Genomic DNA, 55,514 nt, shown 5'->3' with positions numbered 1-55,514 from the left:
CAAATTATAATTTAACCTTACACCTTCAGATTGTCTATATAATAGAAAACCTGGATTCCCGGATTCATCGTATCTCACCCCACTAAATGCAAGTATAATATCTTCAGATTCATCCAATCTTCCCTTAAGTGATTCTAGATGATCTCTATCATAAAAATCATCAGATGGAAGATAAGCAATATAACTATATCCAGCAATGTCTAGTCCTTGGTTGATAGCATAACCCAGTCCTTGATTATTATTATTTTTCACGTATCTTATTTGAGGATTTACCAAGAAATCAGATATAAAAAGTTCCGTTTCGTCTGTACAGCCATCATTTATAATGATAAGCTCCCAGTTTGTATACGTTTGCGTATATAAGCTCAAAATGGCTCTCCGTATAAAGGAGGACTGATTATAAGTGGGCATAATGACTGAAAAGCCGTCTTTCATATTAAATATTTAGTATTACGTAATATTTCATCTTATATGCAAAATTCACCACGTTAAGAGTATTATGAATAATCATTCTATAAAAATAATTTAATACAGAAAGAAGATATGAATATTCTTCTTTCTGTATTAATTCACTAGAAATTAACCGTTACGGTTACACTTCCTCCACCACTGCTACTAATGCTACCGCTCACACTCCAGCCACTACTGCCGCTATAGCCACCGCTAGCATTCCAGCCACTATTGCCACTGTAACCGCCACTTACATTCCAGCCACTACTGCTGCTATAGCCACCGCTTGCACTCCAGCCGCTGCTACTTCCATAACCACCACTTACACTCCAACCGCTACCACTATTATAGCCGCCACTTATATTCCAGCCACTATTGCTACTGCTACCACTCATACTCCAACCGCTACTACTAGAGCTACCCAATGGAGGAAAAGAAGTAGTATAGTCATAATTCGAGGAAGTTATTAATGGGGGTATATAAGGAGGATTTCCTCCTGTTCCTCCTACATATTTAGCTGCTTCGGCTGCTGATAATTGTTCTAGGTCGTCTAATAAAATTCTTTTTAATTTTTTCATAATGTTTTTTTTTGATTTAACTCTATAAATTAAATTGCTATTATTTTATTTCACCTCCTTTCTTTTTATAATTTTAGTTTATAGCTTCCACTCTCATATTATCAAAATCGAAAACGATTTTTTTTCCTAGTTTTTTAATAAAATTGAGACCGACCACTCCATCAAAAATATTAATGTGGGAGAATTTATCCACTATAATAACTCGCTCCATATCATAATTTACTAATCTGCCATTGGTATAAATTTTCACGTCTTTTACATATTCGTATGGAATATTGAATGTACTTCCGGTCATTGTATGATGATGCAGGGGTTCTTTATTCTCTACCGAATCTATTTCTATATTGTCTTTATTTTTTTCGTAAAATGAGGTTGTTAAGGTTAGAAAATCATCCGCCCCCGAGTCTAGGTACCCTACATAACTTAAACCATTGACTCTCAATTTTAAATATGGATTATCCTTTATTATAAAAATGTTAGAAAAATCATTGGATCGCATATGCTCTGTGTTGTTTGGAAAAGAAATTGTACTCTTTTCCCAATCAAGCTCAATCTTCCCGATTCGCTTTATTGCAGGCAGTCCCATTACTATTTGATTATCACTAAAGATTCTTTCAATATTTAGTTTTGTTTCATTGTCTAATGTGGCTGGTAAATGGGAATGAAAATTTTCTTCAAAAACCAAAACTGGAATATTATAAAGTTGTACATTCTTCAAATTTATACTATCAATTATTTCTAAAACAACTTTTCTTGGTTTACCATTTACCATCTGTATACTATCCTGATCGCTTACTGACTTTTTTGTTCCAATTTTATCGGCAAGACTCCGTGTCATCATAAAATATGCAGTAACTCCTGTATCAAACCAAGTCTGGACTGCAACATCATTATATCTAGCATCAATATATATATATTTGCTGTTATTAAGTTCGATAATATCATTCTCACTACACTCCTTTCTTACTATCCTTATTCGAGGTTCATTCATTTCCCTATTCTTGAAAGAAGACTTTATATTTTCTACATAATTGATTTCTTTCTGAATAAAGTCCGGCTCCAAATCAAATGGATTTCTATTTAAATAATCCAGAAATTTATCACAAGAATTTATCCCATCTTTAAATCGTTGCTCATCTCCATAGAGCTTAAATAATCTTCCATAATAGGTACCAATTCCAGGCCCCATTTTTAGCTCATAATCTCGATTTGAAAACACGTTTTCCAAATAAATAGCAGCACTATCAGATTTATTGAAAAAAAGAGCCATATGAAATTTATATAATAAATCAAGAGCTTTATCATTTGATGGTAATTTATCCGAGTACTGCATCCGAAATTCTCTTGCATCAAAGCATCTACCCTGCTGCATAAGATTTACTAGTTCCTGAGCATAGTTACGTTGAGCAAACGTAACCGAAGTAAAAGGGAGTAATAATAGGATTAAAATAATTCTCTTCATTGCACTTGGTTTAGATTTATAAAACTTATACTTTTTGACTATCATTCTATCTACTACAAACTATTTAGGTGAATATTTTAAAATATCCATTTTCTGCTCCAACAAGGCTGAAATCTCTTTCTGTTTCTCAAAATCGTAAAGAGTCAACTTCCTTATCTTAAAATAACCGGACCAATAATATTTAAGTGTATTTAGATAATTCCGCTGGGATTCCTTGTATCTATTCAAGGATAAGGTAAGGGTGCTTATATCCGCTTTACCTACAATAAAGCGTTTTTTATTTATCCTGTAAGCCTCGTCTGCCAGTGACAGGACTTCTTTGGCAGAGGATATTAATTCTTTCTGATTATCAAAATTGTCAATTGCTGATATTAACTCCTGTTCGAGATTCTGTCTTTTTTGTTGTATGGAAAACCGGGTAACCCCTAAATTACTTTTTGCCATATTCACCCGTCCTTTCCTTACTCCCCAGTCCAAGATAGGGATTGACAAACTAACCGTAAATATATCCTGTTGCAAAGGCCTGCGATATGCTCCTGCGAAATTATCTGCCACCTGATTAAATCCGACGCTGGCTGAAACGCTGGCCCCAAATGCCGCTTTTCGATTCCTGTCAACTTCTCTTTCTACCTCCAGTATTTCTTGTTGGTAAGCCAGATAGTCAGGGTTATTATTTTGTGCATATATTAGAGCATCATCGACTATTACGGGTATATCATTTGTCCTGTCCGGTAATTTTAGTGTGTATCCTTTATTCTTATCAAGATTCAAAAATGTAATAAAAGCAAACCTTGCATCTTTCAGGTTTAATTCCACATTTTTGAGCGTATTTTGTGCATTGATCCTATCCAGTTTCAATGTCAGTACATCCGCTTCGGATATAGCTGATATTTTTTGTCTTTCCAATCCGATAGTATATAAAGTATCGGCCGAGAGTAAGTTCTCTAAAGCTAATTCATGCTCTTTTTCTGCCTGTGCATAGTTAAAGAAGTATTGTACGGTACTTTCTGCTATTTCCTGTTGGCGGTACAGGAATTGCTTCTTCACTTTTTCGAATTTCAAAGGTTCTATCTTCTTTTCCCATTTAAAGCTGTTGAATCCGAATAATGCCTGGGAATAACCGACACGGACAGGTACGCTGTTGAATTGAGTATAGGTATTTTCCCAAAAATTTCGTATATAGCCTAATTCCGAATCAACGAAGAAAGTTCCTCCGGTAAGATCAAAATTTTGGCTCAAGGTTAATCCTGTGGATGAATAGAATGATTGTTGAGTTCGATACACATCTATATTTTCTTGAAAATCATAACGCTTTACGATGTTCCTATTGTACAGGTGTCATCTTTAAGGATAATGCCGGCAGACGAGCGGCCTTGTATGAGCGGTATTCCCAATAACCTGATTGGTAATAATTCTGAGCAATGAAGGCTTGTAAAGAACTGTCAGACGCAATTTCGATACATTCAAATAAGTCCAATTCTTTGTGCTCTTGTGAGTAAAGAGAAACGGAAAAAGAACTTATAATACCAATTAATAATATAAGAAATACTTTCATATACTTGGTCTATTTGGTATTGAACTTTATGTTATCGAATAACCTTTCGATCAGCCGACGATCTTTCACAATGATATCGGCTTGTCCTCCGATTTCGTATTTAAAATCCAACTTATCTCCATAGTTTGTAATCAGGCCGTCCGGCATATCTACCATTACAAGATAAGTATTGATATTGCTTTGTGAAGTTTTATATTCATTGGTAATGAGTGATATAGACCTCACTATTCCTTTTATAGATCCGAACTCTGCATACGGATAATCATCCAACTTGATTGTCACATTACTGCCTGTTTTCACTTTGCCCGCACCCATCGCAGGAAGCAGGACTTGGCCAAGTATGGAATTTTCTTTTGGTACGATACCGAACACATCTTCTCCGGCCTGGACAAATTGATCGTTAGCCCAGAATTTAAGAAACTCTACCTGTCCGTCAAACGGAGCTTTTAACACATAGGTTTGTTCCCATTGTTTGATCTGGTCATTCAGTTCATGATAGGATGCAAATAAATCGAGATGGAGTTGCCTTTCTTTCTCCCTGCGTTCTACCAAAAGTTGGGACAACTTGTTTTCACTTTCTGTAATCTGCATTTCAACAGAGGCTATTTCTTTCACTAGATTTTGATTGTTCTGTCTGGCTGAAAGGAGTTCTATCCGGCTCCTGTCTATTTCAAACTCATATGTTGACACAAGGTCTTTATTTAATGAAGAATATTTATCCAGCCATTTTTCAGAAATCTCCAGATTCTCTGTAGATATACTCAAGGCATTTTTTGTTTCATTCAATATTTTTTCTCGCCACTTGATACCATCAACCAGGCTTATTTGCTGCTGTTCATAAACATTGTCATCGGAATAATCAATTATACTTTTCAGCGAAGACAGAAACGAGTAATATTTCATATTCAGTTCTCCCAGAGATACTTTCTCAGGGAATAGGGTTACTGTATGTTTAAATGTTCCCGATTCGTTCGGATCGAACTGATTCATCAGGGAGGCTATTTTCTGTACATCATCTGTATTCGCCGAGTTTTGAATAACTGCAATATATTCTCCTTCTTTTACAGTGTCCTGCGCCTTAAATCCCAGAATATTGATTTTACCCGATACATGAGCCGGCAATTTAACAGGGGACATATTCGAATTTATCTTTATTTGTCCTGTAACGACATCGGGATATTTTATTAGCCATCCAAAAATAAAAAGCAATATAGAAAAGACTATTATTGCCGCAGCCACCCACTTGCTGAAAGCAGTAGGCATACGGTCTATAATGTCGCTTACCTCTTCACTCCGTTTTGAATTATCCCTCGACTTCGGTCGTAACTTCAACAGGTTCCAGATCATATTGACTTTGTATTAATTCATGATAATGCCCTTTTCTTTCCATTAGTGTATTGTGGTTTCCTAATTCCACAATCATCCCGGCTTTCATCACAACAATCTGATCCGCCTTTCTGATGGTACTTAACCGATGGGCAATAACAATCACTGTACGGTTCTTAAACACATTGTTCAGCGCAGTTACAATCTTTTGTTCGTTGATGGTATCCAAGGCATTGGTCGCTTCGTCCAGAAAGAGGTAGTCAGGGTTCTTATACAGGGCTCTCGCTATCAAAAGCCGTTGTTTCTGTCCCCCGCTAAGGCCTCTGCCCATTTCTCCAATCATCGTTTGATACCCCTGCGGCATAGCTTCGATCTCTTTAGCTATATTGGCTATATCCACTGCCCTTTGTAAGGCCTCATAATCTATTTTTTCTTCATTCAATACGATGTTATTTTGTATCGTATCATTAAAAACCTTTCCCTCCTGCATGACACTTCCGCATTTAGCTCGCCATTGCCTGAGGCTGATGTTATTTATATTCATATCCCCGATACATACTTCTCCGTATGATGGCAGATACAATCGCAACAGGATTTTTAATAATGTAGATTTACCGCAGCCACTATCGCCGACTATAGCTGTAACTTTTCCTTCAGGAATTGTCAGGTAGATTCCTTTCAATACTATCGGTGCATGAGCAGAATAGGCGAATGATAGGTTTTTAACAACAAGGCTTTTATCTCTGGGTAATTCCATACTGTTGGCTGATATGGATACCATTTCGTCTTCATCGCGTAACTGGTGTATCTCATTGATACGCATAAAACTGATCTTTGCATATTGAGCCGATTGAACAAATCCAACGAATTGGGCTACTGGGCCATTAAGCATTCCGATTATAAACTGGGTGGATATCATAATACCGAATGTAATATCCCCGTTGATAACAGCAATGGCACAGAAAAAGGTAACAGCCATATTTTGCATACTATTTATAAACTGGGAACCTAACATTTGAGCATTATTGATATTCAATATCTTAACATTCAGTTTATAAAGGCGTGCCTGAATAGCTTCCCACTTCCAGCGTTTAGTATCTTCATAATTATTTATTTTTATCTCCTGGATGTTTTCGATAGTTTCCACCCAATAGCTGCGATCTTTGGATAGCAGGTCAAAATACTCCCAGTCCAGCTTACGCCTGACTTTAAGAAACATGAAAACCCAAAATACATATAACACACTTCCACCTAAGAATATAAAGAAGATAGTCTTGTTAAATATCAACAGAATGGCACTGAAGATCACAAAGGTGATAGAGGAAAATACCATCCCTAACGAGTTATTCATAATGAAGGCGCGGATGCGTTCATGGTCATAAGCGCGTTGCAGAATATCCCCTACCAGTTTGTTTTCGAAGAAGGAAACCGGAAGCTTCATCAGTTTGATGAGGTAGTCGGATATTAAGGAGATGTTAACGCGGGTGGTCACATGTAGCAGCACCCAGTCGCGAAGTACATTGGACAGGGTAATACTTAACAGCAATACAATATTAGCAGCCAATACCATATATACAAAATTCACATCCTGTGTCCGGATACCGGTATCGATAACTGCTTTAGAGATGAAGGGCAGGAAGGCTTGCAGTATGGTAGCTATAAACATGATTAAAAATAAGATACCAAAGGCCTTTTTATAGGGCGTAAAATAGCCCAACAGGTTTTCGAAGCTTTTTAGTCTTTCTATTTTTTCATGTGCCTCGATCTGTCTAAAATTAGCCATTGGTTCCAGAGCCATGAGAATGCCGTATGGTTCATCGTTTTTATACCATTTTTCTTTAAACTGTTCATGGGCATAGGAAGTTAAACTACGTGCCGGATCAGAGACATAAATTCTTTTATTGGTGGCCTTATAGATAACGATAAAGTGGTTATTATCCCAATGGATAATAGCCGGCAATACAATCCGTGCGACCAAATCGTCTATGGTAACTTTAACGGATATGCTACGTAGTCCTATTTTATCAGCAGCATAACTGATATCCAATAAAGAAACACCCTCACGAGTGATGCCGCATAAATCGCGCAGATATTGCAGTGAATAGTATTTGCCATAGTATTTGGCTATGATTTTCAAACAGGCAGGTCCGCAATCTTTGGCATCCATCTGATATTCGTGAGGAAAGGTGGTAAGTAGCATAGGTGTATATAAAAAATTATAATACTAACTAATAGTTATCACTAAAAAAGAAGATTATTTATACCGTAATTATTGTTTATCAATCCATTTTATTATTTTATAGGTTATGTCATCTTCTACATAATACTCTCCATCATTCCATTTTGCCAAATTATGTTTATAGTTTTCTAATATTATAGTTGGAAATTATTGTTGTCTCCTTCACTCATTAATTATAACCAATATCTACATAAGCCTTCTCAATATTCCATCATCATATGAAGATGCTTCCAATACGGGAACATTTGTCTCAAAATGAGAGAATATCGTTAAAAGATTTTCAACCCTCTTGATGGTGTCAATTCGGACAAGAAATAGAAATATTATGTCTTTCAGGTTATATTTCATGATATTTTAAAGTATTTGATTACGAGAGGATGGCCATTATATATTTTTAACCATCATCATCTCTCTAAAAAAACGATATAGTCTTATCTTACAGCAAGATAATCAGTTTAAGTTCTTAGCTATTTATTATATTACTTATGCATTAGTGACATTTGTTAAAATTACACCTATAAGTTCTTTTTTCACAAGAATTCATTGTGTTATAAAACATAAAAAACAGAACAAGGTATATTGTTAATTGAACCTTTCCATTCATATTCATAAATATCTTTTTTTATTCAAATAATAGTTCTATCTCTAAATAAAACAATAATTATTCATCTTTAATCTGTAGCGTTCGCAATATAGAATGAATAAAAAGAACATTGAAAAAATATTTAAAAAGATAATCAATGACCTATAGCTAAACCATTTTTAAGCTTAAACTTATATATTCCACCTAGTTTCCTACTTTATAATGGTATAAAACTCTCAGTTTGTTTTTATCCCATATTAAGTTTCATTAGCTATTAAATTACACATAATTACTCAATCATCAAATTGATCTAAAATTATAGAGAAATAGCTTAGAGTCATCTGGATACATATACAAGACAGTTATACTCTCAAGCCCATAGTACATTGTTTATAAGGCATATGCACACTCTTCAAATTATTTTATTTGTAAATTTTAGAGTTTCATCTGATTTTGGTAAAAATTGAGGTATACTCATTTCTGAAAAAAAATAATTCGCATTTCCTACAGAACACATTACCGATAAAAGTAATAATTGAAAAGCGTGACACTAGTTAAGTAAGCAAAATGATTAGTATAGCGTAAAACAACTATAGAGCATGAGATCCTTAACAAAATGTTCTACAAACAGTTTCATTTCATTTGGCTTTATCTTGTATTTAACTGTTTTATGAGAATGTTTATATTGACTGCCATTTTTATGCCATCCACTTATCCAGCATTTCCTGTACAATATCTTCATCGTGTAAGTGCGTATAAATATTTTTGATGTCGTTCCCTTCCGCATGCCCCATTATACGCTCGGCAATACTGTCTCTGATACCTTTCTTCGCTGCTATGGTTCGGAAACTATGCCTTGCCCGATGGAAGGTCATTGTCTTATTGATTTTGAGGTCTTTCATGATCTCTTTGAGATATCGGTTAGTGGGTTGATTGGTCAGAGGGGAAAAAATCTTTTAGAAGAATTCTTTCTCTTTTGTTTGGATACCATTTTTCGTCTTTATTGTGATCGTTCTTTCTAATAATTGTTCTACAGTATTTGAAACAATAGGGATTTTATACATAACGCCTGTTTTCTGGTGCTCATTGGTAAGTAGGTAGTAAGTTGCTTCGGCTTTATCTTTCTTTAGTGTAATAGGCTTTAAATCGCTGTAGGTGACATTGTAAAACTCTGCATACGATAAGGAGGTGTAACAGCTAAAGAGGAAGTCCCTCAGTACTTTATTTTCACCTTCGGTGTATTTACTTGTATCATAGGTTGTTTAAAGCTTCTTTAGCTCTTCTTCGGTCAGGATATCGCTGTTCTGGGCTTTTGTGATCTTCTTGATCTCGAATTTATCGTAAGGGTTCTTGTCAATATACTCTTTGTTTTGTGCCAAGCCTAGCAAAAATTTAAAGTTGGCGTGTTTCTTATAGATGGTAGAAAGCAGATTGCCTGTTTTGATTTCGTAGTCGTGAAAGCGTTGGATGTATTCTAATGTAATTTCACCGAAGGTAAGTGTGGGTTTCCACTCCTTCATCTTATTGATCAGGTTATGGTAGTTATCCATTGTGCGGGGCGAAGGTGCGGACTTGATTAATTCAAGTTCTTGTTCGATAAAGACATAGAAATCGGCATTGCCGTAATACTTGTCTTTGAGCTTTGAGATGAATTCGGTTACTGGCAGTGGTTTTAGAAAGTTATCCAGTATGATACTTTCGGCTTTGTGGTATTGTTCCTTGATGAGTTGGTTGTAGCGGATATGGTGGGGTTCGGTAGCTTTGACCTGTTTCTTGTTATCGTTCCAGTGTTTGGGATGTACAGATATATTTAATCCTATAAACGTGAATCGCCTATAGGATGTATAACGGATGCAAACTTGCTGTTTACCTTCCTTTGATAATTGTTCCTGAGTAAGATTTTTAATGTCGCTCTCATTGTTTCTACAATTGTTTTCTAGTCTAACAATTGTACAACAAAAGCATGTATTTTATGAAGTCTCTTATTTTAACCTCTCCACCACAGTAAGGTTATTTCGCTGATTATCTTTCGGTTGTTTGAGATTTTGAATAACTGTTTCTATTCCTTTTTCACCTTTAGTAGTCCCAGGCAGAGTTGAACTATTTCTTAACATACCTGAACATCAGCGCGTTGTAATCTCCAATTTTTTCTTGTAGCATTTTGGTAACGGAACTCCCTTACCTACTCTGCCCGGGGCTCTCCCCGAATGCGGATGCAAAAATAGAACAATTTTCACTTACCGCCAAACCTTTTCCCCTTTAATTTCGAACTTTTTTATCTTCCGGCTGATTTCCAGCAACATAAAAATAATCGCAGTTCCTGTTTATAACGCTTTGGTAACGGAAAGTCCGGCAAACCGCAATGCTCCCGGTATTTGGAATACCCTGCCCAAAATGATACGGCAATTGTTTTTTGCCTTTTTTGGATTTTTGCCTTTTTATATACCGGATATTTATTATTTTTACAATCCGGCCGGGGAAAAAGGGTTTAATAAAACAATTATTTTTTGGTCCACGGCCAGCCCCTCTCCCTAGTATTTTCATTGCCTGATTTTTTTAAGGCTTCCCTCCAGATAAGGAGAGGGGATTTTTCATTCTTAATTGTTATACACTATACAATCATGATATACTACTGCCTGCTGAAATTGATCTTTGCGATAGCTTTCGTTGCCTGAAATCCAGCGGGACTATTTCTATCCGGAAGGATCGGTTCATAAGTTTTCAAACCATCGCAATAGAGTGTATCGTTTTCGTCGATTGTAATATTCCGGTCTCTACAGAATGGCATGGGCAAAGATTTACTTGCGGTTTAAGCATATTATATCGGTTCTGCTACATGAAACGATCTGACTACCAGTTAAGAGGTATATTATATATTGATGGCATATCAGCTCTTTTTAAATCCCTGAATATTTCCGGAAAAAGAAATATTTGTGTAATTTTGCAGTATTATTGCAAAATATCGCAGATATGAAAAATATATTTATTGAAAGAGCCATCACACCCGCCATAAGAGAAGCGGCAGGCTATTTTCCGGTTATCACCATCACAGGACCGCGGCAGTCCGGAAAAACAACGCTGATAAGACGGCTCTTTGAGGAACTGCCCTATTATTCTCTGGAGAACCTGGATATCCGTAACTTCGCGGCAAACGACCCCATCGCTTTCCTTAATCAGGATACGCAGGGAATGATACTGGATGAAGTACAGAATGTACCGGACCTGTTGTCCTATATACAGGGTATGGTGGACGAAGACCCGAACAGGCGTTTTGTCTTATCGGGTAGTTCGCATTTCGCCATGCTCAAGACCGTCTCACAGTCACTGGCGGGAAGGACGGCCATCTTTGAGTTATTGCCCTTGTCTTATAACGAAGCGGCGGGGCGTGCCTATGGCAAAACACCGGACGAATTACTCTTCGATGGATTTTTCCCCGCCATATACGCCGGGAAGAACACCCCTTCCCTGCTCTACCCCAATTACGTGAGAACCTACCTCGAACGGGATGTCAGGGATTTATTGCAGGTCAGGGACATGATGCAGTTCCAGACCTTCCTGCGCCTGTGCGCCGCAAGGACAGCAAACCTGTTCAATGCCTCCGAACTGTCCAATGAAGTAGGTGTAAGCCTAAATACCATCAAGGCATGGCTGTCCGTATTACAGGCTTCATACATTATCTTTTTGTTGCAGCCTTATTTCGAAAATACCTCAAAGCGGCTGACAAAGACCCCGAAGCTCTATTTTACAGATACAGGCCTGGCATGCTACCTGTTGGGCATAGAAGCACCGGAGCAAGTAGCAAGGGATCGCAAAAGAGGGGACCTTTTCGAGAACCTGATCGTCTGCGAGGCCCTAAAATACCGCTACAATAAGGGAAAAGAAAGTAACCTGTTCTTTTACAGGGATAGCCACCACAACGAAACGGATCTGGTAATCAGGCACGGGGACCGCTTCGATGCAATAGAAGTAAAATCGGCCCAAACCTACAACACCGAATTTGAAAAAGGGCTGAAAGCTGTGGACAAAGCATTTCCCGGCCGTATTGACAGTAAAACCATCATTTACACCGGAACCTTCGAAAATACAGCGGGAGACATAAAGCTCCTAAATTACAGGAACCTGCACAAGATACTCGACCGGAATATGTAAAGGCCCGTTTATCCAACTTACGGCCGCTGCATATTGCCAGAATATCTACTGTATAATAGATGAAATGCAGGTGATGTTTTACAAAGCACATCACCCTAAGTGATTATAAGAAATTTGAACAGATGATTGTTTTATAGAATGACTATAACCATAACCTTCTATTCCAATGCCATATTTTTTCTCTCAAAATGGTTGTAATGGCGGCTTTGAAGCATAAGCATATAATTGGAATAACGAGTACGGACAGTGCTTTCCTTATACTAACGCTCTCTATTTTAGACATATCTCTTATACCTATACCCTGAACAGGCATTGATAGTATATTTTCGGTCAGTTACCAATGCCCATGCCTGTATTTTTAATGAAGATCACAAATATCGCCGGCCGGAACTGAAATTTTCCGGCCTACTCTACTCGGCAATATTATTATTGAATCACCTCTCCTTTTCCGTTTATTGTAATATAATAACCATCCCCTGTAATCTCACACGAGAACAAATCGTTTCCGATGGCGGATATATTTTCATAAATAGCTGGAACGGTTATTTTACCACTTTTGTCTAATAATCCGTATCTACTATAGAATATGATCTGTAATCGCTCAGTACAACGATGACTTCTCCCTCATTGTTTGTCAGGCCGGAATTATATATAAGTTTCCCAGGGAATCATAAACAAACGGCTGTAATACGGTTTTCAGGTCATAAGCCAAAAGCTTCTGCTGTGCCCGAACTTAAAAAAGTTCAAATATTCAGATAATACAAAGATAGACCCGAGAAATAGATCCGGTCCCGATAAAAACAGGGAAATTACACAATATATTGCTGAAAGAAAGGAACGGAATTGAAAAAGATGAATTATTAGCAACTGATAACCTGAATGTTACAAACAAAATATCCCTAACTGAAATCAGTTAGGGATATTTCCATTTTTATTCCTGCCAACTTTGTCCCGTTGAACTTTTAGAAGCAAAGGCTATGGAACAGGTTTTTATTACGATCGAAAGCAACGCTTTCAAAACCATAATGAACAAGCTCGACCGTATAGAGAATTTTATACAGTCCAGCATCAAAGAAATCGAAGCTGGGAAAAATGAGGCGAATAAACTGCTTACCGGGAAACAGGTTACACAAATGCTGCACATATCCAAACAGACACTATGGAGGATGCGCGACAGGGGCGATATCCCCTACATCAAACAGGGAAATATCTGCCTGTATGCTCTCTCTGAAGTACAGGACATACTTAACAACAAAGTTATCAGGCGCAGGAGGAGTCTCAATGGCAACTCCACGAATGAATGAATGAATATAATCGTTTTAATATGGAACACTTCAAAGAATATTTAGAAAAGATCATCAACCTGCTTACAGCCAGGTTCGATGCCATCGAAAAAAAGATCGACCGGTTATCCCGGGTAAAGGATGTCACCGAAGGGGACTTGCTGCTGGACAACCAGGATGTATGCCAGTTACTGAACATCACCTTCCGCACCCTGCAACGCTATAAGCAGCATAAGATACTCCCCTACTGTAAAGTACGGGGGAAGTCCTACTACCGCAAATCCGATGTGCTGGCCATGCTCAATAAAAAAGAGTAGGCCCGGGGAAAACAATCAGTCTATAAACCGGACCCTGGTGATCTTACCTCCGGTGACATCATAAACAGCTACTGCGTGGATGATTCTTTCGCCGGTGGTGACTTTCTCCTTGTCGATGACCTTATTGTTGATTACGATCCTGTTCTCTATCAGGCAGTGCAGGTCCGGGGTATCCCTGAAGAAGCCTTCGTAACCCAGCATGGCCTTGCATGATAAGCGCACCCTTCGAATTGTAAATTTCGATGTCTTGTGAATAAGTCGCTATAAAGGCGTCTATATCCCTGGCGTTATAAGCCGCCAACTGGCGTTCGACAACGGCCTCAGGCGATGGTACGCACTGCTCCTTCTCCTGAGCGCAAAGGCCCGGCAGGGAAAGGATAAGCGATAAAAATAAGAGGGCACGTCTCATCGTTTTTTTGTTTTCTGTTATTTTCTGTCCTTTTAAATTATATATATTCTATATTACACTTTTTTACCATTACGATGCATTTTATTAGATATTCTGGCGATATGGGCAAGATTATCTACATTTTATTCCGGGCCTTTTGAAATTAGCGGAGTAAAAATACTGAAAATACCGGAATAAAGGATTTTTCGGAATCAGATCATATCTCAAAGTATTGCATAGGTGTACTTCTGTATATTACGATGCATATATGTGTGCATATAAATGAAAAATATATCATCCGGCAGGTTCATCCTGCTTTCCCCTGTATCGCCTTAGCTTTGGCCTTTCTCTTACCTTACCCACAGCCTCCAGTGGCATGGGATTCGAGCATTTGGTCTTCAGGTTCAGGTAAAAGCCCCCATAGGGGATCATCCCTCCGGTAAGCATCTGCCAGAGCATGTCGCAGCCCAGCAGTGCCAGGGTGGAATTGATAAACAGGTCCTGCTGCCTGAGCGCATCGGCATGGGAGCAGGAAGGCCCGGAATCCTCTTCCCTGACCTTTTCCAGCTTGAACCGCTCTGTCAGCAGCGGAAGCCTATTGACAGTATCGAAAAGGTCCGATTCCGGCTGTTTGATTATGTCAAGTGAGCCCAGCGCCACCTGCCCGGTATCCCGCCCGTTGCCGAAATCGAGCCAGTAATACCCCGTCATATAAGGCTCCCGGTAGCTGCTACTCTTTGCATACTCTTTCAGTAGCGCGCTTATCTCCAGCCTGGATTTGATGTTATCCACACAGCTCAGGGTAAAATTGCATTGGATACCTGTTTTTTCATTGAAATAATCCGGTACGGCCTCCCAGGCGGTACCGTAAAAGGCGTTGACCCTTGTTGTCAGCAGGATGGCCTTGTTACGCCCGATATCCGGAGGGCTGAACAACTGCCTGCCCACATTCGACTCCGATACTTCGTCCGGGTCGTAGGTGATTACATACAGCCCGGGGTGGCCCAATGCCTGCAAACTGTAATTGATCCGCGCCAGGGCTGTCAATACCTGTGAGCCTGTCCCCCCGCAGCCGATCAGGCAGACGGTCACCGGATGGGTGGGGTTCAGCAGGTAGTCCGGTAAGAAGTGTATTTTTCGCCTGTGAGACTCCTGCGTGTCCTTTTCACTTGTGCTCATCTTGCTCATTTTAATAAATTTTTAAGGGTTATTTTCATTTCTATTAATTCTTCTTCGTCAAAGTTTTCTTTCGACTGCTTTGTCACATGCACCAGGTTGCTTTTAGTGGGGTTATGGCTTCCTCCCAAGTGGGTGAACTCGGTCAGCCAGAACATTTTCTCCCAATAATCCAGTATACCGTGGAAAGAGGGATTCTGCGGGTACTCTATCCTGGAACTGCCCAGGCAGACCGAACCGTCGGTGGTATTAAAGAAGGGGGCCTTATACAGCTTGTCTTTGGGTTTCTGTCCCTTGAAGGCATATACATCCAGCCTTTCACCCGAGGCTGCGTAGACGATGCCCGGCACATGGTATTCCCCGTTTGGGATAGATAACTGTTTGCCGAAGAACATATGCCTTTTGCCGGGCGGGTTGTACCAGATGTATTTCTGATGTCCCGGCCTGCTGTCGGCATACAGCAGGTTTGGGGGTATCTCCCCGTGCGGGCTCACGGAATGCTCCCGGGAAAAGGACGAGGCGATATCCGAAATGCACTCTTTGGACAGGGGAGCACCGGCGCCCAGCCGGCCCTCCCTGATGGCGTGCGCCTCGACATAGTAAGCCTCGTTACCGGTATCATCACCGGTGGCATAGAATACCAGCGCCATTTGGGGGACGTACTGCCTCTCCGTCCCCTCCAGTATATCACAAGTAAGATAGCTCATTTTCAAATCGTTTTAGCCAGTTAAAAAAATCAGTCACATAAGGGTCCGCTTTTAGCGGCGCTTTAGTACGCGGGCTTATCACTTTATTCCCGGCTGAAAAGATCTCCGCGCTTTGCTCCTGCGCTTCGTCGGTTATCCATTCACTGAGGAATTTATATAACATATCCTCTTCATAGACAATCATCAGGGTGCGGCATACCTCGACCGGGTAATAGTAGTTGTAATAGTCTTCGGTCTCATCCGGGAAGAAGCCATAGCTTGTGATCTTCTTCTTCCTGTTCCTTCTACCGAACAGCTCCAGCCCTTCGAGCATCAGGGCGATGATCCCCGCCTCCTGCGGACGGGGATTATACTTGTCGATACGCTTTTTAAGGGCGGGGATTGTGGTTCCTACAGGTTGGGATATCCTGTCGAGGATTTCACCGGTAGAGCCTTTTTCGTAGTCATCCGCCAGCTTTTCGCGCTCCTGCTTGTCCTTCAGGGTATAATGACCGGTATCACTTATGAAGATTTGATATACGGGGTCTTCCTTTAAGGGGGTCAGCCCCTGTGTCTGTTGCAGCAGGTTGAAGAAGTCCAGCAGGATATCCCTGAACTGTTCATCTTTTACCTTACCGATAACCGCGCAGGGGATATAGTACAGTTCCCAGCCAAAGCTGTCTTCTATGACATGGAAATAGATATCCGTCCCGTAGCGGCACAACTCGCAATACTGATTATCGGGCAGGGCACGGTTAAAGTAGTTATACAACCCTGTAAAATCATACCCGTCGGGTCCCATACCCATTTCCTGTCCCAGCAACCTCAGGTAGTTTTTGGCCGAGCGGTACAGGAAATCGTAATTCTCTTCACTGTACAGCTCTGAGAATTGAACCACCGGGTAGGGATCGAAGCGGGCGCTTAGAAAATCAAAGCTTGTCCCTCCGCGGGCTTGAGCGCCCTTTTGACAGGGGAGCTGACTCCCCTGTTTATCTCCATCCGCTCCCTCTCCGATAAAAGGATTGCTCCAATATCCTGGTGCAACCGGTATAGTTCCTCGTCTGCCAGCCATTTTTTCTTCTTTTTATGGTTCTTCATTATTTTTATTTCTCTCATTTTATTTATCCCTTTGTTCCCAGGGTACTCTTAAAGGTATAGACCCATTTGTCGCCTGTGAACCGCTTCTCGCAGGTGGCCACCGTCAGCTGCGGGTACTGTCCCGAATAGAACTGCTGTACCTGCTCTGCCGTCATCTCCGGGTCGATATCGGGCAATACCGTACCGGTATCCTTTACCACGAACTCCCGTTTTAATGCTTTTACTTCCATCGTTTTTTTTGTTATTGGTTAATACTCAATACTGGTTACAGGAAAGCCATGACCGCTTAGGCAGGCTGGGCGGCTCCCTGCGATTTGAGAAACTCCTGGTACTGCAGGAATTTCTGATATTGCGCCGCATCGAAGCCAGGAGGAACATCCACCGCTGCGGGCACTTCTTGTACCGGTACGGGCGCTACAGGCTCCTGGATCCTGCCCCCGCTGATGATCCGGGCGAACATATCCTCCGGCTCGGCTTCCTCTTCAGCGACTGTGGTATCAGGTTCTTGCACGGCAGGCGCAATTACAGGCTGGATTTTGGGTGGTTCCGCCACTGCCGGCTGCGCTTCCGGGACTTCCGCTACGGCCTGTACCGTCTCAACCGGGAACAGTGGCTTCTGCGACATCTGCGCCCAGAGCTCATGCATCCGGTTGCCTACCTTTGTGTCCGTCTTATCCTGTTCATACAGCTTTTTATAGATGCCATAGGCGCCCGGCAGGTTGCCGGCTTTGGCCAGCTTCTCGGCGGCTTCCATCTGCTCCTCCTTTTTGGACTTCTTTGCAGTAGTGTTTGTCGTGGGTTCCACGCTGACTGTCCCCGTCCCGTTTGTTGTTGCTTTGGGCTGCGCCTTCTGCGTGCTTTTCTTAAATTCCTCCAGGTTGGCCACCAACCCGAAGCGTTCCTCCAGCGGCGCGCGGATAGCCGTGATAAAGCCGGCATCCAGCTCGCCCGGCGTGGCCGTGGCAACCAGCGGGGTCAGCTTGCTGCCCGGGGCATCCGCCCCGTTTGAGGCTAAGGGCTGGAAGCTGACAACCAGCTTATCGCCCCTTCTGATCAGGTGCAGGCTCAGCGACTGGCCGTCCTGCATCACACTGAAAATCGATGTAAACATAATCTTTTGGTTTTTTAATGAATACTCGCCGGGAGCTTCCCCCGGCATTTATCTGTTGTACTTTTAGCTTTTTCTTTGTTTTTTTCATATCACCGGCTGAACACATATTGTCCGATGCGCATAAACCGCCGGGGGAACAACTGCACGGCGAAGCCTTTATAATCGAACCCCGGGGCTGTGATAGCAAGGAACTCCCGGGCGTAATACCGCCCGAAGGCTTCGTCCGTGGGGTAATAGCCCTGGTAGGATTCTTCGAACAGGCGGATGATCGCAGCGCTCCGGGAAGTGAATATCCCCGGGCTGTGGTATTCCAGCCACAGGTGGAAAGCCCCGCTGCGGAAGCTGTCGAGTCCCGAGGCATACCTTGAGAGCGGGAACACCCTGGCCGAAACATCACCGGCAGAGACCAGGCAGCACGGCACATCCTGCCAGTCCAGTATTTTGAGCACGGGAGCTTCTTCGCCGGTATATAACTTCCGGAAGGCCGCCATGAATGCTTTTTTGCCCGCATAGCCGCACAGCTGCATCCATCGGCCGAACAGGTCACCCGAGGCATAAATCCTTTCAGTGGTCACATACAGCCGTGCACAGGCCATATTAATGGGTTCTTTCTTCATCTCTGCATTTTTGTTTTGTTATACATATATATACAGGGGATATCCCTGCTTTTCCGAGGTGGAAAAGGTGCGCGGGGGAAACTGGACGGTTTTGCAGGGGAAAATACGACCCGGAGCCCAACAGGGCGAGGCGTGGAGATTTTCCACTGCAACCCTGGAAGGGCCCGAACCGGGAAGTTTCATCTCCGCGGACTACCTTTACCGGAGGAAAAGCTGCGGATATCCCCCGGATCCGCATTCGCCACCCTGCTTTACGTTCGCAACCAATATCCGTAGGGATAGACGGTATTTTCATAATCGTTTTTCCATTTAAAATCCAAACAAAATTGGATAATTATTTTACTTAACTTTTAATTTATATCTTTATATCAGGGCATTAAGAGGAAACAGGCTCTGCTGGGGAGCAACCTGTCAGCAATAAACACCTGACGGTATGCAGTAATACTGTCTATATGGCTAAGAAAACCCAATGTAAGTCCTATTGTAAACAGCCTTTCCATAGCAGACTACTCTTTAGAGAGAGCTGCAAGTTCCTCTATCAGTTTAATATAGGTGAGAGTCACATACTTGTTTAAGCAGACTTCAAAGCTGCACGATTATGATAGTGGTGTCTCTCGTGGATAAAGCTGTTTACAGCATAGGACTGTATGCTATTCAACAATACATGGCACATATTCCTGTCTACGTTTTAATACAAAATAAATTCTATTTACCAATTTACGGGCTATCTTAACAATCGCTTTCTGTGCATTCATCCTCTTGAGGTACTCTTCATAAGCCATTGTCATGGCCGGATCTTTGCGTATAGCTATCCAGGCTGCTTCTATAATATAACATCGTAGCATGGCGTGTTTACGAATAGTTATATCTCCGACCCCATCTTTGTCTCCACTGGAATGACACATGGGGATCAATCCTACATAAGAGGCAAGCTGAGCTGCACTGGCAAAGCGACTTACATCATCTAATTCAAGCAGGAATGTAATACCTGTAGTTATCCCTATGCCCGGAACCGAGGTAAGCAAACGTATTGGTTCTGCAAATGCTTCACTACGCGATATGTCTTTTACAATTGTGCTTCTTAACCTTATCAAAGCATCCTAATAATTTTCTATTATGTTTTGCCTAAAATAACTTTCGTACCTTGCAGGTATCATTTTGCAAGCACTGTTTGAAAGTGGAACGATTTCTTCTGTAGAGTATATCTGATTGTCTTCGCCAAAAGCCGTATGAAATGCTTGAATTTTAGATAATGAATTTTTCACCAAGTTTATTTCATTATTCCCTTGTGCAGATGGATAAAATACATAGTTGTATATATATGGAGCAATAGATCCAATACGGTTTACACGCCCTATTCTTTGCATTAAACGTGAGAATTCCATGGAGTGACGCATATGTGGAGCTCCACATATGCGACATGCAAAAGCCTCCCATTGGTTGGAAGACGGTATGAATATTGTCCGGATATCTTTTCTGTTAGGGCATGCCAATCTTCATACAACAATGGTTTATTTGGATATTACCACAGAACAAGAATCAAAAGCATTGGCTACATTGGAGGATGAAAACCAGAAGAATACACCCAAAAGATGGAAATCCGAATCTGATAGTTTGGCAGCATTTCTGGGAATTAAAGGGATAGGACAAAAAACATAGGTGTATAACTTTCTAATTACCACGCCAGCAGGCATTGGCAAACTTGCTGGCGCCCTTTTTTGTTTTTATTCCGGAGAATTATATAGCTGCTCCAGAACAAACTTCTCTAACCGGGATTGTTTGAAATCAAACCAATGCTGACGATATTGGCTATTGTCAATTACGTATTTGAAGCTCTGAAATGGTTTTCTCCTGGATATGGCATCCCATAAACGTTTTTTTACCGGATCGTCATCAGAAATGCAAGTTTCAATAAAATCTTCCATAATTTTAAATGACTGCCACGATTGGGGAGGTTCAATTCTTATGGAGTGTTTCCAACCGTCGACCTTATCGTACACCTCTTTATTGAAGTTGTTTTCGGCATCTTCATCCCAATACGCATCATATGTTTGGCCCAATACACTGTCGAATTCCAGGGTCTCGGTATTGAGAAAGCAAATCATGCCCATATCAATTTCCTGAGCAATAGCACTTATTATCTCTTTGGGGTATTTTGAAGAATCGGAATGCATGGCTGTTAGCAGTGTTAAACTTGTTTCAAATAATTATTTACTTCATCTATATCAAAAGCATCAGTATCCCAATTTTCGCCATCTTCCAACCCCAGCCAATCTCTATATTCTTCTGCTTCTTCACTTTCCGGCATTGTCGCAAAAACCTCTTTCAGCCCCTCATATCCATATATGCTACCACAATCTTCTGGGGGACAAGCACCTTTGCCTGAAAGGCAAACAGCCGTCTTTTGCTTGTCATTGCTAATTGACTCCAAGGTTATCTCGTGTACCCAGTTATCTCCAAAATCATAAACATAGAGGAGTTTCCGGAATTTGTCATTAAAAATATCGGATAGTTTGATTTTTGATGAGTCCTTTGTATCGGCAAAGAAATCAGGATCAAAGAAATCATCCTCTACCGGAACAGCGATACGGATATTGCTTTGCCATTCTTTATCTTTGAACTCGAATAAATGATAGTCCTCCCATCCAAAAACAGTCTGGATTACATCATGAAATCTTAGAAATGTGAAATTAGCAGGAACAGAAACCTTTCTCCACACAGCCGGCTTTGTTATTCCTTTAATCTGAATTTTGAATTGAAATACCATAAATACATTTTTCCTCAAAAATACGATATTACATTGAAAAAGTATTATTGAGGAAAGGTATTCTTAAAAGGAAGGCTCTTCAATCGTTAATTTAGGCAGAAATATATGAAAATAAAATCAGGTAATATGTTGTGGTAAATAACTGTTTCTGTGAATATTGAAAATAAAGGTTCGGATTTTATCTAAGTTAGGATAATGTGATTCATCTACTAAAATAAAATCATATTCTTCTGGTTGCCAATAATCATAATTTTCTGATTCCAACACTTTTTTCAAACTTCCATTGGAAATAAACTTGACATTTGTAATTCCAAAACGATCAAAAGTTGTTTTCCAGTTTTTTTCAACAGCGGGAGGGTAGACCACTAATATCTTTGTATTGTTTATTCCGTTTTCCAAGATAAATCGTTTTGCAATTCATTGTAGCAATGACAGTTTTTCCTAGCCCTACTACATCGGAAAGAAAGAATCCATCATATTTTAGCAACTTCTTAAATCCCTCATCTACAGCTTCTAGTTGATATTCCATTTTTTTGAATCCCTTAGGCATCTCAAACACATTATTGAAATCATAAGAAATGCGATCATCAAAATATTCTATAAGGAGTTTTATATACAGCTCATAAGGAGTAATATCTCCAGCAAGATATGTTCCCTCTTTTACCTTTTTTGCATCAATAGGTAAAATGTTACAACCTTCTGCTTCTTCCCAAAGCTTTTCAAATTCAGATTTGGTAAAATAGACATCCTGATTCCTATTAAGTAGGACATTGAATTCATATTGCCTATCATTCCCGATTCCTAAACCCCTATCTGATAAATTACTTGAGCCAGTAATGGCTGCTGCACCAAGAGTGTGTTCATTAAAATCGTGAGGATATAATATGTATATCTTAGCATGAATCCTTCTACTCGGATGTGCCCGGACTTCAATTTTCTTATTGACTATGTCGTCAATAAATTGTAGTATCCCATCCTCTACTTGTTTAGAGTAATGAGAAGATTCAATATCTTCTTTTATATTCTGTAAAAGCTCATCTTTTATTTGCTCACAGTTATGCATATAAATTAGCCCTTTTTGTTGAGCCTCCGCTATAAATTTATCGGTATTGATACCTACTAAGATTCTTATCTTATCAATTTTCCCTAAGAAATGGCGGACTTGAAAATATCCTGATGCACGCAGATATCCTACAACTGCATCAAAGCAGTTTATCATTCCGTTATTTGCCAATACCCCTTCCATTTTATTAATGAGCGTATTTGCTTCGGTATTAGTAAAAAACTTTGTATTCATACAAAAAGTTCTATTTTATCAAAATAATATTTGCCTAACAGCATCTACTTGTTCAGCATATTTTGAAGGGTTATTATCTTTCAATTTTTGAATATTCAAAAGTTTCCATCTTATTGCGGGGAACTTACTATAGTCAATCTTTGTCCAATCCGGCTCTCCCTTAGAGAATGTTAATAAGAATTCTTTATCTTCATTTGTTAGAGATTCATTGATCATCTTAATAAGTAATTCTCTGGTATTCTCAAATTCATGGACTCCAAAAGAATTATCGGTCATACCTTTGAACTGACTTTCAAAGACAGCCGACTGATCAATTCGATGAGGATTTAATAGTTCTTGCATAGGACGTTTGCTACATAAAAGAAAGAATATAAACCCTTCTTTTATTTCCATCGAATAGCCTATCTCATTTATCATGTTTCTTATATCAAACAAATCCCGTGGGTGTTGCCTGTCTAATGCTGCGATAATTTTTCCACCCCATAATTGTTTCTGTGAAACAGTTCGAACTTCACAAAATTTATCGAAAATTTCCTGTGCTTTATCACACAATATTGTTAATTCCGTTTCTGCAATTATTCCCCGATTGATTTGATTCACCTCTATTTTAACCATTGCTTCGGGAGTCGTACAAATCAACTTCAATTCTTCTTCAGCCCTAATTGGATCAGAGAAGCTTATATTGGGTATTTGTTTTCTCAAATGCTCCTTAACTTTTTCAAGGGCTAATCGTATATTCTGTAGATCCGTATCCCGGCTTTCGCTAGCTGGGATATAAGTAAGGTCTATGTCAACCGATAGGCGTGGCATATTCAGGCAGAACAGATTAATGGCTGTTCCTCCATGAAGAGCAAATACATCTTCTTTCGCTACTTCTGGTAATATATCCAGTAAGAGTGATACTTGTTTTTTATATGTACCTTTCATTATGATAGCTCTTTGGGCAATACCAAATTATATTTTGGGATTAATATACCATTATTAGCAAGACTACGATTGCCGGAACCGAGGTCTATCTTTGTTAGATTTATATATTTAAACCAACTATGCCTGGCTCGATCGGCAAAATAAAGGAATAATCTTTTGGTCTTTATAGATTTACAACTTTCTAATAATTCTTGCACTTGCTTTGGACGCAATGTCGATAGCCCTTCCATTAATTCGTAAGCCTCAGTCAGAGAAAATATAGTGGGACATAATGATAGGCATTCCATCATTGCTCTCCCGGAGCTTGATATTTTCATATCTATTCCAGTATCCTGATAGTTTACTAAGCCAATAGTATCATCCTTAAATAAAGATACTTTGAATACCCTATAGTCGATATCCCATTTATTATTTATGAACCAAGATGGCAGCTTTGTTTTACCAAGAACAAATAAGGTTACTTCGGGTGAGGCTAGTTGCAGATAGTGGGCGATACCATTCAATTCTAAGGCAGATCGGCCTCCTATATGTATATTTATGTTTGCTTGTGATTGTAAAGCCGCAAGAGCACCAGACAATAAAAGCGAATCTCCGGATTTTAGCATGGCACCTTTTCCTATTGACTTCATCCATCCACTTCTACGGTATTGCTGTTGCAATTCATACGGATAGCCTTTCAAAACAAGCCAAGAAGATAATAATACAAGACCTTTAGAATATTCCTGCATTAGTTTGTTGATTTTAGATTTGTTTATTTTGGCTTCTTCATCCATATTTCTTATATTATAGTGAGCGTAAATATAAATAATAATAACTAAATAAAACAATAATATCAAGTTTATAATTTATCCTTTAATCATATTTTTGATATAAATAAAGGCATCAATATAATTTTAAAAGATATATAAATACATAATTTCAAATATTGTTTTATCTACGTCCTAAGCTAATCAACTTGCTCAAAGCGGAGCAAAGCAAAGAAGTTAGCTCGTTACTTATCCGTTACCTATTCTGAATTTCAAACCTGCCAATTAGCTGATTTAGAATAGAATATTCCGAACCATTGGTTTGTTTCTAAATCGTTACCTATTGGCTAAAATATTTTTATAAGTTGCTCATTTATAGTTTAAAATAATTTTTATTATGCCTCGCAACGGGAAACGAAAAAAAATCACACGGGCAAAGATGGCCTGGGCAAGAGGCTGGGCGCACCCATGAAAAAAAGCGAAGGCTTGAGCAGCGACAAGAAAAGGGCGGAGCACGAACACCTGCATGCCTTCCGGGAAGATATACCTTTGGGCAACCATGAGGATGACGGGTATGGCGGGGAAGCCGATGAAGACGAAGAAGGAACTGGCGCGTGAACTAGCCCCCTTTCGGCAACCAGCAGCAGGCATAAAAAGGTGGAGAAAACACTCTAAATAGGTGGAGGAAGCTCCCTTTGACAGGATACTCCCTCCGGGGCGCATAGATCCACTCTATGCGCTGTTTTTAGCGAATCGTGACGTCCCGTCAATAATAGATTTCCGGCCTGTCCTTCTTCAAGATGAAATACAATCTGCCGTTCCTGTCCTCGGTGCGGACATGGTCTTCTTTCATCAGCCAGCCGATGGCCATAAAGATGACCGGATCCCGCCGGTGGGTATGCTCCCCAATCTGCCTCACATTCATTTCACCGTTTGAACTGAGGAGTTCACTGATATGCCCTGCATTGTCACTGATACGCTTATTCATCGCTTTTCCTTTTTTCTTTTTGAATTTATTTTATACGCTGTTTTATTTCCTTTTTATTGCCCCGCACCGGCCGGTTCGGTGTTAAACCTCCATTGGCGGAAGATACCGTCATATAAGATGGCAAACATACCAGGCGAGGGCAGCCGCAGGTGCCTGTAGCAGTTGTTCAGAGACACCCGCATCGCTTCCATGTCCGTAACCCGTGCGTTCCACCGCTGTATCTCCAGGAGGCATTCACTTGCCTTCCCGTTATCCTCTGCGGATAGACCAGTTCATGCACTCCACGGTGCACTGTATCCCCGATTCGGCATATGCCAGGGCCAGCCTGTTATAATCCGCCATATAGTTTTTCTCTAAATCTTATTGCATCCATACACCATCTATTTATATATCATCATTAACAACCATGCTATCATTTAAGTTTGCCGCCTGCCACAAAAAACAAGCTGCCGGCACCGCGTATCTGTACCCTAAAATTACCAGGTGCAAAGTTAGTCCTTTCCCCCCGGGGGAATCCTTTTCAATATACGTTTCAGCAAAGAGAATCTTTTTCTTTTACCAAAAGGTAGGAACGGCCTGCGATTGTTATCCGCAAGCGGAGGCCTGTTTATGGCCATTAGCGGCGGTTCCCGCAAAAGCGGAGCCTTTCTGTTTTTTTCCGGCAGCGGTCAGGGCAACCGTTTATAAGGAATCTTGAAATAAAGGACATAGTCTTTACATTGCAGGCCTCTTAACCGAAACTCCACACTCGTGTAGTTCCATAATTAACTTATGTAAACAGTTTAACCCCTTTTACTTCTTTTCGGTACAAAAGAAAATAATGAGCCGTTTCTTTTTTTGCATATTTTTACCATACCCTCGCACGCGCAGGCAGGAAGCGAATGCGGAAAAGATGATATACAAGAGAGTAACTACGCCGCAGGATAAAAATATATATGCAGAGGCTGGGACAGGCAGCTTTTGTCCCCCTGGTACATGTCTTTTCCTGATGATATGCCTTGGAAGCCTAAACCCCTCTCCCGCGCATAATGACCGTGGTACCCCCTGTCGCTATATATGCGTCGGCTTACGATTCGGCATGCTATGTCCCGCCGGCAGCCTGCAGCAGGGGGCCGACCGTCAAATTTTTAACCGTAAATCCCCATCCGGAGCCTACAGGCGAACGGTGGGGATTTACGCGTTAAACCCGGCAGGGCCGGAATTTGACCGGGAAGGGACCCGGATATTACTTTGCCGGGCAGGGACATACGCCGAAACAGGAGACGGCGCAGGTAGAACGGGAAGCAGGCGCAGGCCTGTCCGGAATCCACATGTATATATCATATAGGCTTTTACGGAATATAGCCGGATTTGACAAACTTCCGGGACTGGGCATATTCCTTGGAAGGGATAATTTAATATTCCGGCACAGGAAGCCCTGCGCCGGATTGCTTTGGTTACAACCTGCTGTGGTTTAGCCGGCGGGGGCTGTTTCCACCTCCTGACGTTGTTGCAGGGCCTGGAGTTGTTTTTGTATGCGCAGGTACTTTTTGTTGTAAATCTCCGTATGACGGCCTACGATCTCTCCGGTCTGCCTCGGGTAGTGCTGCCGGGAGAACTCCACCAGCAGCATCGACTGGTAAGCATCCGCCGGGGCCCGCATATGCCTTAGCAGGAAGCTGCGGCAGGCCAGCGCCTTCTGCTGCGGGCTGAGTGATTTCATCAGCGTATACTTCTGTTTGTCCATCAAGGGTTGTCCGGTCTTATCTTTGATACCGAACTGAGGGTAGTATTTCACATCCAGGCTGCCGAGCATCACATAGAATAGCAGTTCATCCTCAAAGACGGATAACGCAGAGCCGGGCATATCCTGCGATTGCAGCAGTGCGAGTGCCTCCCTGGCTGCATTAGCCGCCGCCGACCGGCGGTTAAGCCTATCCTGTTCTTCGAGGCTGGCGACGGTCTCTTTCTGCCCGGGGTGAACGACAGGCACATAGCACACTTTGGGGTGGGCGCCACCGATATGCAGGCAACGCTTGTACTGCCCGGCCTCCACTTTCTTCTCGTAGTCGTCGTAATCGTCGTTACAGCCCATCTCTTGGGTCCAGTAGGCTTCCATGGCCCGGTCATAATCGCTTTCCAGACGGAAATCCTTCCGCCGGGGCTTTTGGGGAAACTCGGGAGCTTCATAGGCGACAACGGTGCTGACCGTTATGCCCTCCCGCTCCAGTTTTTGAAGCGTATCGCCGCTAAGCTTGTCTTCGGGGGAGGCGATAATCTCAATGCCACCTTCTGAAGCATATTGCTTGCAGGTTTCCAGGGTATGCTCCGCCTGTTTGCCGCGCAGGCACGACAGGTTCGTACAGCGCCCCCTGTACTCCTCGAACAGGGTGCCGGTATCCGTATTCCAGTGGCAGGTATTACACTGCGCCTTGTCAAAACCGTAATCCGACAGGTTCATCGTATAGAGTTTTATCAGGCGGGCGGACAGCTCTTTGGTTTTGAGCATACCCCAGTGGGAAGCGTCCTCATGTCTGAAATGGTTCTCATAGACTTCCTGCTGGATGGCCGGGGAGTAACGGGCCAACTCGATGCCGGCGCTCAGGGACAGCTCCTCATTTTCCAGCAGGCCGGTGAATTCTTCCCTCAGGTTAAGCAGCGCCAGCCGCCCGCGGATATAGCCATGCCCTTTACCGAAACGGGTGGACAGGTCTTCGACCGTATAGTTCCCCGTCATGATAAAATAGGAAAAGGCCCCGGCCTCTTCCAAAGGTGACAGGTCACGCCGGTTGATATTTTCGGTAAGGCCCATGGCCACGACCTGTTCGTCGCTATAGTCCCCTGTCACCGCAGGGATCGTTTCCCGCCCGTTCAGCAGGAAGGCACGGTAGCGGCACTCCCCGGCGACTATTTCCAGCCTGTCCCCCTTGCGGCGCAAGGTGATGGCCTGCAGCAACCCCGTTTGCCGGATGCTCTGCGCCAGTTCGCCGATATAGGCCTCGTTGATTTTTTTTCGCGGGTTCAGCGGGTTCAGCATGATGCTGCTTAGCGGGACATCCTCTATTTTTCCCGGTCCCTGCGGTGGTGTTTCCATCGCCTGTGTTTTTTGATGTTGGTTCACTGCTGCCTTTTCCCTTTCCCCTTCCGGTGGTACTGCCTGCGCTACCGTTTCCGCCTGTACCTGAGGGCTTGACTTTTCCCCCAGCCTGCGCTGCGCCTTCCAGCTATTCTCCAGTCCGAGGATGCAGGCCTCACAGATACATTTGGTATGGGCGAACGCCTCTTTCATATCTTCCCGGTGCAGGGTCTCAAAGCGCCGGAGGTGTTCCGCCAATTGTTTGGGGCGCTGCTTATCCATAAAATCTTTAGGGAGAAGCAGTACGGCTTTGCCATCATCCGTCAATGCCGACGACAGCCAGCCGAAGAACTGTTCCATGTCTTTTCCCTCATGCGGGGGATTGGATACAACAAGATCATATTGCCGCCGGATTTGGTTATCCCGGAAATCATACTGTTCAAATGTCCCCTGCGGGTAGGATAACCTGCATATTTCAACCATATCCGGGTCGTTGTCGAAGCCCGTGACATTGAGCTTATTTTGTAACAGGAACTTTGTCAGCTGTCCTGTACCGCAGCAGGCGTCCAGCACGCTGTTGTCCACGGGAAGGAAGTTATCGCAAAGCGATACCAGCTGCATGGCCGTCGCATCCGGGGTCAGGTACTGACTGTTCTGCACACCGCAGCGTTTCTGGTGCTCAATCATGGCCTCATACAGCCAGTTACTTTCGTCCCGGCACTCGAAGGGAAGCTCACCGTATTGGTGTCTATACATGGCTATCTCTAGGATCGTATCCGGATAGCCTTCTTTCCTGTTCTTAAAATAGGAATTAGTCAGGGAATACTTTTTCCCTTCTATTTTTTTAAATTCTTTCATCTCTTTTATTTTTTTTATGTTTTTTATTGCGTTCATGGCGCTTTAGCCTTTAGTATCAGGATTGTTTTGGTATTTCTCCGCCAGCTTGTCTGTCCACTTTCCCTGTTCATAGATATGGTGCTGGACCAGTTCATTGGCCAATTCGTAGGTGACAACCTGTATGTACAGGTTCTTTCCCGCATATTTATCCGTTATCACCTTCATCACCTCTAACGGGAAGGGGCCGCAGCTGCAGAATTCCAGTTCGCACCATCCGCTGTCTGTTTCAATATCCGAGTAACACTCGAAACGTTCGGTCATCTCCTTTACTACCTTCTCCGGTAGAATCCTGTCGGTAGCGGAGACAACCGCTATATGGGTGCATATATTTGCCATATTTCTTTTTAGTTTAGTTTTTAGTTAGCTTTTAATTTTTTGTACTTTTATCCTTTCGTTTATTGTTTTACTTATACTCTTATAATCCCGCTTATAACCTGTCGTTACGGATCAGCCGGCAGAACTTTTTTACCTGTTCCAGCCGGCCATTATTCAACCAGGCGTGCCAGTAGCTGTACTTGCGGCTCCACCGGAAGTTATAGAGCCGCAGTTGCTCCCGGGCCTGACGCGGAGGCTTCCTGTGGAAGGACAGCATGACCTTTCCCTGCGGCCCGCGGATAACCAACCGCAGGAAGTTATCCCTGCCGCAGATGCGCCTTTGGCGGTAACAGCTTCTCACCAGCCATCTCAATTCCCTGTACATATCAGTCTACAATAGCTAATTCGTCTTTGAATACTTCTTCTTTATGATGCTTAGCTGTAACCGTATCCGGCTGCGGTTGTACGGATTCCCCGAACGGGTTGAATTCCAACCGCACGCACATATACTTGACGGACTGCACCACATCCCCCAGCACATCCATTAAAAAGCCGTGGTCTTTTTCCAGGGCCTCCAGCCAGTACCTCAGGTAGCAGGCATGGTCTTCACGGATGGTGGTTTCTATCCCTAAGTAGTAGCCCATCAGCGCGGAGGAGAGTTCGGCCACGAGTTCTTCTTTTGAGTAGTCGTCCGTACCTTTGGCCGCGCCCCCTTTGATGCGGTTCAGCCGGCTTTCATGGCCTGTCGAATGGCTCATCTCATGCAGGGCCGTACCGTAAAAGGCTTTTGCATCCGGGAACTGTGTCCTGTAAGGAAGTACGATCTTATCTTCCGCAGGGGAATAGTAGGCCCTGTTGGACAGCCTTTCATGGATAGGGCATACCCAGGTCTGGCCGGCGATCACCGTATCGAGCAGGCCATTGGTATAATTCCCCTGGTGTTTATCTTCCGGGGACAGCTCATGGCGGCAGAGCAACTCTGCCCACTCCTGCGGGTACTTTTCGTGGTAACCGGTCTGGTCCAGGTTGAATACATCATAGCACTTGGGTGTCATGATCCTGTGGTACCCCTCTTTCTCAATCTCAGGCAGCTGCTCATATTTTTCAATGGAGATACGCTCCTGCAACCGCGCATTGTAATACATCCAGGCGATATGGTACACCGGGAAGGACTGGGCCCCCTTGTTGATGCGGATACCAAGATTGCTTGCCTGCAGGAAGGTCAGGAAGACAGGGGTGCGGAAATCGTAATACATCGAGTAAATAAGCAGCATCAGGGTATTGCCACCGCTATAGAACCGTCCCGTAATATTGCGGGGCAGGTAGTCCTTCCGCTTTACTGCCAGCCAGGGCTTAGTCCAGTCCCGCGAGGCTTCGGTGATACGCCCGATCATCAGGGCGGTGAATTTTTGGGCTGTCTTTTCCAGCCGTTTACTGTTGATCTTCATAATCCGGTATGTGTTAAATGGATATTATAACGCCATCTGCAGGCAGGCGTTTTGCCTTCAAAGGCCTCAAAGCCCGCGGCGCAAGGAAATACAAAGGTTTTTGGCAAAAATACGACCACGGGGCAGCAGCCGCGGGGTGGAGATTTTTGCCAAAACCGGAAGGGAAGCCTTTTATTTCCGGTAAAGCGGCGCGGATAGCTTTGCCTTTGACAGGGAAAACGCAGCCCTTACAACAATGCCGGGAAACGGATAACTTTTAGTGGAAAGAAGGCATGGGAAAGACGTACCGAATGTTAAAAAAAGAAAAGACAAACTGGATTATCCCCCCCGGGGAAAGGTATTTCGTAATTATTGTAATAACTTACGCCTTCCTGTTGGATGAATTATATAGTAAAGGCCTGTACCGGGCTGCCGGCGTAATGCCGCCTGGGGATTTGTCCCGCGGATCGCTCCTGCGGGATGGAACAGGGTGGTATTGCGGTAAGATCCCGGATATAAAACCGGCATTGCCGATACGCAGGCGCCCTTTACCCAAGGCTTGCCATCTTATAGAGGAAGATCCGCTCCCGGCACAGCCGCGACCTAAGTCATTCAGGTTTGCAGATATATAATTTTATCCTATCGTCTCCTAATCTTTAACAAATACGCAAGGCATAAAAAATAGCCCATCCGACGGCAGTCCGCCGCGGGTACATACCCTGATCACACAGGATATACATACCACAGGCTTTGCCCTGAAGCCCCGGTATGTTTCCGGACGCCAAATCCTGCCGCCCGCAGGGGCTGTAACTGTATGTTTACCTCTCTCGGGGGTACTCCCTATAGCCGCGGACAGGCTTCCCCGCTGGATTCTCCCGTATGCAGGGCTGTAGCAAGCATGCTTTATGCAGATTTACAGGCATTTATTCGGAAATGTTATTTTTTTTATCTATATTTAGCGCTGTATCTGCAATCCGTATTTTTTCACTCATACACATTATAAATATGGAACGGATGAATAAAATAGGCAGGTACCATGCCCGTATTTTCGGGAATCCGGGTTCGATGCCGGCAGATACAGAAACACACAAAATATTAGACAAACTGGTAAGGGAAATCACCCTGTATTGTAATGAGGAAGCTGACCTGCCGCAGGTCATGCGCTTTTTAAAGCGCCTGCGCTACAATACCGGAATCAAGGCGGCCACCAGTGGGGAGAGCCAAGGCATGGCCAGCTACCTGGTGCATATCATCGATACGGAGCTGGAGGTTATGGAACTCAAACTTAATCACAGCGAATACAGGATCGCCATACCCAAAAGGCTCAAATGGACGCATACCTACGTGGCACTGGTAGAGCTGGTATACGCCATCCAATCCTCGCTGAACAGGGGAAAGGCCCAATTGCAGGAGATCGTCGCGGCATTCGAGTTTATCTTCCAGGTCAAACTCGGCAATTACAGCGCGACACTCGAAGAGATCGCCAGCAGGAAGAGGAAGCCTTCGGGGTATTTCGACCTGCTCAAAAAGAACCTGCAGGAGATAGTCAGGCGCTATAATTAAACCACAATGGCTTTCCCGTGGAAAACAGGGATGCATCGAAACGGATACATCCCCGCTCCACGGGAACATTTGGTGGCCGGTGACCGTCCCGGCGTTACCGGCGCTTTTTGTAAATGAATGGAAGTTTTATATATAAGTATAAAAAAAGAGTAACCGGTTTTAAATTACTCTTTCACTCTTTTTTTAATAATAAGCGGGATTTTACTTACTCTTACCTTCGGATATTGAGATTTTGCGGAATTCTTTCAGCGCCTTCTCTATCTCAAGCGAGGCTTTTCTTGCCCGTTGTCCGGCTGCTTTATTTCCCTGTTCGGCCTGTGATGCAGCTTCCTTTGAAAATTCAGTGAACAGCCCGCTTAATTTTTCTACCAGTTCTTTCATCGTTTTTACCTTTTTTAGTGTTATTATACATTAATATAAATACGGGGGCGAAGATACAATTTTTTTTATAGTGACAGTATCCGCCGGGGCTAATATTTATATTGCCAGATCGTATACCGGCTGCCTTTACCGTCCCTATAGGCGATGCATTTGTCTGTATAGTCACTCCATACAGGGCATTTCTTATCGAAAAAGCTCCGGAAATTATCGCTGTAGAAACGTTCCAGTATCAATTCCAACAGGCGCTTATCCGAAAGGCCCTCCGTATGCGTATAAATAATGTACCGCTGTCTCTTATCTTCGACTTGTATAAAGGCTATATCCATGCCCTCCAGCCTGGCTTTATCCGGCTCCGTATCGAAGAAATCCATGATATCCCCGATGCCGTGCTCCTGCATATAGTTATATAAGCCTGTATGGTGCCCGGCATCATCGGGGCTTAGTATGCTGATGCTTTTCCTGTTTTCAATATAACTACGGATGTCACCGGTGGGTAATTTGATATCCTTCTGCGCCGTATAGTATTTTCCCTTATAGCAAACATAAAGCGGATGGATGCCAAAAGCGGATTCTTCCCCATCCAGATAAAAAAATTTGAGTTCTTTACTTAAAAAATGACGCCGTATCTTTGATCCATTGATGCAGGCATAGAACTCTTCTTCTTTGGCCGGTGTAAAACCCGTCTGGCAGCAGGCGATATATTCTTCCCGCATTTTTTCGAACTCTTCTATTGTTACTGCTTCTAAACCGGGCAAGCCCATCTTGATTTTATATGTACTCAGTTTTAGCGCCGTATAATTGATGTATGTATCGTCATTCATTTTAGCAACGATGCACCCGTTGAAATTTTCCGTATCTATTACGTATAGCATAATTATGATATTTAATGATTTAATGGTTATATTATTTACATATTGAATACAGGGTAACCAGATGCAGCGCGTCATTCACTCCGGTTTTCACCGGGTGGTTATCCCTGTGGTTATTCTTCGTCCGGAATGTTGTTTCGGGCAGCTCCAGGGCATGCCAGTCTTTTTCTGATAATATCCTCTTTTCTTCGAAGTAACACCACAGTACATAGCGCTCAGGCTGATAGCCCGGATAGAGCCTGCCGTTGAACAGGCGGATATATTCATCCAGCTGCTGCCTGTCCTGAAAAGCCAGCCCACCGCCATAGTAGAGGTAACCATCCTCTTTGTCATTTTCGTTTTTCATAAGGTATACCCGGCGCCAGTCTTTTGTACTGTAATGACCGAAGAGCGGATCAGGGGCCGTATATTCCCAGACGCTGACCTCCGCCTTAAAACAAACCGAGCCGTTGCCCCTGGCGCCACGCCAGCCCCAGTCTTTGAAGTATTTTTCTTCTTTACCTGTATATTTCAACGCTTTGGGAGGGATGCTGAGCCAGGCGCCGCCGCTGGTGTCACAGACGATGCCGTTTTTTGTCGGGGAAGGGTATACGAACGGGATATATGGCCGTTCACATACGGAGAACCCGTCGCGGCAGAGCTTCTCCAGATGGGCCTGCGGGTAGTAATCCCCGTCCCGTGTCGTCAAACGGATAATATCCCCATTGCGGGGCTGCTTATCCGACCGGGTGCTTTCAATCCTGTTTACATAAGAATTCGCCATATCCACATCGGACTGCATAACTTCGTGTTCATAATGGTAACTGCCGTTCAATGCAATCAGGCTACTGATCGTATATTTATTGTTTGTTGAATTATTGCGCTGATAATTCTTTTTCTTTCGCGGATAAGATCTTTTATGGCTATGGGGGTATTCCCCGCGCCAAAGGTCGCCTAATATAGAACGGTTCCGGAGCTTTTTTACCTGCGCCATATCCGCTTTCCGCAATACTTCCGCTTTGGTGAAATCTTTATCGCAATTGTAACACTGGAAGTAAAAGTGTTTCTCTGTTGACTTACACAACGGACGTCCGCACCAGGGACAGAATCTTTTTGTTTTCATTTTTTTTATTTTTTATTTGAGTTAATTTTAGATAGTTTATAAAGTCTTTGGAGTGGCAGATAATATGTTTCTGCTGGTTCCGGTAACTGAGATTGCAGCTTTTAACCAGATATCCCAAAGCATTCAGATATACATCTCCATTGAGGCCTTCATCATCAAGGCCGATTGTATTCAGTATCGGTTCGAATCCTTCTTTCGAGCGTCCTTGCCTGAGCAGGGGGACACCTCCTGTATTCGACAACCTGTAGCGGTTAGAGAAAAACGGGTATGTGGAAAGCTTTTCATAAACTTCATCCCGGTAAGTACAATCATGGAACCTGTCATTGCTTATTTCAAGCATGCAATCCCATTCTTCCGGACAGGATTCATTGTTTTGACAGGCATAGAGTTTTTTACATATTTCAATAAAATCACCGGACATGGAGGTTTTGGAGCCATTGGTAACGATATAAAATCCGTCAACCTGTATCTTACGGCGTTTCAATCGGGTTAGGATAAATTTTATAGCGGAAACATTCATTGAGGGTTCACCTCCTGTTATAGTCAGATGCCCCACCCGTTTGCTATGCCGCAGAATGTTTTCGATATATTCCGTTTTTATGTCTATGTTTTGGCTACTCCCACGTAAACAATGGGAACATCGCATATTACATCTTCTGGTAATTTCGATACTCAGCCTTTCAATTTCCAACTTCATCTTATATCTTGTTTTCGGGTTTATAAAAACAGCAGGCAGCACCTCTTCCGGCACTGCCTGTTTTGAATGATTTACTTAAAATTTAGTTGCATTATTGTCCTATGCGGTTGGTGTTTATTGTATCATATTCATACGCATACCAGCAGGCATAGTTCCCGCCGGAATCGGGGCAGACGGCAATATATTCCCACCAGAGGGCATCACACAATAAATGCTTTTTGGCTATACGCACGATTTTATAGGTTTCATGCATAAATTGGAACGAGTGGATGGTTTCTGTTTTGATAGCCGGATGGCTTACCCGCTTTATCCAATCCAACCCCTCTATGATATTATCCGGATCGATTATCGCGTAGCGGTGCGATCTCCAGTTGATTTTATCATCGTACGATACATCTTCGGGCATTTTGGCATCCAGCCAGTCACAAATGCAGTCTTTGGTTGTATCCGGATATTTATCTTTGATTTTAGCCCATTCTTTCCTGCAAAGTTCTTCAAGTGACGGGAACCGGTTGGAATGCCTGACAGCATTGTTTGAATCACGCAATACTTCTTTCCAATCCTTATCACAGCAAATAAATTCTATCGACGGATTGATGTGACAAACCGGTTCACAATATCCGTATGGTGCATCGGACAGGTAATACCATAAATGCGGACCGTAAGTATATCTGCCAAGCCATAAGGTCTTTTTGTTGATGGTTTCGGATTGCCAGACTTCCAGATAGATATCTCTAATCGTATGGTGTAATCTCACTTTTATTTCCGTTACCGGAATATCGGTACAGGGGTACACTTCCAGATCTTCCTTGAATGTTTCAGTATATTCTTTTCCGTGTATAGCATAAAAATAAATACACTGACCGTTTCCCCGGTACAAATACAGGATTCCTCCCGCTTCAATGCAGAACATCTCCCCTACAGCCAGGTCAGCTATCAGGCTTCTGGCCCGTTGCCTTATCGCCAATTCGGTCACTGTCATGTATTTTTGCATCCAGGCCATAATACTATCCGCCTTTTCCAATGGAAAAAACTGCAATCCGAGCTGTCGCAAGCATGGATCGATACTATTTACATATACCGTCCAGGTAAAGGCTGGTACGGTTCTGACGGTAAGCGGTACAATAAATTGCAACCTTTTGGCTTCTGTAATTTATTTGGATTCTCATTGTGAACTGATTTTAGAGATTTTCGATTATTCTTTTAATGATTATTCTTTTGTTGTTTCGGATTTACCGGTACCAACTTCATGGCTAATAATGCCGGATGAACTATCCAGCACACTGAGTATGCTGTCATCAATGTTATCTACAGCCATGCTTTTTATAAAATCATCGGTGATGTCTTCTGTGATTTTTTGCAGTACGGACATATCACGGCGGGAAACTTTTTTATCCCTGTAATGATGGAATTTCCCCAACCCGGAACTCCACATCGTTGATTCTCCGGATTTTGTCCAGATGGAAACATTCAGGACAGGGATTCTTTGCCCTGTTTCCCGGTGATCGATAATCTCATCCCGGAAGTACAGGGTGGCTTTGATCAGCTTATTTTCGTCTATGGTAATTGTCTTGGACAGGTTTTTATCTCCCAGTTGGCGGTAATCCTGTATATCGAACCGGAAGCCGTTGGAGCAACCGTTGTTTATCGTTTTGATGGAATGTATTGTTATTGATGCCATTATAGTATATTCTTAGTTATTTGTAAATAAATAAAGGGATTATGTATGTTGGGGCATTGCCGGTTGGGGTGGTATGTCAAACGGTTTGCCGAAGAAGGAATTACATACACCGTAGACTTGTTTTATGGAATAGTCATATCCTCTTCCCGGCTTTTCCAGTTCAAGACGGAAATAGGGATAATCTTCCGGCGAAAGGCGCAGTTTCACATCTTCTGTCAGCTCCATCTCCATCAAGCTCCCTCCGCCCTGCATAGAGCTGTATAATCCGCATTTATTCCCTTTGGGAATGATTATCTCTGTAAGGCTAAAGTTTGATCCGTATAATTTTCCGATATCGATAGTAGCGGCATAGGTAAGCAGGTTGGCTCCGCAGGTTGAGTTTATCAGTTCTTCATAAAATTGTTCATAGCTGACCTGCTCTTTTCCATTCCGGGACCGTTTATCAGGGAAATGCCCGGTTACGGTTTCCCCGTGTTTGTCCAGGATCTTTTTTATTTTACGTGGATTCAGGTTCAGCGCATCGGCCATATCCCCGAAGTAGGATTCTTCGTAGCTATATCCTCCGGATGATTCCAGCCAATGCGAGTTTATACAATCATAATTGGAGATCAGTTCGATACGGACGGGAATCTTACCGGTATTCCGGAGCAGGCCTTTCAGCGGATCGGAATCGTCCCGGCTGTAAATAGTTTCTTTTATTTCATCTTCGTTCTCTTCAAAGAATTTTTCAGCTTCCCATCTCTTATAACCGAGACTTACTAATTCTTTTTTGAGATTTTTCATGATATCCCTGACCGATGCCCCCATCTGGTCATAATACCATTCGCCTACATCTTCATATAATGCATCGCTATTTTTAGCCTCAAGGCATTTTTCAATGGTATCGAGGCTATTTTCAAGGCTATCCCTGTAATCAACACAGGTTAGTGAATAACTTTCTTCCATCAATCCGGTTACCATAGCCATGCCGATTTCTTTTCCTGGTTCCATGTTCTTTCCCGTATATATTGTTATAAATGAGGAAAGAGCAACTTTTCAGCTGCTCTCCTATATACCTGTTTTATAATTATTTAATCGTAAAATTCCCGGACAAGGCTTTCATAATGGCCTTCGGGTATAGTAGTAGTCCCTTTAAACCTGAATGTCGCCATATATCTCCTTCCGATAGATAACTGTGCTCCGCAATAATTAAATGCAATCTCGATTTCCCAGTCGGTATCGCCGATCCCCAGTTTTATACTATCACCGCTAAGGATAGTGCATGCAAGCCGGAGGGCGGAATCTTTCTTTTCCTCTTGATATAATTTAGAAAAGGCTATTTTAGCAATTTGGGAATTATTCACTTCTATCATTTTCATTTCATCGCTTTTATCCGGATCCCACTCTTCCTGCCTGACTTCTATACCGTGCTTATTATATTCAGCGATCAGCCTTATGTTGCCTTTCTGCCCGTAGGAATACGGCCCGCAACTGTACTGCAGTTCCTGTATACCAAGGGTTTCTCTGATATACCTTATGGCTTCATTCATATTCTTAAATTTCATGATAAGATAAATGATGGGTTAGTCATTTTCTATTGTTTTACCGGCTATTGCCATTAATACTTCTGTGACCGACTGGCGGTATGCTGTTTTATTTTGCTTGCCGGTAGCCTGTCATTTCTTATATCCGATTTTATACATGTAATACCGCCATTTGGCTATATCCCCGATTGCCCAAACCGCTATCGTACCTATTTCCAGGTCGAAGTCCAGGCCTGTCAGGCGGGTGATCCGGTAGCTTTTCGTATACGGTTGATTATGTGCTGTGGTCCAATTATTCTGCAGCATCGCCTGTACCGCTCTCCGTTCGGTGGCTGTCAGGTGCTCCCCTTCAATGAGTTTAAGTTTTATGTTTTCCATGTCCGTATGTTATCCGGGTGTTTATTGGCCGGTATTATTTATAAACCAGGCGGAACTCTTTTCCCCATACCGAGGGGATAAGCCCGTATACTTCATCGATGCAGTAGCCGTTGCCGCTCCCGGGTTCATCTACGTACAGTTCGCAGCGGTCATATTGTGTTTTCCTCGGGAATGTGACAGGGATACATAAGTCACGCAGCAACTCCATCTCCATCAGCGAGCCGCCGCCGTTCCAGTCATTGAACATCCCGCAGAGGTTGCCTTTGGGAACGACGATTGTTTTATATGCCGCGAAATTATGCTCATACAGGTCTGACAAAGGCATCAGGCCCATAAAGGCCAGCAGCCCGTAGCAACACTGGTTCAACAGCTCTGTGGCCAGGTCCTCATAACGCACGGCTTCCCTGCCGTTACGGGCCTTCTTATCCGGCCAGCGGCCTATGGCGCCGATACCTTTCCCTATGAATGCCTGCTTTACCTTGGCAGGGTTCAGGAACAATACATCGACGATGTCCTTTATATATCCATCATAACAGTAGGTATTGCCCATATCGTAGTTACGGGGCAGGCAGTCATAATTGGTATGGAGGGTAGCCCTGGCGCGGATACGGCTGCGCGAAAGCATCTCCTTATAGGGATTGCCGGTGCCACGTTCTTCGATGGCTTCGAGCATGGCTTGCTTATTACCATCCTGCTCCAGCCAATCATCAATAAAGGGATGCAGGAATTCGTATGTATCATCGGACAGTATCTTATCCTGTAGCTTCTCCAGTGCGTACTCGCTGCCCTCGCGCCGGGCATCGTGCTCCCATTGGGTATCGTACAGGGCTTCGTCGCTGTTCGCATCCAGGCATTTCTGGATCGTTTCCCCCGAACGGTTGAAGTTGTCATTATAATCCGTATAGATAAGATCGTACTCTTCATCCATATTTTCTGCAAAGGCCTGCCGGATGGCAGCGCAGGTGTCAGGACTCATTGTTATCACAGGAAAGTATTCCATAATATATCAATATATAATGTATAATATGATGTGTATAAATCAAGAAAGCCCGGGGGTTGGCTGCCCGGACTTCTCTTCGGTTGTTTTTTTGTCATTTACCATATCCAGTCATCCATATCTTGCGAATGTTTAAAATAGATTCCGGGATCGGCGCTCACATGGTAGATATTTTTCCCGAACCGGACCAGCAACGCGCCTTTGCCGTAAATCAGGCGCATGCCTTCCACATCGCCCGTAACGGAAAAGCTCGGGAAGTCCGACAGGTCGATGCCGTGCCCTGTCAGGATACGCACGGGGCGTTCCACAGCACCGGCGGCATTGGGGTCTATTTTATAGAGCCTGTCGGCCAGCAGGCATAATTCGTCAAAGCCGATAGCACTCAGGCTGTAATGGTACCCGTTGCTGTCCAAAAGCCTTACTTGCCCGTCTATACAGACGATCTCGGTATACTTTTCTACCTCTATTTTCAGGCAGGGGCCGTTTATATGTGCTGAAGGGACGCCTGTCCAGCCGGTAAGATCCGAAAGCTGTCTTTCTATCTCTGAAAATAAGTAATTGTACCAGCCGCTAAATGTTTCTGTTTCCATAATAGGTGCTTTTTTAATTTATAATTTCTTAATGTGTAATATTCTTATAATGGATCATTCCTGTGAATCCAGGTATTCCTTAATAATATCCCCGTGGCAGGGATTGGGTTTACAAAAGCAGCCTAACGTCCTGCCTTTGAGCGCATGTATCCTTTGTTTAAACCCGGGGTCGGATTGCAGCCTGCCGTAGAAATATTTTCGGTAGCGTTCCAATGTAGAGCCACGGGCGGCCCCATGCTCCAAAGTGAACGGGTTGCCGAAATACCCGTCCTGGCCGCGGCACACACGGCCGATATATACATCATACGCTTCGTTCCTGATGTTTACTACCCTTGTCTGCCTGTCTGTTTTATTCATTTTCCTTACCCTCCTCTTTTACTGCCTTGTCAGCGATTTCCAGCAGTACCTCGTTGACCGCCGAGCGGTACGCGCTTAGCAGCTCCTTACGGCCCCAGCCGGTCTTCTCTTCCAGTTTCTTTTCGAATGCCTCTTCGATACGTTTAAGTAATTCAGATGTTTTCATTGCTTTATGGTTTTATAGTGTTAGTAATTCGTATTTGCTTTATCGTACATGGTAAATATCCAATGATGGACACCATCCTTAAACTCTGTTTTCATATACCGGTAATATTCAGAAAGAAACATACATGATTCTTTATTTGTTAATACGATAATATGTCCCATATCCGGACAACTTGCAACTTCGATATTCACCTCTTTAAACTTGAAACCAAGTATTTCGCTGAATATCAATTTGAGTTCCTGTACGTCGGTCTTTGAAAATTCGACAGGTTTCAATACCGGATAAAGCTGTGTCTGTGAAGCCGAAAAATTACTATACTTACTAAACCGTTCGATACAGGCTACAGCTTCCCGCGACAGTTTTTTATCATAATAAGTGATATTCCGGCTATAACCGATATGGGCGACCCTTTTATAATCGCTGTGCTCCTCCCGGTTATGGTCACATATTGTGATGCCGTTGCCCATACTGCAAAACATTAAATCTTCTTTCATCTTGGTTTATATTATATGATTAGTAATATCATACGATCAGCAGATAGATGACATAGAAAAAGATCGCTATCTGTAACAGCAGCAATACCAATTTGAACAGGAATTTCCAGATTCTCCACGAAAGGATAATACCCCCTGTTATAAGCAATGTATGTGTGGAAACCGCTTCGATAAACTGTACCGCCATCAGCACGGTAAACCCAACCAGCAACAACCAGATGACGGCGACCGTCACCTTATAACCCTTTTTACCTTTTACATTTTCCATAGCCGTTTTCATTTTAAATTTCAGCGGCAAACAACACGGACGGGCGGTGGAGGCAAGGCTTTTGAAAGAAATACGACCCGAGCCCCACAGGGCGAGGGTGGAGATTTCTTTCAAAACCCCGTCAGGGGCCGGGCCTTGTCCACCCACCAGGTGGCCCGGACGTAGCTTTGCCCGATGAAATAAAATGAAAGCGGTGGAATATTCCTTCCGGATCACTACTACATACAATGCCGGCCGGGTTTAACGGTGTTATAAAAAAGAAGGCGAAATGTCTGTAAATATAAATAAACGTTAATATATTTACATTCGTATGGGATTATAGGCTCCGCCGCCCGGAAGCAATAAGAGGGACGCGGAGGCCGGTAGTGGAAAAACAGCCTGTAGACGGCTGATCTTGGATATCAACCCGGGACGGACACATTTTAACAAGAACACAATCTATTATGAAAGATTTTATTCCCGGCAGGAGATGAATTTGCTTTACCGGGACAATTATTGTTTCCTTTATCCTGGCACCTTCCTTGTTTCCATATAAGCACCGATGGCTTCCCGGCAGAAGCCATCGGTCAGCTTATTTAACTCTTCTCCGGCCTCTTCTTTCGACAGGCCGGTTATTGCAGACTCATGGCCATCGACCAACAGCTGTAGGTTAGAATGCCTTAACACATCCTCCCGCTGGTAATAACCCGGAAGGTATTCTTCTATAAAGTCCCAGAATGCATTCGTTATTTCCATATCCTCATATTTTATATAATTTCCCACTTATTATTTTGGATTCTTACCTTGTTTATTATCCGCTATGGCAGCATTGAGGATTTCATCCGGTATATTGGTATTGAATATCCGGTTGCCTTCCCCTTGCAGTTTAGCGACGCGGGCGGCCAACATCTCCTGTGTATCCGCACGTGACAGCATAACAGAGATGTCCACCTTCTTGCCGCCTTTAGTGGTAAACCAGGTATATTCGGGTTCTTTCCTGCTTTTGCCGAACACGATATTTTGAGCCTCCAGCTTTTTGATGGCTTTTTTCAATTCCCGGTCTTCAATATCAGTTTCGACCAATAGCCCGATATAAAGTTCGAGGTCCATATCCAGTTCAGGATCAAATCCGGCCTTTACAGGAGGCAGGCTCTTTGTATATTCTCCGGCTTGTTTCAGTAGCGTTTCTCTACCTTTTACAGCACGGATGTCTATACAGCCGCCTTTACCCGTATCCGAACAGTCCGCTGTATAGACTCCGTTTACATAGAGCTTCGCAGAGAAAGCGTTCGTTTCATCTGTCAGCGCATAAAAATGTTTGATATTCTTTAATTCGATTTTCATTGCTTTTACTTTTTGAGGTTGTTACTATTTGATAAAAACGGGGAAAGCCTGCTGCAACGGTTCAGGTCACAACAGACTTCCGCCTGATAATGGATACAAGTTTACAGCAGCCCGGATTCCCGGGAAACGCATCCATTGTTCCCGTTTTGCGGATCGAGCCTGTTATATCAGTTTGTGATATTATACTCCCGGCAGAAGTGGTCCACTACCCCGGGAATGTATTTCTTGTAATAGGGCTGGTTATCCATACACCAGATTTTGACTTCCTGCCTGGTTTGGAATGGCTCTTGCCGGCTCCGGTTATTCATTATCATTGCAACGGATGGTTGCAGCTCATCGATAAAGCCCCGCACGGTCCAGCCTTCCCACACATGTTTGTTGTAATCTATCTTTTTCATATCTGTTTCACTTTAGCTTGTTTCATTATTTCACTTTTGTTTTTTGTTTTACCCGATGACAAAGTGGGCTTTAGTCCCAGTTCCGCGCCTATACGGTCTTCCAACTGGTCTTTCAGGCGTCTTTTCCTTTTTAGCAGGGACTGGCTCTTCTGAAGGGTCAGCAAATCGTCGATCAATGTCAGTTCCTTTTGGATCTCCACTGCCGAAGTAATGCCTTCTTCCTTAAATACTTTTACCCATATGGGCAGGTCCCGGACAGGGATATTCGCAAATCCGGGTGTCAGTATATGTTTTCCCATAATTTTATTGCTTTTATATTTTTATATCTTTTGGTTTTGTAGATTATTTATTTGGCTTAGTGTTCTCCGGCTATTGTTTACAGGAAGTTGTTATTGGCCGTTCCATTCAGAGCTTTGACAACAATTCCATATAGTTTTTTAAATATCCGTCGTATTTCTCCTGATAGGCCTCCGCATATTTTCCCGGATTGTTTTTATCCCTGAGTCCGGAGGGAAGCATATCCAATTCGTCCGCCAGCTTCTTTTCGGACAGAAGGCAGGCCAGTTCCCGGATTGTATTTTGACTTTCTTCCGCTATTCTGGTATCTGCATTGGAGAATACAGCTGTCTTCAATGAATCGCATTTAAGGTATTCTATTGTCGCCTGTCCTTTATTGCCTTCCGGACTTACCGGGGTATTGGTTTCAAGCAGGTATTCAAAAGAGTCGTAAGCAACAAGGGGATGCTCGTCGAGTTCATATACATCCCGGAATCCGAGTAAGCGTATAGACTCGACGGCCTGTTCATAAGATACTGCCCTGACATTGAACAATGACCGGCCCCAGCCCATCAGCAGTTCGTCCTGGTAGAAATGGTGGTATTCCAGTTCCCGCCCAAACAGGTTAAAGACTTCAATGCCTCTTTTGTGTGCATTCCTTACGGTATAATGTGTACCGCCTTGGGGTACATTGTCGTAATAAGCGACTACCTGTGAAGAGTTTTCCACCAGGTAGTCATTGCGCCTTAAGAAGCAGCCCTCATAATATTTCTCGCTCAGGCATATTTCATTGTCTGCCCCTGAGAGGATAGACTCGTAGCGGGCTTTATCCTCCGTGCCCATCCTATTGGCCTGACCCTTAAAAGGGATAATACAATGAAGCTTAATATCCGGATAGTACTCCTTTGCTTTCAATACTTCTTCCGCTGCAAGCATATCCAGGCCTTCTGCCATACCTGATAGGAATATCCGGTAACCTTGGAGGTAAAAATGGATAATGGCTGCCTGTATAAGGGCCGACAGTTCTTCTTTTCCAATACGGATACGGTTCATACGGTGGCCGCTAAAGGCCAGTGTTTTCTTTTTGTTGTCGTTCATAATGGGAATGTGTGTTAATGTGGATATTCTGTTAGTGGTTCTTTCTTATTTTCTTATTTCTTTTATTACTGAAATGCAGGTGGTAGGCTTTCAGCATCAGGTGGTAGGCTTCGGCAGGGCCATATAGTTCCGCCCGCTTGCCACTGCCGGAAAGACCATACTTTTGGAAGAAGAGCCCGCGCCGGACAGGCAGGATACGCGCTGTCGCTACTTCTATCAATACGGCATAGCCTTTTATATTCGTATTCAATACAAACAGGCGTTCCCCTGACTGCCTGTCATATACAATCTGCCTGTCACCCGGCAGGTAGCCTTTTTCTATCCGGCGGTCCCTTTCCCTGCGGCATTCTTCCAATACCGGCATTGTACAGCGGAACACCGCCCCGTCGGTATGATGGTAGTTATAGCGGATATATTCCATTGTCCGCGTTATACCTTGAACGTATTCTTTTCCTGTCGACATCATCTTATGCTGTTTTTCATTGGAATTCATCATATACAGGTATTCTGGAATTGTCAACCGGGGCTTTCCGCTTAAAGCGTTCCTCCAGGTCGAAGATCGTTTCACCGGTCTTGCGCCTGTAGGGACGGCCGGTCATTGATTGCAGCTCTTTCAGCTTCTGCCAATATTCGGGAAGGTAGCGGTACATATTGTATAACTCTTTTAAATTCTTATTGCCGCAGTTCCAGCAGCTGACCCTGTCCAGTATCGAATACAGGGCGATACCCTCTTCCCGCCAGTCGAAACCCCTTTCATAGCAGTAGGCCAGGGCCTCCGCTTCGGTGATGCCCCAATCGTTCAGGGGAAGGATACGGTGGGGATACCATTCCTTTTCGAACCGCTTTGGCTCGTCCCGGGCAAGGCCCACATAAAAGAAATTCTCGGGGCCTATGTATTTGCGCAACACACGCAGCTTCTCGCTGGTGCCCCAGCGGCAGGGCCCCCCGCACCACGAATAACCGTACTTGTGGATCTCATTTGTCCCGCGTTTCTTTACCGGCCTCTCCAGCATCGAATACAGGAAAGGTGTTTCGGGATGCAGCTCGGTATATTTGATGCCGTTGGCCCACAGTATGGGAAGCGCCTTATCCCGCATATCATATAAAGCCCTGAACTCCATGCCGGTATTAAAAAAGACGGCTTCATCCAATGGGTATCCCTTCTCGATAAGCATCAGGCACATTGCCAAACTGTCCTTGCCGTGGGACAGGCTGCATATATACCTGGTTGTCATTGGAATATCTTTAATTGCATTGCCGGTTCTTGTTTGTAAATACGTATTTTATGCCCGTAGTATCCTTCAAATGCTTTGATAAGCTTCGTTGTATCCAGTCCGTATCCTTCCGAGTCGTCCTGCACGATATGGGAGATTATCTTATCGGCAGTCCAGCCTTTTTCGATAAAGTAAGGCCATATCCGGTATCTCTTTATGGAATTCTCCTTTTTCATCTCTTCCCACTCCAAATCGGTCGCAGGGCGTTTATAGAGAACCTTATACCAGTGTGTCTCCGCCATCCTTGCCCGCTGCTGCCAGGGCATCAGGTCGATGACGACCGCTATCTCGTCTTTTTTAATCCACTTGTGTTTTTTACGGATGCCGTACAGAACCACAGGGCGCTGCCAATCCGGATTCCTTTTACGGTATGCTCCCGTTTCCTCCATTTTCCGGAAGAGGGAGGCAAAATCAACCGTGTCCAGAAAATCCTGAAGCCATTGTTGTGGGGTTACCCTGCAATATGGAGAATCAAAAGGGGCCATAGGTTCTATGAATTAGAAAAACCGCCGGTGCTTTTCAGTACAACGGCGGTTCAATTATACATTTATTTACAGGGAAATTATTTATTCAAAGCAGTAAACCTCCGTCACAATAAAGTTTTTATCTGTTCTATCACACAGGGCTTTTAGTTCCACTATATCCTCACAAAATGGAAAATAGTTTTTATTTCCATTACCGTCACATGCGATTTTTATAAGGACTTCCTCCGTACCATTCCCTGAACTGCGATACGTTATTTCACACCGGGCCGCATTGGGTTCCTGACCTGATTGTTCTTTATATGCAAGATATTTTTCTTCTATATCTTTTCTGGTTTCATCCACATCTGTCAAACCGGCAAACCGGTCGCAAGCCGGACAATACCCATAGTTAAAGCTATCGTCTGAAAAATGGTCCAATGCTTCTTTTGTTTCCGCTTCATTCGGGTTTATCCATGCCTCGCATGTTACTTCGGCGCTGCCGCACCGGGTGCAAATTACTTTCATTTTTTTTATTTTTTTTATGTGTTTATATTTTGTGGTTGTTCTTCACGCATGACAATCCAGTTATTGGCATTGTCCACGAGCAGGTTATCGTTGATGTCCTCCATAAAGTCGGGGAATCTGTATTTGGTGGCCTTCCCCACCAGGGAAAGACCGTTGAGTTCGTCCAGGGAAAAGCCCTGCGATTCCTCCAATGAGAAACGGCATAGCGGCAGGATAAATACCGATACATTATTAAGGTTCATCGATCCGCCTCTTTTAGATTTCATCCGGGCATAGCTTATCCGTAAATACGATCCGCTGCTCCGGGCTGTCGTAACACCAGGCATCTTCGCTGTTTTTATCCCCTTCCAGTGAGAACAGCCATTGCCTGAGTTCCTCAAAGCCGGAAAAGGACATGTAGATATGTTCGTCCTCCTGTTCATCGACATCTTCTGTCAGCTTCACCGTCACCGGCCGGGGCAGGTTGTTATAACCCTTGTCTTCCAACCGGATTTCAGCATACAGGGGCTCACGTCCGTTTTCTTCCTTATAGGCAGCATATATACCGTCTATCTCCGTCCGCAGTTCCGGCAGCTCCAGTTCTTCTGATACCTGCTCCACGATATACCAATATGTGTCCATCAGGAAATCATTATTTGCAAATTCGTCTTCGAAGCGGCGCATCTCCTCAGGGCCCAGCCTGTCCGGATTAAATCCCTTATAGCGTATATCGTCCTTGCTGACTGCCAGTACGGAATAGTAGCCTGTCCGCTCTTCATAATACCGGACAACCTGCCTGATGGCTTCCAAAAAATCCTCCTCGGATTCAACCAGGCTGCTTACAGCATTTAACAGCAGGCCGGCTATATATTCTCGGTCTCCAGCCACATACTTTGAAAAATGAATCTTTACTTTTTCCATATTTTTCATTTTTTTCGTTTTTATCTTTGGTTGTTAATCTGTCTGTTTGTATTTAACTATTAATATCCCATATAGCAGTCAAAGGCGCTTTCCAGCGTCTTGAAATAATCCGTTTGCCCGTCGTCCGCGGTGTCGATGCTGACGGCATACCTGTCACCGAAGGGGTTGGTCCACCGCTTCAGGCTTACTGTTGCCTTCCCCTCCGTGATCCGGGTCATGGCATCCGGGTAGTCTTTGCCGGGGTTCCTCTCTTCCCAGTATTCCGAGCAGAGGACGAACAGGCGTTTTTTCACCTCCTGGTTCCTGACCAGGCGCTGTATATCCCGGAAGGAGCAGCTCCACATCTTATCACAAGCCACGCAGGTATAAAGCGCCTTCATCTCATCCGCCGCGTTCTTTACCCCGCACAGGCACAGGGCGTCCTTTCTGCCGCTCCAGCCGAAACGTGTTTCGCCGTCCGTTTCGTTGAGCTTAAGGCCATGGTAACATGTGACCGACAGCACCAGTCCCAGGGCGTCTTTGGACAGTTGGAACAAGCCGGGGGAGGCGGTAAGCTCCCCAAAAGTTTCGGGGTCGTTATCCAGCAGCGCCTCGTGGTGGATATAGGAAAAGCCGCGCTTTTCGTCTTTCCGGTAACAGGCGCTGCCGCTATAGTCCCCCGGGAGGATGCCGTCTTCATCCGGCACGGGAAGCCGCCAGTACAGGTCCTGCGTCACCGCCGTATCCAGGCTGCAAGGCCCGGGGGTTACCTTATTCCTGTCCTCATACCTGAGGCAGGACATATCTTCACATGAACCGATGTAAATCTCTTTCCCATCGGATTTCCTGATCGCGTACTCTGACATAATGATTCAATTAAAGGGTTATTAAATACAGGAAGCCCACTTCACAGGTACCGCAGGCTTCCTTTTTTGCTATTTTCTATTTTCTGTTTCTGTTTTTTTTATAGCTATTACTTTACAACTTACAACAGCAACAGGTGTATTCTTTTGATCTATATAGACATCGATTACATATACTCAAAACTCAATATTTTAGTTTAATATTTCTCCACACGATGTTTTACATAGCTCCAAAAACTTCCCGAACGGCACAGCTCATTTTCTGTTTGCCTGAAGTAGCTTAGATCACCGTTGCTTAATACCATGCCTCCGGCATTCAGGTAGACACACCCTTCCAGACGGTTGCCCTCACAGAGGTAAAGAGGCCTTACGGGATTCGCATTGCCACTTTGGCTGCGGCCTTCCCTGTACAGGAAGATAGTGCCGGCTTGTCCCCGGAGCCCGAAAAATGGATATCCCTCCAGTTTGTCAATCACTTTCTTATGCAGCCTGTGGTCATGGTAGCGATCGTCGCTCATTTCCAGCATACGCAGGCTGCCCCGCATATCCTTTTCCTGCTGGTAATCATAAAGGGAGCAGCAGGTGTTGATAAAGCCGGCGGACAGGGAGCTTTCACTGCCGTTGGTGACAATGTAAAAATGATAGACCTCAATTTCGAAGCGCTTTACCTGTTTTAAGATATACCGGATGGCTTTGACATTCAGGGAAAGCTCACCGCCGGTGATATTGAAATACCCGATAGAGCGAATGTGCTTCAATACATTACGGATATCCTTATGGCGGATATCCATATCCTGCGCATCCCCTCTCATGCAATGCCCGCAGGACATATTGCACCTGCGGGTAACCTCGATGGACAGCGTGTTTAACCGTAACTTTTCCATACCTTTTTTGTTTCCTTTATACATCACATTTTTACAGCAAGGGAAAATCTTCCAGGGCGCTGATAAGCCCGTCGAAATCTTCCGTTTCGCCCAGCGGCTCGGCCATACTGCCTACCACCATCCTGTCCGTGCCGTACTGCCCAGCGACAGACTTCAAATAATCCCGGCGGTCTTTATAACCGTTTTGGCGGTAGATATCATCAGTTTTTTTAGCGTGAACGTGAACCGTATCGTTTGAATTTTTCATATTATTTTTTAGTTTGGTTTAATACATGGTTTACTTCGTTCTAAATTCGAGGGTGCATTCCCCGTCCTGCGGTTCGCAGACCGAAACCAGCGACAGGAGGTGTTCTTCATTGATGATCTGCGCGGCTTCTTCTATTTCAGCGTCGCTGAACCCGTCGCCGCCGTCCGCGTGGAAAAGCGAAATAAACAGATCCGCCTGCCAACGGGGCACCGTCAGTTTTTTGGTCCTTACCCCTGTCTTAACTCTTCCTGCGCCCATTGGTATATATCGATTTTATGGAAATTATCCCGGAACCAGCGGATACACTCCGTTTTATCCTGGCTATAGAATGCCAGGCGGCCGCTATCCTCTTTCCCGAACTTCTCGTAGATCACATCCAGGTTATATTGCTCCCCCCGGGGCGTTTTATACCCGTTCCAGCGTATTTCAAGGACGCGGATGACTTCATTTTCGCTGACAGCGGGTTGCTCCAGCAGGGTATCGATATTGTTTTTAACCCGGTAGATGCCTTTTTCTATATCGCAGGACGCATCGCCGTTTTGGTAGCGGGACAGTTCCTTTTCGTCCATCGTACGGATATATTTGGCCTGGGAATGCTCAAAGTGCCCGTAACCGCATTTATGACGGTTGGAGCCTTCTTCACGGCAGGTAGTACGCTCCAGCATCACCCCGTCCTCATACAAGTTCAGGACAACATATTCAATATCACTACGGGGTTCAAAGGTCAAGACCATACCCGATGCTATCATTTCTGATTTCATTTGTTTCTGATTTAAAAATTATCCGTTATTCAAAATCGCGCATATGGAAGATTTTCCGCATATAGTCGCCCACTGTGCCGCCGATAGGGCTGAAAGGGTCGCTTTCCCGCGGCAGGACCTGTAAACCGAACACCGATTTGATCTCACTGAGCAGCAGGCCGCGGACACGGTCGCTCATATCCCTTTCGACAACGACTTCGGTGCGCGGCCTGTGCATCGACGGATGGGCCGGAAGGTTAAAGCCCCGGAGGGCATTTTTGACACGGGTGAGCGATGCCCCGTCCAGGTAGGAAATAATAATGCGGCGATACCCGTCCTTGCATACCAGGCTGTACCGGAAACGCGTGGAGGGGAAATGGCTCCCCAGAACCGCTTTGATTTCCGGCAAGGGTGTTTTTACTGCTGCCGGTTGAATAGCTGTTTCCATAACTCATTATCGTTTTAAAATGAATAATTATTTTTACAGAAACCCATTAGGGGCATCCGTTTCTTCATAAGGCGAAAAAGCTTGCGGCGCGGCGGCCGCGGCAAGGTTTTGCGTATAAATACGACCCGAGCCCAATAGGGCGAGCGGTGGAGATTTGTGCGCAAACGCCCGGCAGGGCAGACCTTGAACGGTCCGCGGAAGCGCTGCAATAGCTTGCCTTGTGAAGAAGCGGATAGCATATTCTTGAGTGCATCTTTTGAGCCCTTACGGCGATTCTCCGGAATCCGTCAATGAACCCCGCTCGTCCAGTTGTTTTTCTATCTCCCGTAACTCCCCGTAGTTCTTGAATAAGAGCTTTTCTTCCGCTACTCCCCTCTGCAATAACGCCTCGTGTAGCCTGGCCTCCCGGATATAGCCGGCAAGGGCGATAACGGCATCTTCCTGCGTGGGGTAACTGCCGCAGAGAATGGTCTCATTATGGTATGCAGCCCAGTTCCCGACATCGCTTTGCCTGAAATTATATCCTTTCGGTTTCATCGGTTTCATCTTTTTTATTTGTTTCATTCTTCTTCTCTGAAGTTCCTGCACGGTAGCCTGTCATATCCAGGAAAACAGGCAGGGTGATACCATAATCTTTTACCAGGGTTAACTCTGTGCTGATCCTGCCGGGGTTGAAATAGACGGCAAACCGCAGGTTGTTCCTTTCTATTATCGCTTTATTCATATTCTCCCATCTGACCATAGGCCCCAGTTTTTTAAGTTCGTCCCTGTAGTCTTCTTCCCGGCGGATGATACGGGCGGCAGCCTCTTTTTTCTCCTGTTCTTCCGCCAGGAGGTAGGTTATCCATGCTTTGAGCTTCTTCTCCGAGAGGACACCTACCCTGCCGGGTTGCCGCAACCGGGACTCATAGTACTCCAGGTGCCGGTGACGGTAGGGATTGGGCAGGTGGAACCTGTATTTGTCCTCCGACGGCAGTTTCCTGGGGCAGATCAATGTCCCGGCCATGCACAGGGCGATAATAAATCCACGGCAGGTATATTTTCCACCGGTATATACCACATCGGCCAACGGTACCAACTCCCCGAAGGGCTTGAAAAGCTCATACCGTTCTTTTAGTTTTCCTATATACTCCAGATTTTCTTTTGTCAGTACCACACCGTACTCTTGTAACTTTGGTATTTCCATATATCTGTCCATATTTTTTTTAAGATGGTTTGTTTGTCTTTGATTGATTTAAAACGATTGTTGGTTTTTGCTTTACATCCGTCCTTTGGTGTGTTTCAGCATTCGACAACCGCGGCTTCATCCACTTTGGCTTCTTCTTTTTGCTTTTCTTTTTTATCCTGCTTATCCCGGCCCTCTTCGATATCCTTCAGGGCATCCTGTATCCTGCGCTCCAGGGCGGAGAGTTCCGTCCTGAGGCGGTTCAGCTCGCCCGCTTTCTTCCACGGGGTGGAGGTGATCTCTTCCAGCACGGCGTTATCCTTTTCCAGGGCAGCGATCTCCGTCCTGAGCGCAGGGATCAGGCTGTGGATCTTATCCAGCGCACGGATAAAGTTCGTGGCGGCAAGCTCCGGGTCCTGCGCCAGGGCACCGTTGTTATAACTGTAGCGGCAGGCCCCACGGATATAAAAGCGGTTGTACTTGCTCCCGTAATCCGTGGCCAGGGTCCTGACCTCCAGCTCGAAGCCCAGCAGCGAGCCGATACGCAGGTATTCCCCTTTTGTGTCCGTGCTGTCGCCGATAGCAAGGAGCCTTTCCCCTGCCTGTGCAGGTGAAGCGCCGCCTTCGAAGCCGTCCAGCATAAGGGGGTTCGGCCTGTGGCCGTTTTCGTCCCTTGCCAGGCAGGTCTCCACCACAGAGAGGTCTTTTTCGATCCCTTCGAGCCGCTCCTGCTTCTTAGCCAGTTCCTCCAGGTTGTATTTCAGGGTCCATCCGGCATGCTCCTGCTGCCTGCTGTAGCTCTTCTGCTGGCTTTCCAGGACGCCTACCTTACGTTCCAGCTTCACCTTTTCCAGCAGGTCGGTATTGCCGGAGAGGATGGCTACATACTCCGAATAATTCATCACCCCGTCCTCGTCCATGGCCCCTTCGTCGATAATGCGCTTGCCGGCCGTGTTGGTCTTGAGCTGCGTGATAAAGGCCTGCTTGTTCTGCAGCAGGTTAAACTTATAGGTATCCAGGCTGCTGCCGGAGGCATAGATGATAGTATCGACCTTGTTACCTGCATGAAGCTTGGCGACCTTATTGCCTTTGCGGGCGGCACGTCCCCCGCGCTGCTCCAGATCCTTCGGCGTCCAGGGAATGTCCAGGTTATGGGTGGCCACCGCACGGTCCGGGGCGTCGATACCCGTGCCCAGGCTCTTGGTATGGCCCATCAGTACCCGTATTGCGCCCTGTTTGAAGTCCGATATCATCGCCGCGCACTGCCTGATGTTCCCCGCCTCCTGGATAAAGCGCACCTCATGGCACGGGATGCGGTGCTCCTCCACCAGCTTGCGCTTCAACTCCGAGTACAGGTTCCATTCATCATCCTTCCCGGGCTTGTAAGTGCCTATATCACAGAACACAAATTGTGTAGCACGCCGCTCCCGGTAGGCATGGTAATAATCCGCTATCTTGCAGGCGGCCTGTGAGAGCTTGTTGTCGGGGTGGTCGTGGTATTTTTCCGCATCGATCAGACGCATATCCAGCGCCGCCTTGCGGGCCAGGTCGGTGACCACCAGCATACGCCCAGAATCCTTTTTGTCGTACATCAGCCCCGGGCGCCCGATCAGCTTCCCGTCGCCGCTCCTTGCGAATTCGATGAGTTTTTGCTGGAAAGCATCCTGCTCGGGCGTAGGGCGCGTCGTGTGGAGCGCTACATTGTTTTCCGGCTTGTCCAGACCGATGTCCTTGGAGGTATGGTAAGCGCAGATCTCCATGTAGAAATGGGCGAGTTCCGGCAGGTACTTGAAGATCAGGTACAGCTCCACCAGCGAGTTGCTGATGGTCGTACCGCTCAGGAAGGTGGCGCACAGGTCGCTGCCCCTGCGCTGTTGCATCGTACGCACGGCATACAGCAGGTTCAGCGCGCGCTGGCTGCCCTGCGGGTCGCCCAAACCGGAGACGTAGCGGTAGCGTGTGTCGTAACGAAGGTTCTTGAACTCCGCCGACTCGTCCACAAACAGGTGGTCGATACCCATTTCCTTGAAATCGGTGGCGTCGTCACGGCGCGCCTGCATCCTGGCAAACAGGTCCCTGAGTGTGGCTTTGAGGTTCTCCCGGCGTTTCTGCAACCCCTTGAGCGTCCCCGAGGATGACGGTATCTTGTTCAGGCGTTCGTATACCCTCAGGTTCTGTAGGCTAAGCACCCAGCGCCTTTCCATATTACTATGGTAGGTTTCCAAGCACTCGCCCCCGAACCGGACGTACACGTCTCCGCGTATCCGGCTCTCCACTAAAGTATCAGTCTTGTTTTCCAATGTCAGTCAATTTATGGCAACTCTTACAGAGTGCAATGGTTTTACGTTGTCTTGCAATCATGAGTTTTTCCCAAGGTTTCTTTTTATCTAAACCTTTGAGTTTTCTAACATGATGCATATCCAACAA

At 44.3% G+C, this 55,514-nt stretch carries 72 protein-coding genes and 4 pseudogenes (1 of these 76 running past the window's edge); 10 read left to right on the top strand and 66 right to left on the bottom strand.

Features of this window, described 5'->3' with window-relative positions; all coding sequences use genetic code 11:
- The 9 genes and pseudogenes from IR083_RS18540 to IR083_RS18495 form a co-directional block, all read right to left on the bottom strand.
- Positions 1-435, bottom strand: the start of a protein-coding gene (locus IR083_RS18540; protein WP_006801555.1) for a glycosyltransferase family 2 protein. It extends 1,410 nt beyond the left edge of the window; 435 of the gene's 1,845 nt are visible here — the first part of the coding sequence; the start codon lies at positions 433-435; the stop codon falls past the left edge of the window.
- A gap of 137 nt (positions 436-572) precedes the next feature.
- Positions 573-1,028 (bottom strand): hypothetical protein, encoded by a 456-nt coding sequence (locus IR083_RS18535; protein ID WP_006801556.1) that lies wholly within the window; start codon positions 1,026-1,028, stop codon positions 573-575.
- Between the two features lie 73 nt (positions 1,029-1,101).
- Positions 1,102-2,490: a retropepsin-like aspartic protease gene (locus IR083_RS18530; RefSeq protein WP_006801557.1), complete on the bottom strand. Its 1,389-nt coding sequence runs from the start codon at positions 2,488-2,490 to the stop codon at positions 1,102-1,104.
- A 60-nt stretch (positions 2,491-2,550) separates the two neighbouring features.
- Positions 2,551-4,045 (bottom strand): annotated as a pseudogene (locus IR083_RS18525) (TolC family protein).
- Positions 4,046-4,054: 9 nt separating this feature from the next.
- Positions 4,055-5,392, bottom strand: a complete 1,338-nt coding sequence (locus tag IR083_RS18520) for an HlyD family secretion protein (RefSeq protein WP_006801559.1) — start codon at positions 5,390-5,392, stop codon at positions 4,055-4,057.
- Positions 5,349-7,571, bottom strand: coding sequence for a peptidase domain-containing ABC transporter (locus IR083_RS18515; protein WP_006801560.1), 2,223 nt, complete (start codon positions 7,569-7,571; stop codon positions 5,349-5,351). Before IR083_RS18515 ends, IR083_RS18520 begins: the two co-directional genes overlap by 44 nt.
- A 1,320-nt stretch (positions 7,572-8,891) precedes the next feature.
- A complete protein-coding gene (locus IR083_RS18510) occupies positions 8,892-9,134 on the bottom strand; it encodes a tyrosine-type recombinase/integrase (protein ID WP_262893184.1) in 243 nt (80 codons plus the stop codon).
- A gap of 321 nt (positions 9,135-9,455) precedes the next feature.
- A complete protein-coding gene (locus IR083_RS25020) occupies positions 9,456-10,100 on the bottom strand; it encodes a phage integrase SAM-like domain-containing protein (RefSeq protein WP_410492892.1) in 645 nt (214 codons plus the stop codon).
- Positions 10,101-10,822: 722 nt separating this feature from the next.
- Positions 10,823-10,981: a hypothetical protein gene (locus IR083_RS18495; RefSeq protein ID WP_194225418.1), complete on the bottom strand. Its 159-nt coding sequence runs from the start codon at positions 10,979-10,981 to the stop codon at positions 10,823-10,825.
- 182 nt (positions 10,982-11,163) lie between these two features.
- Here IR083_RS18495 and IR083_RS18490 point away from each other — a divergent pair, with 182 nt between their 5' ends.
- From IR083_RS18490 to IR083_RS18475, 3 genes are all read left to right on the top strand, one after another.
- Entirely contained in the window at positions 11,164-12,342 is a 1,179-nt protein-coding gene (locus tag IR083_RS18490; protein WP_194225417.1) for an ATP-binding protein, read from the top strand.
- A gap of 977 nt (positions 12,343-13,319) precedes the next feature.
- A complete protein-coding gene (locus tag IR083_RS18480) occupies positions 13,320-13,646 on the top strand; it encodes a helix-turn-helix transcriptional regulator (RefSeq protein ID WP_194225416.1) in 327 nt (108 codons plus the stop codon).
- 20 nt (positions 13,647-13,666) lie between these two features.
- Positions 13,667-13,942: a helix-turn-helix domain-containing protein gene (locus IR083_RS18475; RefSeq protein WP_194225415.1), complete on the top strand. Its 276-nt coding sequence runs from the start codon at positions 13,667-13,669 to the stop codon at positions 13,940-13,942.
- Between the two features lie 121 nt (positions 13,943-14,063).
- Here the strand turns inward: IR083_RS18475 and IR083_RS18470 are convergent, their stop codons facing one another.
- The 11 genes and pseudogenes from IR083_RS18470 to IR083_RS18425 form a co-directional block, all read right to left on the bottom strand.
- Positions 14,064-14,351 (bottom strand): nuclear transport factor 2 family protein, encoded by a 288-nt coding sequence (locus IR083_RS18470; protein ID WP_194225414.1) that lies wholly within the window; start codon positions 14,349-14,351, stop codon positions 14,064-14,066.
- 273 nt (positions 14,352-14,624) lie between these two features.
- On the bottom strand, positions 14,625-15,518 hold the full coding sequence (locus IR083_RS18465; RefSeq protein ID WP_242052480.1) for a PRTRC system ThiF family protein: 894 nt from the start codon (positions 15,516-15,518) through the stop codon (positions 14,625-14,627).
- A complete protein-coding gene (locus IR083_RS18460; protein WP_194225413.1) occupies positions 15,515-16,213 on the bottom strand; it encodes a prokaryotic E2 ligase family D protein in 699 nt (232 codons plus the stop codon). Before IR083_RS18460 ends, IR083_RS18465 begins: the two co-directional genes overlap by 4 nt.
- Positions 16,194-17,264, bottom strand: coding sequence for a hypothetical protein (locus IR083_RS18455; protein WP_194225412.1), 1,071 nt, complete (start codon positions 17,262-17,264; stop codon positions 16,194-16,196). Before IR083_RS18455 ends, IR083_RS18460 begins: the two co-directional genes overlap by 20 nt.
- A 49-nt stretch (positions 17,265-17,313) precedes the next feature.
- On the bottom strand, positions 17,314-17,520 hold the full coding sequence (locus IR083_RS18450; protein WP_194225411.1) for a PRTRC system protein C: 207 nt from the start codon (positions 17,518-17,520) through the stop codon (positions 17,314-17,316).
- 56 nt (positions 17,521-17,576) lie between these two features.
- Complete coding sequence (locus IR083_RS18445; RefSeq protein ID WP_194225410.1) at positions 17,577-18,401, bottom strand: PRTRC system protein E; 825 nt, start codon at positions 18,399-18,401, stop codon at positions 17,577-17,579.
- Positions 18,402-18,490: 89 nt separating this feature from the next.
- On the bottom strand, positions 18,491-19,018 hold the full coding sequence (locus tag IR083_RS18440; RefSeq protein ID WP_194225409.1) for an antirestriction protein ArdA: 528 nt from the start codon (positions 19,016-19,018) through the stop codon (positions 18,491-18,493).
- On the bottom strand, positions 18,999-19,313 hold the full coding sequence (locus IR083_RS18435) for a hypothetical protein (protein ID WP_194225408.1): 315 nt from the start codon (positions 19,311-19,313) through the stop codon (positions 18,999-19,001). The genes IR083_RS18440 and IR083_RS18435 overlap by 20 nt, the downstream gene beginning before the upstream one ends.
- Positions 19,314-19,386: 73 nt before the next feature.
- Positions 19,387-19,518, bottom strand: coding sequence for a hypothetical protein (locus tag IR083_RS24830; RefSeq protein WP_262893182.1), 132 nt, complete (start codon positions 19,516-19,518; stop codon positions 19,387-19,389).
- Positions 19,519-19,668: 150 nt separating this feature from the next.
- The gene (locus tag IR083_RS18430; protein WP_242052479.1) at positions 19,669-20,112 is read right to left on the bottom strand and encodes a transposase; all 444 of its coding nucleotides are present in this window, start codon (positions 20,110-20,112) and stop codon (positions 19,669-19,671) included.
- A gap of 87 nt (positions 20,113-20,199) precedes the next feature.
- Positions 20,200-20,408, bottom strand: a pseudogene (locus tag IR083_RS18425) (hypothetical protein); the annotation flags it as partial.
- Between the two features lie 14 nt (positions 20,409-20,422).
- Between IR083_RS18425 and IR083_RS18420 the strand changes: the two are divergent.
- Positions 20,423-20,677: pseudogene (locus IR083_RS18420) on the top strand (integrase); the annotation flags it as partial.
- Between the two features lie 65 nt (positions 20,678-20,742).
- On the opposite strand, the gene IR083_RS18415 reads toward IR083_RS18420, so the two are convergent.
- From IR083_RS18415 to IR083_RS18395, 5 genes are all read right to left on the bottom strand, one after another.
- Positions 20,743-21,192 carry a UPF0158 family protein gene (locus IR083_RS18415; RefSeq protein WP_194225407.1) on the bottom strand — a complete coding sequence of 150 codons (450 nt, stop codon included), beginning with the start codon at positions 21,190-21,192 and terminating at the stop codon, positions 20,743-20,745.
- Between the two features lie 14 nt (positions 21,193-21,206).
- Positions 21,207-21,785, bottom strand: coding sequence for a plasmid pRiA4b ORF-3 family protein (locus tag IR083_RS18410; RefSeq protein ID WP_194225406.1), 579 nt, complete (start codon positions 21,783-21,785; stop codon positions 21,207-21,209).
- Between the two features lie 343 nt (positions 21,786-22,128).
- A complete protein-coding gene (locus IR083_RS18405; protein ID WP_242052478.1) occupies positions 22,129-23,082 on the bottom strand; it encodes a phospholipase D-like domain-containing protein in 954 nt (317 codons plus the stop codon).
- 18 nt (positions 23,083-23,100) lie between these two features.
- Positions 23,101-24,009, bottom strand: coding sequence for a nucleotidyl transferase AbiEii/AbiGii toxin family protein (locus IR083_RS18400; protein WP_194225405.1), 909 nt, complete (start codon positions 24,007-24,009; stop codon positions 23,101-23,103).
- Positions 24,009-24,782, bottom strand: a complete 774-nt coding sequence (locus IR083_RS18395) for a type IV toxin-antitoxin system AbiEi family antitoxin (RefSeq protein WP_194225404.1) — start codon at positions 24,780-24,782, stop codon at positions 24,009-24,011. Before IR083_RS18395 ends, IR083_RS18400 begins: the two co-directional genes overlap by 1 nt.
- Before the next feature lie 459 nt (positions 24,783-25,241).
- Between IR083_RS18395 and IR083_RS24825 the strand changes: the two genes are divergently transcribed.
- The gene (locus tag IR083_RS24825) at positions 25,242-25,373 is read left to right on the top strand and encodes a hypothetical protein (RefSeq protein ID WP_262893181.1); all 132 of its coding nucleotides are present in this window, start codon (positions 25,242-25,244) and stop codon (positions 25,371-25,373) included.
- A gap of 148 nt (positions 25,374-25,521) precedes the next feature.
- Here the strand turns inward: IR083_RS24825 and IR083_RS18390 are convergent, their stop codons facing one another.
- The gene (locus tag IR083_RS18390) at positions 25,522-25,743 is read right to left on the bottom strand and encodes a winged helix-turn-helix domain-containing protein (protein ID WP_194225403.1); all 222 of its coding nucleotides are present in this window, start codon (positions 25,741-25,743) and stop codon (positions 25,522-25,524) included.
- A 108-nt stretch (positions 25,744-25,851) separates the two neighbouring features.
- Positions 25,852-25,977 carry a hypothetical protein gene (locus IR083_RS24820; RefSeq protein ID WP_262893180.1) on the bottom strand — a complete coding sequence of 42 codons (126 nt, stop codon included), beginning with the start codon at positions 25,975-25,977 and terminating at the stop codon, positions 25,852-25,854.
- A gap of 586 nt (positions 25,978-26,563) precedes the next feature.
- Here IR083_RS24820 and IR083_RS18385 point away from each other — a divergent pair.
- Positions 26,564-27,070, top strand: a complete 507-nt coding sequence (locus IR083_RS18385; RefSeq protein ID WP_194225402.1) for a hypothetical protein — start codon at positions 26,564-26,566, stop codon at positions 27,068-27,070.
- A 126-nt stretch (positions 27,071-27,196) separates the two neighbouring features.
- On the opposite strand, the gene IR083_RS18380 is transcribed toward IR083_RS18385, so the two are convergent.
- Positions 27,197-29,692, bottom strand: coding sequence for a ParB/RepB/Spo0J family partition protein (locus tag IR083_RS18380; RefSeq protein WP_194225401.1), 2,496 nt, complete (start codon positions 29,690-29,692; stop codon positions 27,197-27,199).
- Positions 29,693-29,698: 6 nt separating this feature from the next.
- Entirely contained in the window at positions 29,699-30,031 is a 333-nt protein-coding gene (locus IR083_RS18375) for a hypothetical protein (RefSeq protein ID WP_194225400.1), read from the bottom strand.
- 163 nt (positions 30,032-30,194) lie between these two features.
- Here IR083_RS18375 and IR083_RS18370 point away from each other — a divergent pair, with 163 nt between their 5' ends.
- Positions 30,195-30,410: a hypothetical protein gene (locus tag IR083_RS18370; RefSeq protein ID WP_194225399.1), complete on the top strand. Its 216-nt coding sequence runs from the start codon at positions 30,195-30,197 to the stop codon at positions 30,408-30,410.
- Here the strand turns inward: IR083_RS18370 and IR083_RS18365 are convergent.
- Positions 30,397-31,458, bottom strand: a complete 1,062-nt coding sequence (locus IR083_RS18365) for an ArdC family protein (RefSeq protein ID WP_194225398.1) — start codon at positions 31,456-31,458, stop codon at positions 30,397-30,399. The genes IR083_RS18370 and IR083_RS18365 overlap by 14 nt on opposite strands.
- A 17-nt stretch (positions 31,459-31,475) precedes the next feature.
- Here IR083_RS18365 and IR083_RS18360 point away from each other — a divergent pair, with 17 nt between their 5' ends.
- The 3 genes from IR083_RS18360 to IR083_RS18350 all read left to right on the top strand — a co-directional run bounded on the left by IR083_RS18360 (position 31,476) and on the right by IR083_RS18350 (position 33,000).
- Positions 31,476-31,718, top strand: a complete 243-nt coding sequence (locus tag IR083_RS18360; protein ID WP_194225397.1) for a hypothetical protein — start codon at positions 31,476-31,478, stop codon at positions 31,716-31,718.
- Positions 31,719-31,748: 30 nt separating this feature from the next.
- Positions 31,749-32,069, top strand: a complete 321-nt coding sequence (locus IR083_RS18355; protein WP_194225396.1) for a hypothetical protein — start codon at positions 31,749-31,751, stop codon at positions 32,067-32,069.
- Positions 32,070-32,370: 301 nt separating this feature from the next.
- A complete protein-coding gene (locus IR083_RS18350) occupies positions 32,371-33,000 on the top strand; it encodes an RteC domain-containing protein (RefSeq protein ID WP_194225395.1) in 630 nt (209 codons plus the stop codon).
- A gap of 201 nt (positions 33,001-33,201) precedes the next feature.
- Here the strand turns inward: IR083_RS18350 and IR083_RS18345 are convergent, their stop codons facing one another.
- The 36 genes and pseudogenes from IR083_RS18345 to IR083_RS25015 form a co-directional block, all read right to left on the bottom strand.
- Positions 33,202-33,381 carry a histone H1 gene (locus tag IR083_RS18345; RefSeq protein ID WP_194225394.1) on the bottom strand — a complete coding sequence of 60 codons (180 nt, stop codon included), beginning with the start codon at positions 33,379-33,381 and terminating at the stop codon, positions 33,202-33,204.
- An 89-nt stretch (positions 33,382-33,470) separates the two neighbouring features.
- Positions 33,471-34,253 (bottom strand): hypothetical protein, encoded by a 783-nt coding sequence (locus IR083_RS18340; protein WP_194225393.1) that lies wholly within the window; start codon positions 34,251-34,253, stop codon positions 33,471-33,473.
- Positions 34,254-34,284: 31 nt separating this feature from the next.
- Entirely contained in the window at positions 34,285-35,352 is a 1,068-nt protein-coding gene (locus IR083_RS18335) for a DUF4121 family protein (RefSeq protein ID WP_194225392.1), read from the bottom strand.
- Positions 35,306-36,049 carry a radical SAM protein gene (locus IR083_RS18330; protein WP_194225391.1) on the bottom strand — a complete coding sequence of 248 codons (744 nt, stop codon included), beginning with the start codon at positions 36,047-36,049 and terminating at the stop codon, positions 35,306-35,308. Before IR083_RS18330 ends, IR083_RS18335 begins: the two co-directional genes overlap by 47 nt.
- 91 nt (positions 36,050-36,140) lie before the next feature.
- Positions 36,141-37,184, bottom strand: coding sequence for a hypothetical protein (locus IR083_RS18325; RefSeq protein ID WP_194225390.1), 1,044 nt, complete (start codon positions 37,182-37,184; stop codon positions 36,141-36,143).
- Between the two features lie 75 nt (positions 37,185-37,259).
- Positions 37,260-37,730 carry a hypothetical protein gene (locus tag IR083_RS18320; RefSeq protein ID WP_194225389.1) on the bottom strand — a complete coding sequence of 157 codons (471 nt, stop codon included), beginning with the start codon at positions 37,728-37,730 and terminating at the stop codon, positions 37,260-37,262.
- Between the two features lie 39 nt (positions 37,731-37,769).
- Positions 37,770-38,720 (bottom strand): hypothetical protein, encoded by a 951-nt coding sequence (locus tag IR083_RS18315; protein WP_194225388.1) that lies wholly within the window; start codon positions 38,718-38,720, stop codon positions 37,770-37,772.
- Between the two features lie 80 nt (positions 38,721-38,800).
- A complete protein-coding gene (locus tag IR083_RS18310) occupies positions 38,801-39,259 on the bottom strand; it encodes a hypothetical protein (RefSeq protein WP_206759866.1) in 459 nt (152 codons plus the stop codon).
- Positions 39,260-39,385: 126 nt separating this feature from the next.
- Complete coding sequence (locus IR083_RS18305; protein WP_194225386.1) at positions 39,386-39,631, bottom strand: hypothetical protein; 246 nt, start codon at positions 39,629-39,631, stop codon at positions 39,386-39,388.
- Between the two features lie 34 nt (positions 39,632-39,665).
- Positions 39,666-40,631 (bottom strand): hypothetical protein, encoded by a 966-nt coding sequence (locus tag IR083_RS18300; protein WP_194225385.1) that lies wholly within the window; start codon positions 40,629-40,631, stop codon positions 39,666-39,668.
- 95 nt (positions 40,632-40,726) lie between these two features.
- On the bottom strand, positions 40,727-41,218 hold the full coding sequence (locus tag IR083_RS24695; protein ID WP_242052477.1) for a hypothetical protein: 492 nt from the start codon (positions 41,216-41,218) through the stop codon (positions 40,727-40,729).
- Between the two features lie 66 nt (positions 41,219-41,284).
- Positions 41,285-41,575: pseudogene (locus IR083_RS18290) on the bottom strand (DUF4326 domain-containing protein); the annotation flags it as partial.
- Complete coding sequence (locus IR083_RS18285) at positions 41,568-41,741, bottom strand: hypothetical protein (RefSeq protein ID WP_194225383.1); 174 nt, start codon at positions 41,739-41,741, stop codon at positions 41,568-41,570. The gene IR083_RS18285 and the pseudogene IR083_RS18290, both read right to left, overlap by 8 nt.
- 20 nt (positions 41,742-41,761) lie before the next feature.
- Positions 41,762-42,235 (bottom strand): hypothetical protein, encoded by a 474-nt coding sequence (locus IR083_RS18280; RefSeq protein ID WP_194225382.1) that lies wholly within the window; start codon positions 42,233-42,235, stop codon positions 41,762-41,764.
- Positions 42,236-42,263: 28 nt separating this feature from the next.
- Positions 42,264-42,731, bottom strand: a complete 468-nt coding sequence (locus IR083_RS18275) for a hypothetical protein (RefSeq protein ID WP_194225381.1) — start codon at positions 42,729-42,731, stop codon at positions 42,264-42,266.
- Positions 42,732-43,007: 276 nt separating this feature from the next.
- Positions 43,008-43,238, bottom strand: a complete 231-nt coding sequence (locus IR083_RS18270) for a hypothetical protein (protein WP_194225380.1) — start codon at positions 43,236-43,238, stop codon at positions 43,008-43,010.
- A gap of 30 nt (positions 43,239-43,268) precedes the next feature.
- Complete coding sequence (locus IR083_RS18265) at positions 43,269-43,826, bottom strand: hypothetical protein (protein WP_194225379.1); 558 nt, start codon at positions 43,824-43,826, stop codon at positions 43,269-43,271.
- 167 nt (positions 43,827-43,993) lie between these two features.
- The gene (locus IR083_RS18260) at positions 43,994-44,224 is read right to left on the bottom strand and encodes a hypothetical protein (RefSeq protein WP_194225378.1); all 231 of its coding nucleotides are present in this window, start codon (positions 44,222-44,224) and stop codon (positions 43,994-43,996) included.
- Positions 44,221-44,523, bottom strand: coding sequence for a hypothetical protein (locus tag IR083_RS18255; RefSeq protein WP_194225377.1), 303 nt, complete (start codon positions 44,521-44,523; stop codon positions 44,221-44,223). Before IR083_RS18255 ends, IR083_RS18260 begins: the two co-directional genes overlap by 4 nt.
- Before the next feature lie 106 nt (positions 44,524-44,629).
- Entirely contained in the window at positions 44,630-45,598 is a 969-nt protein-coding gene (locus tag IR083_RS18250) for an SLOG family protein (RefSeq protein ID WP_194225376.1), read from the bottom strand.
- Positions 45,599-45,629: 31 nt separating this feature from the next.
- On the bottom strand, positions 45,630-46,094 hold the full coding sequence (locus IR083_RS18245) for a DUF3873 family protein (protein ID WP_194225375.1): 465 nt from the start codon (positions 46,092-46,094) through the stop codon (positions 45,630-45,632).
- The gene (locus IR083_RS18240; RefSeq protein ID WP_194225374.1) at positions 46,078-46,833 is read right to left on the bottom strand and encodes a phosphoadenosine phosphosulfate reductase family protein; all 756 of its coding nucleotides are present in this window, start codon (positions 46,831-46,833) and stop codon (positions 46,078-46,080) included. The genes IR083_RS18245 and IR083_RS18240 overlap by 17 nt, the downstream gene beginning before the upstream one ends.
- Positions 46,830-47,357, bottom strand: coding sequence for a hypothetical protein (locus IR083_RS18235; RefSeq protein WP_194225373.1), 528 nt, complete (start codon positions 47,355-47,357; stop codon positions 46,830-46,832). The genes IR083_RS18240 and IR083_RS18235 overlap by 4 nt, the downstream gene beginning before the upstream one ends.
- A gap of 81 nt (positions 47,358-47,438) precedes the next feature.
- The gene (locus IR083_RS18230) at positions 47,439-47,861 is read right to left on the bottom strand and encodes a hypothetical protein (protein ID WP_194225372.1); all 423 of its coding nucleotides are present in this window, start codon (positions 47,859-47,861) and stop codon (positions 47,439-47,441) included.
- Between the two features lie 14 nt (positions 47,862-47,875).
- On the bottom strand, positions 47,876-48,127 hold the full coding sequence (locus IR083_RS18225; protein ID WP_194225371.1) for a hypothetical protein: 252 nt from the start codon (positions 48,125-48,127) through the stop codon (positions 47,876-47,878).
- Positions 48,117-48,761: a hypothetical protein gene (locus IR083_RS18220; protein WP_194225370.1), complete on the bottom strand. Its 645-nt coding sequence runs from the start codon at positions 48,759-48,761 to the stop codon at positions 48,117-48,119. The genes IR083_RS18225 and IR083_RS18220 overlap by 11 nt, the downstream gene beginning before the upstream one ends.
- Before the next feature lie 59 nt (positions 48,762-48,820).
- Positions 48,821-49,606 (bottom strand): hypothetical protein, encoded by a 786-nt coding sequence (locus IR083_RS18215; protein WP_194225369.1) that lies wholly within the window; start codon positions 49,604-49,606, stop codon positions 48,821-48,823.
- A gap of 194 nt (positions 49,607-49,800) precedes the next feature.
- On the bottom strand, positions 49,801-50,487 hold the full coding sequence (locus IR083_RS18210; protein ID WP_242052476.1) for a radical SAM protein: 687 nt from the start codon (positions 50,485-50,487) through the stop codon (positions 49,801-49,803).
- Between the two features lie 31 nt (positions 50,488-50,518).
- On the bottom strand, positions 50,519-50,734 hold the full coding sequence (locus IR083_RS18205) for an RNA polymerase (protein WP_194225368.1): 216 nt from the start codon (positions 50,732-50,734) through the stop codon (positions 50,519-50,521).
- A 30-nt stretch (positions 50,735-50,764) separates the two neighbouring features.
- Positions 50,765-50,992, bottom strand: a complete 228-nt coding sequence (locus IR083_RS18200) for a hypothetical protein (protein WP_194225367.1) — start codon at positions 50,990-50,992, stop codon at positions 50,765-50,767.
- Positions 50,962-51,495 (bottom strand): hypothetical protein, encoded by a 534-nt coding sequence (locus tag IR083_RS18195; RefSeq protein WP_194225366.1) that lies wholly within the window; start codon positions 51,493-51,495, stop codon positions 50,962-50,964. The genes IR083_RS18200 and IR083_RS18195 overlap by 31 nt, the downstream gene beginning before the upstream one ends.
- A gap of 25 nt (positions 51,496-51,520) precedes the next feature.
- Positions 51,521-51,922 (bottom strand): hypothetical protein, encoded by a 402-nt coding sequence (locus IR083_RS18190; RefSeq protein WP_194225365.1) that lies wholly within the window; start codon positions 51,920-51,922, stop codon positions 51,521-51,523.
- Positions 51,923-52,186: 264 nt separating this feature from the next.
- Positions 52,187-52,468, bottom strand: a complete 282-nt coding sequence (locus IR083_RS18185) for a hypothetical protein (RefSeq protein WP_206759865.1) — start codon at positions 52,466-52,468, stop codon at positions 52,187-52,189.
- A complete protein-coding gene (locus IR083_RS18180; protein ID WP_194225363.1) occupies positions 52,440-53,120 on the bottom strand; it encodes a hypothetical protein in 681 nt (226 codons plus the stop codon). Before IR083_RS18180 ends, IR083_RS18185 begins: the two co-directional genes overlap by 29 nt.
- Positions 53,121-53,203: 83 nt before the next feature.
- Positions 53,204-55,291 carry a helicase C-terminal domain-containing protein gene (locus tag IR083_RS18175; protein ID WP_194225362.1) on the bottom strand — a complete coding sequence of 696 codons (2,088 nt, stop codon included), beginning with the start codon at positions 55,289-55,291 and terminating at the stop codon, positions 53,204-53,206.
- A gap of 79 nt (positions 55,292-55,370) precedes the next feature.
- Positions 55,371-55,514: hypothetical protein (locus IR083_RS25015; RefSeq protein ID WP_410492891.1), on the bottom strand; the 144-nt coding region annotated here is incomplete at its 5' end.

The sequence above is a fragment of the Dysgonomonas sp. GY75 genome (assembly GCF_015234155.1).
Lineage (GTDB): Bacteria > Bacteroidota > Bacteroidia > Bacteroidales > Dysgonomonadaceae > Dysgonomonas > Dysgonomonas gadei.
Note: the sequence above shows the minus strand (reverse complement) of the source record. Positions and strands in the feature narration are given on the sequence as shown.

Coding starts and splice junctions, on each gene's coding strand:
- IR083_RS18515 (WP_006801560.1), bottom strand. CDS start 7,571: ATGCTACTTACCACCTTTCCTCACGAATATCAGATGGATGCCAAAGAT.
- IR083_RS18190 (WP_194225365.1), bottom strand. CDS start 51,922: ATGGAAACAGCTATTCAACCGGCAGCAGTAAAAACACCCTTGCCGGAA.
- IR083_RS18210 (WP_242052476.1), bottom strand. CDS start 50,487: ATGGAAAAGTTACGGTTAAACACGCTGTCCATCGAGGTTACCCGCAGG.
- IR083_RS18240 (WP_194225374.1), bottom strand. CDS start 46,833: ATGACAACCAGGTATATATGCAGCCTGTCCCACGGCAAGGACAGTTTG.
- IR083_RS18205 (WP_194225368.1), bottom strand. CDS start 50,734: ATGAAAAATTCAAACGATACGGTTCACGTTCACGCTAAAAAAACTGAT.
- IR083_RS18310 (WP_206759866.1), bottom strand. CDS start 39,259: ATGAATGAAGCCATAAGGTATATCAGAGAAACCCTTGGTATACAGGAA.
- IR083_RS18180 (WP_194225363.1), bottom strand. CDS start 53,120: ATGGACAGATATATGGAAATACCAAAGTTACAAGAGTACGGTGTGGTA.
- IR083_RS18380 (WP_194225401.1), bottom strand. CDS start 29,692: ATGAACGCAATAAAAAACATAAAAAAAATAAAAGAGATGAAAGAATTT.
- IR083_RS18495 (WP_194225418.1), bottom strand. CDS start 10,981: ATGCCATTCTGTAGAGACCGGAATATTACAATCGACGAAAACGATACA.
- IR083_RS18435 (WP_194225408.1), bottom strand. CDS start 19,313: ATGAAAATACCGTCTATCCCTACGGATATTGGTTGCGAACGTAAAGCA.
- IR083_RS18315 (WP_194225388.1), bottom strand. CDS start 38,720: ATGGAACCAGGAAAAGAAATCGGCATGGCTATGGTAACCGGATTGATG.
- IR083_RS18535 (WP_006801556.1), bottom strand. CDS start 1,028: ATGAAAAAATTAAAAAGAATTTTATTAGACGACCTAGAACAATTATCA.
- IR083_RS18465 (WP_242052480.1), bottom strand. CDS start 15,518: ATGAGCAAGATGAGCACAAGTGAAAAGGACACGCAGGAGTCTCACAGG.
- IR083_RS18475 (WP_194225415.1), top strand. CDS start 13,667: ATGGAACACTTCAAAGAATATTTAGAAAAGATCATCAACCTGCTTACA.
- IR083_RS18365 (WP_194225398.1), bottom strand. CDS start 31,458: ATGAAGATCAACAGTAAACGGCTGGAAAAGACAGCCCAAAAATTCACC.
- IR083_RS18395 (WP_194225404.1), bottom strand. CDS start 24,782: ATGGATGAAGAAGCCAAAATAAACAAATCTAAAATCAACAAACTAATG.
- IR083_RS18320 (WP_194225389.1), bottom strand. CDS start 37,730: ATGGCATCAATAACAATACATTCCATCAAAACGATAAACAACGGTTGC.
- IR083_RS18375 (WP_194225400.1), bottom strand. CDS start 30,031: ATGGCAAATATATGCACCCATATAGCGGTTGTCTCCGCTACCGACAGG.
- IR083_RS18280 (WP_194225382.1), bottom strand. CDS start 42,235: ATGAAAGAAGATTTAATGTTTTGCAGTATGGGCAACGGCATCACAATA.
- IR083_RS18230 (WP_194225372.1), bottom strand. CDS start 47,861: ATGAAAGTAATTTGCACCCGGTGCGGCAGCGCCGAAGTAACATGCGAG.
- IR083_RS18340 (WP_194225393.1), bottom strand. CDS start 34,253: ATGCTATACGTAATAGATACGGAAAATTTCAACGGGTGCATCGTTGCT.
- IR083_RS18245 (WP_194225375.1), bottom strand. CDS start 46,094: ATGATGAATTCCAATGAAAAACAGCATAAGATGATGTCGACAGGAAAA.
- IR083_RS18480 (WP_194225416.1), top strand. CDS start 13,320: ATGGAACAGGTTTTTATTACGATCGAAAGCAACGCTTTCAAAACCATA.
- IR083_RS18335 (WP_194225392.1), bottom strand. CDS start 35,352: ATGAAAACAAAAAGATTCTGTCCCTGGTGCGGACGTCCGTTGTGTAAG.
- IR083_RS18265 (WP_194225379.1), bottom strand. CDS start 43,826: ATGAAAATCGAATTAAAGAATATCAAACATTTTTATGCGCTGACAGAT.
- IR083_RS18200 (WP_194225367.1), bottom strand. CDS start 50,992: ATGGGCGCAGGAAGAGTTAAGACAGGGGTAAGGACCAAAAAACTGACG.
- IR083_RS18270 (WP_194225380.1), bottom strand. CDS start 43,238: ATGGAAATAACGAATGCATTCTGGGACTTTATAGAAGAATACCTTCCG.
- IR083_RS18345 (WP_194225394.1), bottom strand. CDS start 33,381: ATGAAAGAACTGGTAGAAAAATTAAGCGGGCTGTTCACTGAATTTTCA.
- IR083_RS24695 (WP_242052477.1), bottom strand. CDS start 41,218: ATGGAAACAGAAACATTTAGCGGCTGGTACAATTACTTATTTTCAGAG.
- IR083_RS18450 (WP_194225411.1), bottom strand. CDS start 17,520: ATGGAAGTAAAAGCATTAAAACGGGAGTTCGTGGTAAAGGATACCGGT.
- IR083_RS18175 (WP_194225362.1), bottom strand. CDS start 55,291: ATGGAAAGGCGCTGGGTGCTTAGCCTACAGAACCTGAGGGTATACGAA.
- IR083_RS18390 (WP_194225403.1), bottom strand. CDS start 25,743: ATGAATAAGCGTATCAGTGACAATGCAGGGCATATCAGTGAACTCCTC.
- IR083_RS18225 (WP_194225371.1), bottom strand. CDS start 48,127: ATGAAATCTAAAAGAGGCGGATCGATGAACCTTAATAATGTATCGGTA.
- IR083_RS18445 (WP_194225410.1), bottom strand. CDS start 18,401: ATGTTTACATCGATTTTCAGTGTGATGCAGGACGGCCAGTCGCTGAGC.
- IR083_RS18400 (WP_194225405.1), bottom strand. CDS start 24,009: ATGAAAGGTACATATAAAAAACAAGTATCACTCTTACTGGATATATTA.
- IR083_RS18260 (WP_194225378.1), bottom strand. CDS start 44,224: ATGAAAAAGATAGATTACAACAAACATGTGTGGGAAGGCTGGACCGTG.
- IR083_RS18530 (WP_006801557.1), bottom strand. CDS start 2,490: ATGAAGAGAATTATTTTAATCCTATTATTACTCCCTTTTACTTCGGTT.
- IR083_RS18470 (WP_194225414.1), bottom strand. CDS start 14,351: ATGAGACGTGCCCTCTTATTTTTATCGCTTATCCTTTCCCTGCCGGGC.
- IR083_RS18385 (WP_194225402.1), top strand. CDS start 26,564: ATGAGCCGTTTCTTTTTTTGCATATTTTTACCATACCCTCGCACGCGC.
- IR083_RS18360 (WP_194225397.1), top strand. CDS start 31,476: ATGGATATTATAACGCCATCTGCAGGCAGGCGTTTTGCCTTCAAAGGC.
- IR083_RS24830 (WP_262893182.1), bottom strand. CDS start 19,518: ATGGAAAGGCTGTTTACAATAGGACTTACATTGGGTTTTCTTAGCCAT.
- IR083_RS18220 (WP_194225370.1), bottom strand. CDS start 48,761: ATGGAAAAAGTAAAGATTCATTTTTCAAAGTATGTGGCTGGAGACCGA.
- IR083_RS18285 (WP_194225383.1), bottom strand. CDS start 41,741: ATGAAAACATCTGAATTACTTAAACGTATCGAAGAGGCATTCGAAAAG.
- IR083_RS18355 (WP_194225396.1), top strand. CDS start 31,749: ATGTTAAAAAAAGAAAAGACAAACTGGATTATCCCCCCCGGGGAAAGG.
- IR083_RS18185 (WP_206759865.1), bottom strand. CDS start 52,468: ATGAAACCGATGAAACCGAAAGGATATAATTTCAGGCAAAGCGATGTC.
- IR083_RS18460 (WP_194225413.1), bottom strand. CDS start 16,213: ATGAGCTATCTTACTTGTGATATACTGGAGGGGACGGAGAGGCAGTAC.
- IR083_RS18215 (WP_194225369.1), bottom strand. CDS start 49,606: ATGTCAGAGTACGCGATCAGGAAATCCGATGGGAAAGAGATTTACATC.
- IR083_RS18305 (WP_194225386.1), bottom strand. CDS start 39,631: ATGGAAAACATAAAACTTAAACTCATTGAAGGGGAGCACCTGACAGCC.
- IR083_RS18330 (WP_194225391.1), bottom strand. CDS start 36,049: ATGAAGTTGGAAATTGAAAGGCTGAGTATCGAAATTACCAGAAGATGT.
- IR083_RS18255 (WP_194225377.1), bottom strand. CDS start 44,523: ATGGGAAAACATATACTGACACCCGGATTTGCGAATATCCCTGTCCGG.
- IR083_RS18300 (WP_194225385.1), bottom strand. CDS start 40,631: ATGGAATACTTTCCTGTGATAACAATGAGTCCTGACACCTGCGCTGCC.
- IR083_RS18405 (WP_242052478.1), bottom strand. CDS start 23,082: ATGAATACAAAGTTTTTTACTAATACCGAAGCAAATACGCTCATTAAT.
- IR083_RS18440 (WP_194225409.1), bottom strand. CDS start 19,018: ATGAAGAAAGAACCCATTAATATGGCCTGTGCACGGCTGTATGTGACC.
- IR083_RS24820 (WP_262893180.1), bottom strand. CDS start 25,977: ATGCCTCCTGGAGATACAGCGGTGGAACGCACGGGTTACGGACATGGA.
- IR083_RS18195 (WP_194225366.1), bottom strand. CDS start 51,495: ATGAAATCAGAAATGATAGCATCGGGTATGGTCTTGACCTTTGAACCC.
- IR083_RS18410 (WP_194225406.1), bottom strand. CDS start 21,785: ATGGTATTTCAATTCAAAATTCAGATTAAAGGAATAACAAAGCCGGCT.
- IR083_RS18235 (WP_194225373.1), bottom strand. CDS start 47,357: ATGGCCCCTTTTGATTCTCCATATTGCAGGGTAACCCCACAACAATGG.
- IR083_RS18250 (WP_194225376.1), bottom strand. CDS start 45,598: ATGAACGACAACAAAAAGAAAACACTGGCCTTTAGCGGCCACCGTATG.
- IR083_RS18520 (WP_006801559.1), bottom strand. CDS start 5,392: ATGATCTGGAACCTGTTGAAGTTACGACCGAAGTCGAGGGATAATTCA.
- IR083_RS18490 (WP_194225417.1), top strand. CDS start 11,164: ATGAAAAATATATTTATTGAAAGAGCCATCACACCCGCCATAAGAGAA.
- IR083_RS18455 (WP_194225412.1), bottom strand. CDS start 17,264: ATGGCTGGCAGACGAGGAACTATACCGGTTGCACCAGGATATTGGAGC.
- IR083_RS18415 (WP_194225407.1), bottom strand. CDS start 21,192: ATGCATTCCGATTCTTCAAAATACCCCAAAGAGATAATAAGTGCTATT.
- IR083_RS18350 (WP_194225395.1), top strand. CDS start 32,371: ATGTTATTTTTTTTATCTATATTTAGCGCTGTATCTGCAATCCGTATT.